We start from the raw sequence: 54,752 nt of genomic DNA, 5'->3' as shown, positions 1-54,752 counted from the left end.
AGCTGGTGATAGGACGGAAAAATTGGTTGCATTCCACAAGTCTTGAAGGAGCACGAACTTCAGGAATCATTCTGAGTGTATATAAAACAGCAGAACTTAACGGATTGAATCCTGTAAAGTATCTAGAATTTCTATTTGATAAGATACCAAATCTTCCCGTACTTTCAGCAGAAACTTTAGATCAACTGTTGCCTTGGAACAAGGATGTACAACAACATTTTTCTCGTAACTAAAAACGCCAAACATTCCCGATTCTATTCTATAGGTCGGGTTATTTGACGTACAGGTACTGTTCTATGGGGCGCTTACTTATGTTCATAATATTTCATGTTCTCATATAAGAAATTGTTGCCTTTGACAGCACCAAAACCTAATCCAGTAGCGACTCTACCTGGTAACTCCATCCCCAAATAACAAGAATGATGTAAAAGATCATCTAATGGTCTAATCAGTTCTACATCTGTATCTAAATATATGCCACCATTATTATAAATAATATCCAATCGAGCGTAATCAGAAACAAAAGCATATTTTTTTGCTTTGTAAGCCTCAGCCATATAATCAATTTTGAATACATCATAATTTTCTTCATTCCACTCAATAATCTCATAATCAGGACAAAACAACTTCCATGATTCTATACATTTTTTTACTTCGTTTGGAAGTGGATTTTTTCCAAACCAGCAATAATGAATCTTCTTAGGTATCATACTTTAAAATTCCTCCTTCTCTAAAAATTATTTGATATCTAAACTATTTACAATACTTTCTAGTTTTTCACAAAACTTTAAATTATTACTATTTACCTTAATTTGTATATCATTTTTAGAATCATTTAATAAATTTAAGAGTTCATTAATCTCTTTAATTACATAAATATCATAGCCCTTTTTTTTAACTGCTTCAGCAAACTCTAATTGATGATCATTTACATGTTCACTAAACTGTTTTTGTCTAGGAACAACTATAGGTTTTTTTCCCTTTTTTAAAACGTTCATAAATGTAGAGGGGCCACCATGAGTGATTACTAAACGAGCTCTATCAATATATTCTTCCATCTGCTCATAAGATAAAAATTGTTGGAAATCACAAGCTTTAGGTATATAGTTGCAAAATCCAGTTTGCATGAAAATTTCTTCTGAAACCAATCTGCTTTCTTTTAATCTATCAATTTCTTTTATTAGACGATCAAATTGCTGTTCATGTGTTCCAACAGTCACAAATATCATTAAAATATACCTCCGAGATTAATTGCTTTTGGATACACTTTTTTCATCTCATCCCACTGCACAATAAATTTATCTGTCACAGGATATACTAATTTTCCAGTCAGGGTTGGCGCATCAATTCTATCAAAAACCTCAATGTAGATAGTTTTTGCTCCCATTAGTTTACCTAAATAGAAAAACGGAACTGCTACAGCCGCACCGGAAGATATGATTAAATCTGGTTTTTCTTTTAATAGTATTTTAATAGCGAGAAAAGAATTACGGATTAAGTTTATTACATTGCGATTTGTGGGATAATAGCATGAAAAAAAACGTTCATTTTTCAACATACTTCTCGAATCCTCTTTATCAAATGTCACCCAAAATCTTTCTTCTTTTTCCCAGAAATTTTTTAATAAATATAGGTGGGTCAGATGTCCCCCACTTGAACCTACTAAACAAATTTTCAATAACTTACACTCCTTAATATGCCCCATTCGGTTTTATAACGATCCAGATTGTCTTGATGATTAGTTTAAAATCATTCAATAAACTTTGATTAGTTATATATTCTAAATCTAAATCAACCATTGCATGAAAACTAACATCATTTCTACCACTAACTTGCCACAAACCTGAACATCCAGGTTTTACATACAAGCGTTGAAGATCATATCTCGTGTACTCAGCTACTTCCCTCTCCAAAGGCGGGCGTGGACCAATTAAACTCATATCTCCTTTTAAAACATTCCATAGCTGTGGTAATTCATCAATGCTTTTGGCACGGATAGCTTTACCTATTTTGGTGACACGGGGATCTTCTTTCATCTTGAACATTGCCCCTTCTATTTCATTTTGATCCAGTAACTCTTCCAATTTTTCTTCAGCATCTAAACACATCGAACGGAATTTATACATTTTGAATGTTTTTCCATTTTTACCAACCCGTGTATGACTAAAAATTATCGGACTTTTTGGTTCTTCTTTTCTTATTCGATAAGCTACATAAATCATCAAAGGAGAAGCTAGAATCAAACCAATAATGCTCCCCACGATATCAATCATTCTTTTAAAAAACAAGTAGACATACCGTTTTTCTACTTTTTCTTTATCCAACCAAACCTGATTTGGATGTACTTCACTAATGCGAGACAATAAATCTTCACTTTCCATACTTTCAGTCCCTTTCACTATTTCACTCTCTCCTCATTTCCATTTTATCTATGAATGAAGAACTAAAATAAACCAAACTTCTTCTTTTTTACCTCTTCATAGACTGGATAACTGATCTCATCCCCGTTGATCAGGTCCTTTGCGACTTGTTTCATCTGTGCTACTTTTTCCTTACCAAAGTCCTTGGCGATTTGCTCATAACATTCTTTTAAGTAAAAGGTGCGTTTAGAGACCCCATGGGCATCAGAGGCAGCCATTTGCACGAGGTTATGTTTGACCATCATTTTGGCTGTTTTCTGGATGTCTTTGCCAAATACACCGACATAACTTGGTGCGGTGAGTTGGGCCAAGCATCCCATATCTAGGAATGGCAGCAAATGATTCGTGTCTTTACGAAAATGCGCGTTGCGTTCTGGATGGACGATCACTGGTGTCTTTCCTAGTTGTAACAACTCAAAAAAGAGCCGTTCTGCATATAACGGCACTTCCAGTGTCGGAAATTCGATTAGAAGATATGTATCATCTAAATCTGTAAATAAAATTTCATCTCGGTGGATGTCTTCAATCAGTGTTCCGGTAATACGTACTTCTTGTCCTTCCAATAACGTCAAAGGTAATTGTCTTTTCTCTAATTCTGCTTGTAACGAAGCGACTAGAGAAATGACTTGGGATTTTTCATTGCTGTATTTTCCATTATTATGATGGGGTGTGCATAAAATATGTGTGATCCCTTGTTGAATCGCTTTTTCAGCCATGGCGATACTGGCATCTAAGTTTTCTGCTCCGTCATCGATTCCTGGCAAGATATGGCAATGTAAATCAATCATTTCTCTTGTCTCCTCTCTTTTTATTTCTTAATTCCCGTAGTAATAGCCAGCATCTTTGCTGTGTTCTGCCCCATTGTATACAACACCAAGGACACGCGCTTGTACCATATCTAGCAATTCTTTTGCTTTAGACAATGATTCTTTACGTGACGTATTTTCACGTACGACCAATAAGGTACCATCCGTTTTTGAAGACATAATCTGTGCATCTGTTACGGCAACGACTGGCGGCATGTCGAAGATCACTACATCAAATAGTTGTCTTGCTTCTGCTAAAATCTGATCCATTCTTGGCGAGCTTAGTAGTTCTGATGGATTTGGTGGTTTAGGTCCACTTGGCAGAATCGACAAATTGTCGACTGGTGTTCGTTGGATCTCATCTGCTACACTTCCTGATGAACTAAGAACAGTACTTAATCCGCTTGCGTTGTTCAACTTGAACGTTTTATAGATGACGGGCTTACGTAAGTCTGCATCGACTAGCAGCACCCGTTGACCAGATTTGGCAAAAACAACGGCAATGTTTGCTGCAGTGGTCGATTTCCCTTCTCCAGGTCCTGATGAAGTCACAACAATCGTTTTGATTTGCTGACCAGCTGCGGAGGCAAACTGGATATTCGTCCGAATCGTACGATATTGTTCAGCGATTGGTGAAGAGGGATTTGTGAGTGTGACCAAACTGACTTCATGAGTTTGGGTTGCTTTTTGTTTCTGTGTTCGTGCCATTTTTCTTTCCTCCTAGACTCTTGAGCGGCTTCTGCGTGATGGCGCTGTTTTATCGTTTATAGCTTTTGGTTGTGTCGGAGCTGGTCCTTTTTTACGGATACCAACATTCAATTCTTTCGCTGACATTTCTGGTACAGTTCCTAAGATTGGGAAGCCTAATGTATCCGTCACATATTTTTCATCTTTTACTGTCCGATCGAGTAATTCAAATAAGAAAGCTAGACCTACGCCTACCATCATTCCTAACACTAAGCCAATCACTAGATTCAATTTATTATTTGGCGAAACAGGTGTCGTATTGGCAACTGCACCTGAGATGATCGAGATTTTATCGACATTCATCACGTCTTTGGCGTTCTCTTGGAATACTTGTGACGTTGTATTAGCAATCTGTTGAGCCGTCACTGCATTCGTGCTTGTTGCTTGGATCGAGAACATTTGTGAATTTTGTGACTGATTAACGGAGATGGCATCTTTGATTTGTCCAGCAGTCATTTTTACATTGTCTTCTGTTTCTAAACGATCTTTGACTTCATTTAATACTAGATCACTGACAATCATATCTTTATACGTATTGATCATTTGTAGGTTCGTATTGACATCATTGACATTTGCAGTGTCTGATTGTGGCAGTGTCACGATCAATTGGGCTTGTGAACTGTATTTTGGTGTTAAGATGAAAAACGTCACGATTCCTGAGATGGCCAAGCCAGCAAACATTGAGATGATGATTGTTGCCAAGTGTTTGCGTAATGTTTCAAAAATTTCTTTCAAGCTGATTGTCTCTTCCATTTTTTCTCCACTTTCCTATTTATTCTCTAGATTCATTTGATCTTTTAATTCTTTTTTCACACGGTCAAGTTCTTGATCGCTGACTTTTTGGTATGAGATATTGTCTTGCATGAAGCCTTCTCCTTGCAGCTGATCTTGCTTGATCGTACCAAATGCATCCCGATAATCTAAAGCAATCTTTTTCATTTCATCAAAGCTCATGTCTGTTTTCATATTCGACTCTAGAGCATTCAAAACAGATTGATAGTTGCTGACACCGTTTAGACTCAATACTTTTTTCGCTACACCTTCTACGATCTTTCTTTGACGTTCTTGTCTGCCGTAGTCACCGTTTGGATCTTCATAACGCATACGAGAATAAGACAATGCCTGATCCCCGTTCAATGTGATTTTACCGATCGTAAAATCATAGCCATCTTGTGAGAAGGTGAGGTCATTATTGACTTCGATACCACCAACTGCATCAACGAGTTCTTTTAGACCTTTCATATTGATTGAAACATAGTGGTCGATTGGGATGTCCACATATTTTTGTACGGTATCCATTGCCATAGCAGCTCCACCGAATGCGTAAGCGTGGTTGATCTTGTCTTTTGTATCATGTCCAACGATGTCGACATACGTATCACGAGGAATGCTGACAATCGTTGTCTGTTTATCTTCAGGACTGACTGTGGCAACCATCATCGTATCTGATCGTCCTTGATCGACCCGTCCTAAATCTCCCGTATCGATCCCCATCAATAGGACAGAGAAGGATTCTTGTTTGTCCAGATCAACTGGTTTTGTTCGTTCTCCTTGGGTTCGTTCCACTGATTCGTAAGTTTTTTCAATAGAATGTGAGAGATCTAGATATAATTTTGCTCCTACTCCTACGATTGCTAATACTAATACGACAAGAATTGCTAAAATAATTAGAAATATCTTTTTCCCTCTTGATTTTCTTCTTCGTTTTGCCATAGTTTCCTCCGTTTGCTAGCTTTGCTTGAATCCTCGCTTTTACTATTAATAGCTCGTATTGCTATAGCCCATTTGCTGAGCGACTGTTTCTGCTTTTGACGCGTATGCGGCTCTTATTTTTTCATTCCGGATCTGTTCGATGAGACTGAGTGCGGTCAAATATTGATCGTAAGTAGCAGTAGCTGTTACTTGACCATCTTTCAGCATCGTATCGAATAGCTGATCTAGTTGCGTGACTTGTGCAATTTGGGTATCAGCGAATCCTAGATATTGCATAACGACTGTTTTCCAAGCACTATCCTTAAAAAAGCTCATATTTTCACGTACATGGGCGACATCTGCACTTGCCAACTTTTCTTTGATGATGACATCATCCACAGCTTGCTGCCAGTTTGATACGTTTTTAGTAAATAATTTATTGACAGCCGTCTGGATCTTCAGTTTTGATTCTGCATCCTCTAACTGTGTTAAGACTGCTTTCTTTTCTTCTTGGATCGCAGCAGCTTCTTTAGGTAATTCTGATTCCTTGATGTCATAATCATCTGCCGAAAGTTTGATAGAAGATAGTTTATGTGACAAATTTGAAACTGTTTCTTCTGTTATTTCAGGATTTAGGAAAATTTTTTCTTTTGTACTGTACAGCTTATCTACTTCTTTTGATAAAGAGGTCACGGTGTCTTTTTGATTGGTGATGGCAGATTCTGCGTAATTGATCCGTTGATGATGTTGCCGCTGATTATTGAAATGGTATCCAAACAAGCAAATCACAATAGCGCCTGTGCCTACCGCCACAGTAGCCAATAACTTGACGAACGGCTTTTCCATAGATTCACTCCTAAATATTGATGATAGATAAATAAAGATGTGATTCATTCACATCAGAATGACCGCTTTTTATTTTAAAAGCATAATTAAACTAATATATTCATAGAAATATTTATAAACAGGTTTTCCCTATATAATCATACCACAAACAGTTTTCTTGACTAGGGAAATTCCTAATTTAAAAGTAAATAAAACAGTAACAAGATTATGATTAATCGTTTTCATTTTTATTTCCTCTCTTTTCATGAGCATTTTGAAAATTTGAACAAAGAATAAAATAACAAAAATTATTAAAATAGAATTAATAACAGCTATTTATATTTATAACAAAAAAACAGAGACACAGCACGTTTCGTGCATGCTCTCTGTTTTTCAAACAAAAGATTATTTTGTGATGATTTGATCCAAACTTGCTAATGACAAAGCCATGGCAGCTATTTGACTAAGTTGTGTTAGTCGGTTCTTACGTACTGCTGGTTCATCAGCCATGACCATCGTTTGATCAAAATAATTTTCGATCAGTGGACGAAGAGCGACAAGCTGGTCGTAGTTTTCGTGGATCGTTTGGTCAGCAAAACTTGCTTTCATTGCTTCTACTGCTTTGTGTAATTCTTTCTCTGCGTCGTTTTCGAACAGCTTAGGGTCTACTTCTGATTGTTTTTCAAGCTGCGCTTTTTTCGCTAAATTCACGACACGTGTCAAAGCTTCCATTGACGGTTTGAAGTCTTCATCTGCAAGATGTTGTTTGAACAGTTGTGCTGCTGCAAATACTTTTGTCAGATCTTTTTGTTCCGCATTCAAAACAGCATCAATGACATCATGACGGATGTTCTTCGTGGTCAATAATTGGCGTAGACGCCCTTTGATAAAGTCGATCACTTGTTGTTGTCCTTCTGATAGACCAATGCCGAAACGATCCGTATCTTTACTGATAACATCACTAATCGTTTCTTGCAGAACAGACAAAGGAAAGGCCCATTTTTTCGACTCGATGATCCGAACGACACCGTATGCTTGGCGACGTAAGGCATACGGATCGTTTGACCCGCTTGGAATCATCCCAACTGCAAAGAAAGAAAAGATGCTATCTAATTTATCTGCAATCGCTAAAACAGAACCTACTGTAGACTGAGGTAGCTCTCCTTCACTGGATATAGGCATGTAATGCTCACGAATCGCTGTCGCTACAGCAGGTTTCTCGCCTTTCAGCAGAGCATATTTTTCGCCCATAATCCCTTGTAGTTCAGGAAATTCCCCTACCATGTTGGTTACTAGATCGAATTTATAGATTTCAGCAGCTCGTTGCAGATCCATCAATTCTTCCTCAGATAGTCCTACTTGTTCGCCAATGATACGGGCAATGACTTGTACCCGTTGCATTTTCTCATAGATACTACCGATTTTTTCATGGAAAGTAACAGTTTTTAGTTTTTCAACGTATTGGTCGATTGAAGCTTTCTTGTCTTCATTATAAAAGAATTCCGCATCTTCTAAACGAGCAGTCAATACTTTTTGATTGCCTCGAACCACATTTTCCAATTTTACCCGATCGCCATTACGAGCAGAAATAAAATGAGGAAGCAGCATACCTTGATCATTCCGTACTTCGAAATAACGTTGATGTTCTTTCATAGAAGTGACTAGTACTTCTTCAGGAACAGAAAGATATTTTTCTTCGAAGTCGCCAGAAAAGACAGTTGGATATTCGACTAAATTGTTGACTTCTTCTAGTAAATCTTCGTCTAAATCAATAACCCAATGATTTTTTTCTGCTAATTCATTGGCTTGTGTAACGATCATTTCTTGTCTTTTTTGCGGAGACGCAATAACGAATTGTTCATTCAATTTTTCTTCATATTCTTTTGCATGCGCAAATGTCACATCTTCGCCTAAGAAACGATGACCTCGAGAGGCTCTGCCTGTTTTGACATCCAAGATTTCGAATGGGATTACTTCGTCATCTAACAATGCCACGATCCAGTGAATAGGGCGGATATATTCAAAATCGTATTCTGCCCAATGCATCGTTACAGGGAAAGTCAGGCTTTTAATGACATCTGCTAAACCTGTCAATACTTCTTTTGATTCCTTACCATGAGTGTATTTCGTTACATAGACATATTCTACACCTTTTAATTCTCTAAAAGTGATAGCATCTGTCGTCAGACCTTGTCCACGGACAAATCCTTCCGCTGCTTTCGTCCAGTTTCCATCTGCGTCCAAAGCAATTTTTTTGGCTGGTCCTTTGACTTCTTCTTCACTGTCCGCTTGTCGTTCTGGAATGTTTGTTACTTTGATTGCTAAACGGCGCGGTGTGGAAAATGTTTCGATCGTATCATAAGTCAATTGGTTTTCATCTAAAAATTTTGCTGTTTTTTCTTCTAATTGTTTCATGCTTGGTGTGACAACATGAGCAGGCATTTCTTCCAGCCCGATTTCAAGTAATAAGTCTTTTGCCATCTTATTCAGCCTCCTTCACGTTTTCTGGATTTGCTGTGTTTTTATTCAACAAAGGGAATCCTAATTTTTCGCGTTCTGCCACAAAGATTTTGGCTACAGCACGAGCCATGTTGCGGATGCGAGAAAGATAACCGGCACGCTCTGTTACGGATACTGCACCGCGGGCGTCTAATAAGTTGAATGTATGGCTACATTTCAAGATATAATCATACGCCGGATGAACAAGATTTTCATCGATACAGCGTTTAGCTTCTTTTTCAAAACGATCAAAGTTGCTTAGTAGCAAGTCTTGGTCGCTTACTTCAAAAGAATATTTAGAATGTTCATATTCTGGTTGTTTGAAGATCTCGCCATATTTCACGCCATCAGCCCATTCTAAATCATAGACACTTTCAACTTCTTGGATATAAGAAGCAAGACGTTCTAATCCATAAGTGATCTCAGAAGTTACTGGTTTACAAGGCAGTCCACCAACTTGTTGGAAGTACGTGAATTGTGTGATTTCCATTCCGTCAAGCCATACTTCCCAACCCACACCGGCACAGCCCATGGATGGGTTCTCCCAGTTGTCTTCAACAAAACGGATGTCGTGTTCTAATGGATCGATTCCTAAAAGGCGCAAGCTTTCTAAATAAAGCTCTTGGATATTCTCAGGTGAAGGTTTCATCACGACTTGGAATTGATGATGCTGATACAAACGGTTTGGGTTTTCGCCATAACGTCCATCAGCTGGTCGGCGAGATGGCTCTACGTAAGCAGCATTCCATGGTTCTGGTCCGATTGCCCGTAAAAAGGTATATGGGCTCATCGTACCTGCTCCTTTTTCTGTGTCATACGCTTGCATCAGCATGCAGCCGTTTGATGACCAAAATTTTTGTAATGTTAAAATCATATCTTGGACGGTCAATTTTTTATTCATCTGTTTTGCCCCTTTCAATTTTAAAGCGTTGCTGTCAAATAAGAATACAGGAAAGAAAACGACAAAAAATCCCTATGTCTGATTACAGACATAGGGACGAATAATTCGCGGTTCCACCCTACTTCCGAATAAAGATTCGGCAGCTTCATTTATCGTACTCGCAAGTGCCTCTTCAAAAATCGTTTGGGTCCGGCTCCCACTCTCCCGAACTCGCTAAACCACGTGTTTTTTACTGATCTTGGTCAATGTACGTATTCATTTTGCAGTTTTCTTGTTTCTATAATAGATCCTCTCAGTGAACGATCTATTTGATCTACGGTTAATAATAGACGGAACTCCCTGTGTTTGTCAAATGGTTTTGATTTTTTGTTGTATGTTTCATTTACTATTCTTCTTTTTTAGGTAGATCTTTTTCAGACATGTCTTTCTCTGGCGTCTTTAATACGTGTGCCCAAGACTTCATTTGATCAATGAACTTTTTGCTTTTCAAATGGATACCGACATATTCATCATACAGCTGGTCGATGAGTTCACGGATTGCTTGTTTGGTTTCTTCTTTCAGATGGATTCCACTGATCTTATCATAAGAAATAGCTGAAAACATCCGAACGAAATAAACAGCTCGAGGATCTGCATGATAACGGTGATCGTCCATCGACCAATGTCTTTCGCATATCACACCACCATATTTGGAAGAATAGTCAAACTTCCCTTTTGTTTCCCCGCATACGACGCAGTGCGTCCAGATCGGCGCGATCCCGAAGCGTTGCAGTATTTGGACTTCAAAAATATTCGTGATGATTTCTGCATCATCTCCTTGGTCCATCCGTTGCAGTGCTTGTTGCGTAAACTGGAACAAATGAGGGTCGTACTGATGATCTTCGATTGCCGCATCTACTAGATTCAATAAATATGTGCCATAGCCGCTCAAAAAGATGTCTTCTTGGATGTGTCGAAACGCGTGGACATCTTTGACACTGCTTAAAAATGACAAACCTTCACTTCGAAAATTCCCGATATAAACTGCTTCAGTAAAAGGGAGCAAAGCCGGAGCTAAGGGCTGATTTTGCCGATGGATCCCTTTGATATAAAACATCATTTTGCCAGAAGATTCCGTAAAGATTTTGACTAATTTATCTTTTTCTTTGTAATTACGGCTAGATAAAATCAAGCCTTTTGATTCTGCAAGCTGGCTCATATTCTCCCTCCTAAAAAATAAATCTGGAAAAGCAGATTCTGCCGATCCAGATCATTTATGTTGCGATCTTCCGCAGCTTTTCTCAACACGCGGATTTTTATCCAGTTTATTTCTATACCTAACTTACAAGAAGCTCAGAATATCAATATTCGTCTTTTCGGTAGCCGAAGTCTTGCAGATAGACTTTTTTGTCTCGCCAGTCTTTTTGAACTTTGACCCAAAGTTCTAGAAAGACTTTGTCTCCTAAAAGATTTTCGATATCTTTTCTCGCTTTCGTTCCTACTTGCTTCAGCATTTTTCCGCCTTTGCCGATAATGATCCCTTTTTGGCTATCTCTTTCGACAATAATCGTAGCCTGGATATGGATTTTATCATTCTCGTTTCGCTTCATCGAATCAACAACGACTGCGACAGAATGAGGCACTTCGTCTCGTGTTAAAAACAAGACTTTCTCACGGATCAATTCAGAAACGATGAAGTATTCAGGATGATCAGTCACTTGATCATCTGGAAAATATTGTGGGCCCTCTGGCATTTCACTGACTAATACATCCATCAAACGTTCGACGTTGTTTCCTTCTGTAGCAGAAATTGGAATCACTTGTGCAAACGGCATCTGCGTTGAATAATCTTCGATGATTCCCAACAACTCGTCTGGATGGATTTTATCGATTTTATTGATAATCAGATAAACAGGAGAATGCACGTTTTTTAGACGTTCAATAATAAAATCGTCTCCCCGACCGCGTTTTTGATCAGCACTAATCATAAATAAGACCGCGTCCACTTCTTTCAACGCACTGTAAGCTGCTTCTACCATAAAATCTCCTAAACGATGCTTTGGTTTATGGATTCCTGGTGTGTCAATAAAAATCAACTGAGCTTCTGGTGTAGTATATACTCCTTGGATTTTATTTCTAGTTGTCTGCGCCTTATCACTCATGATGGCAATTTTTTGACCCACGATTCGATTCAATAATGTGGATTTTCCTACATTCGGGCGGCCGACGATTGCGACAAACCCTGATTTATGTTCTGGCATATACGTTCTCCTTTTTAATTAAACAACAAATGATATATTTTAGGGACAAATAAAATCAACCCAACGATGACGGAAAAACAAGCGGTCACTAAAACTGCTCCAGCTGCCATATCTTTGATTTTTTTCCCAATCGGATGAAAATGAAAATCCGTAAACATGTCCACGACATTTTCAAAAACAGTATTGATGATCTCTACTATCCATACGAGAAAAACAGCTAAAAGCAGCCATAACCATTCTATCCGATCAAGCTGGAAAATCACGCCCATAAACAAAGCGAGGATTCCGAACGCAACATGTTTCCTCATGTTGCGTTCTTCCTCAAAAACGGTTTTGACTCCTTGGACGGCAAATTCCACGGACATCAGGAAATGTTTGTTTTTCTCTACGTTTTTATCTTTTAAGTCCATAGGCATCTAAGATCTCTTTCTGTAAACCAAACATTTCTTTCTCATCCTCTGGTGTCATATGGTCATACCCGTTGATATGCAAGAATCCATGAACCGCTAAAAAGCCAAGTTCCCGATCATACGAATGGCCGTAAGCTTCTGCTTGCTCTGCAGCACGTTCAGTAGAGATCATGATGTCTCCCAGTACACGAGGCAATGGATTCTCTCCATCTTCAAAAATCACTGGGATTTCGTCTTCGCCCTCTTCTTCCAAGGCAAAACTGATGACGTCTGTCGGTGCATCTTTTCCACGGTAATCACGATTGATTACTTGGATCGCTGCATTGTCCATGAAAGTAACAGACATTTCTGTTTCTTCTGGCAACTCTAAATATGATGCTGCAAATTGCAACAAGTCGTCGATTTCTTTTATTTTCTCTTCTGAGACTTGGTTTGTTTCATCCATGAAAGTAATATCCATTATACATCGCTTCTTTCTATTCTTCTTGCTATTCTTCTTTTATCTTCTCAACTTCCGATTTCATTTTAGGATATTTGATCCGAGAATGGAAGGTACTGCTTAAACCGCTGATCAATGATTTTTCTACTTTACGGATTTCTTTTAACGTCAATCCACTGTCGTCCAATTGTCCATCGGAAATACGCTCTTCAATAAGATTATGGACAAAACTTTCGATTTTTTCGCTCGTTGGATGGTCCATTGCCCGTACTGCCGCTTCACAACTGTCAGCTATATTGACGATTCCTGCTTCACGGCTTTGAGGTTTTGGTCCAGGATAACGGAATTGCTCTTCCGTGACTTCCGGGTTGCGTTCCTTTGCCTTAACGTAGAAATAACGCATCAGCGTGGTTCCATGATGCTGTCTGCAAATATCGATCACCATTTGCGGCATATTATAATCTTCCAATATTTTGGCACCATCTGTCACATGTCCAAAGATAATATGTTTACTGTCTTCTGGCAATAAGAAATTGTGCGGATTTTCCGCTCCTGAAGGCAAGTTCTCAACGAAAAAGCTGGCGTGTTTGATCTTGCCGATATCATGATAATAGCAAGCTACTCGAGTTAGTAAAGAACGTCCACCGATTTCTGCTACAGCATTAGCACTTAGATTGGCTACCATCATGCTATGGTGATACGTGCCTGGTGCTTCTTCCAGCAACTGTTTCAATAAAGGATGATTAGGATTGCTGAGTTCATTTAATACGATCACACTATCATCATTGACCATCAATTCAATATAGGGGTGCAGACCTATCGTCAGCAAGAATGAGAACAGTGCACCTGTGAATCCGCAGACTAGCGTTAACCAAGTCGTTGCATCTCCAAAGCTCATTCCTTGGTAGATAATCAAAATGACATCCATCATCACAGGGAAAATAATGACCCACATAGCAGCGGATAACCCTTGTTCTGAGATCCGTTTGCGTCTGACGATCGTTGCCATGAGACCAGAAAATACATAGGACATCAAAATAACTGTCAGAAAGTTCGTGCCAATCGAATCATAAAAAATGAAAAGTGCGGATACTGCTTGGAAAATACCAGCCATGATCCCTGCTCTTCGATTCAAGAAAAAGCTTAAAACAAGTGGAGCAAAAGCCGCGGGGTAAAACAGCGGAATATAAGCAGCTTGTTCTGTTTGGAAGAGTTGGAAAAATTTCATTAGTACTACGCTGACTGACATTGCCGTCACGTAGAAAAGTACGTATTTTGTTCTTTCTCCTGCATTTTGGAATTGAAGTGAATTATAAATCAGTACACCGATTTGAAGCAAAACAGCTAAAACCATGGCAATGAGTGGGAAAATCGAAGTCGTTTGATTCGTCAATCCTAGTAATTCCAATTTTTTCATTGCTGAAGCATCAATTTGATTTCCTTCGCGAACAATGATTTCTCCTTGGAAGATCATCACTGGTTGTACAGCTTCTCGTGCAGATTGTTTTAATTCTTCTGTCTTTTTCTCATTCAATACATCATTGACTACAATTCCTTGATCTACTAAGTAGCGAATCATTTGTTGCTGCTCTGTTGTGACATTCAAATATTGAATCTGATCTTCTGCTTCTTGTTTAAAAGCTTCCAATTCGCTTTCACGAACTTGTTTACTCATCTGTTCGTCAATGAGCTTCAAACTTTCATCCCTAACTGTGTGAATTTCCGTTTCAGTCATTTCAAATATCGTCGAATAAAAATTGTTCGGCAGTTTTTGGTAAAACGCAACGTTTTCTGCATTCACGTTTTCAAAATTTTTCTTCAGTGTAGCAATCCGCTCTTCTGTAGTAGGTTTCGGGATATTTTCATCTTCCTTCGCCTTATCTACCTTGTCATTATAAGATTTGTTGATGGTATCATTCGTCTTATCGATCAATTCGAATAATTGCTTGATCCGATTGTTCTGGTCATCTGCCAGATCTTTTTGATAAGTATATTCTGGAGTCACTGCTTCTGCTGCCAGTTTTCTTCTTTGTTCGGTTTCTTCCGTGTTCTCGATCGTTTTATTCGCACGGATACTCTCTTCTGCTACTTGGCCTTCTCTAAAATCATTGGCCTTTTGTTTGACACTACTAAATGTAACGCCGCAGACAATGATAAAAAACAAGAACAGAAGGAAAGGCAATGCTGCCTTTCCGAGTTTTTCTTGTAGTTTCTGCAGTGTTTTATTCAACATGTGCTTATCCTCCTAAGCAAAGCTTATTCTTGATGAAGATCCGCCTTTTCATAAGCTTTGATGATTTCGGCAACTACAGGGTGCCGAACAACGTCACTTGCTTCAAAATTAACAAAATCGATTTTTTTGATTTGCTTTAGTGTTCGTTCTGCATGAACAAGACCACTTGTCGTCCCTCGAGGCAAGTCTATCTGACTTGTATCCCCATTGACAATCATTTTTGATTGATAACCGAGACGGGTCAAGAACATTTTCATCTGAGCGACTGTCGTGTTTTGTGCTTCGTCCAAGATAACGAATGCATCATCCAATGTCCGCCCCCGCATGTAAGCTAAAGGTGCGATTTCGATCACGCCTCGTTCCATCAATCGGTTCGTATGATCCAATCCAAAAATTTGGTATAAAGCATCATAAACAGGCCGCAGATAAGGATCCACTTTTTCTTTCAGATCCCCGGGTAGAAAGCCTAGGTTTTCCCCTGCCTCCACAGCGGGCCGCGTCAAAATGATTTTTTGCACTTCGCCTTTTTTTAAGGCAGCAATTGCTAATACTACGGCAAGAAACGTTTTCCCTGTTCCGGCTGGCCCTACACCAAATACGATGTCATGTTTGGCTACCGATTCAACGTATTTCTTTTGACCGCTGTTTTTTACCCGTATAGGTTTTCCATTACGGTCTTTGACGATCTCTTCCTCATACATCTCAACAAAATAATCTAATGTACCTTTTTGTCCCATTTTCAATGCCGTCACGACATCTGGTGTACTTACGTGGATTCCTCGTTTGATCAATTCCTGTAATGTCCGAATGACTGAGGCAGCCAAGGAAATCTGGGATTGTTCACCAATGATCTGAATGATTTCTCCACGTGTATGGATGGTTGTTTCCGTTGTTTCCTCGATCAGTTTTATATGCTTGTCGTGTGCACCTAAAAGCATGCTGACATCATCAGCAGCTGTCAATCTAATCTCTAAAGAACTAGACTCTTCCGTCAAAAATAGACATCCCCTTTTTTTCGATTCATTCTTTCCTATTTTACCATACTCAGAAGAAACTATATAGCAAATAAGAAAAGGTTGTAAAAGAGTCGCTTAACCATACGTACCAAGAAACGTTAAAAAATAGCCGTTTCCATTCGCTAAAGGTCTCGTTTTGATAAAAAGAAGCTGAGAATGTAAGTTATATGAAAGTGGAGAACAAAATATTTCGTTTCATTCAACAAGTATTCTCTAGGTATTTTTCCTGTTTCAAAAAAAGAAAACAAAATAGTTAAAATATTCTTGCATTTCAAAAAAAACAGGTGTATTATTACGTCAACAAATGAACATACAGCAAAGCGTCGAGGAAAACAGTAGGCTATTCAACGATTTATTCCCAGTGAGTCATGTAAGTGAGAAATGACAATAAATCGAATAGACGAACATCATTTCCGAGTCAATGTCGAAAACGTAGATCATTGTGGCTGCCTCCATTATCAGGCTAGCGGATAACTTTATCAAAAAGCGTCCGTGAATGAAGAAGCTTTTTTAAGCGAAAAAAGGTGGTACCGTTCTAGAATCTAGAGCCCTTTTCCCAAGTGGAAAAGGGCTTTTTTTTATTTTAAGGTGGTGGTTTTCATGGAATCTGATATTAGTGGCATTACTAATTGCTGCAACGTTTATATCGTCAATCAAAATGATAATTATTGGAGGAAAAATTTATGGAAGAAACAAAAACTTATTCATGGAAACAACTATTGATGGTCAGTTCACTTATCTTCGGGATGTTCTTCGGGTCAGGTAATCTAATCTTTCCTGTCCACTTAGGTCAAATGGCGGGCGCAAACTGGGTCAGTGCTGGCGTAGGATTTGCCATCTCAGGCGCTCTTTTCCCATTACTAGCTATCTTAGCTGTAGTAGTGACAAAAAGTGATGGTCTGTATGACTTAGCTAAACCTGTCGGAAAATGGTATGCTGCCTTGTTCTTAATCCTTGTTCATTTGACGATCGGACCATTTTTCGGTACACCACGGACAGCTGCTACTGCTTTTGAAATGGCTGCTAAACCATTTTTGCCTGAAAAATATAATTCATTAGGTATGTTTTTATTCTCTGCTCTTTTCTTTTTACTTGCTTATTTCCTTACTGTCCATCCAACACGGTTGGTCAAATACGTCGGAAAGTATCTAAACTCCTTGTTTCTTGCATTATTAGCAATCATTTTTGTCGTTTCTTTATTCCATCCAATGGGAAATCTAAATCAATCTGCTGCAGATACTTATCAAACAAACGCTTTAACAAATGGTGTCCTAGAAGGTTATAACACGGTTGATGCAGTAGCTTTGCTTGCCTTAAGTGTCACTTTTGTCCATGCAGTCCGTGACCTTGGTTTCAAAGATAAAAAAGTCACAGAATTAACGGCAAAAGCTGGTAGCCTGAGCGTTGCGCTAGAAGTCATGATCTATTTTGGACTTGTTCTTCTCGGTGCGATGAGTTTGAATAAGATGTCTTTATCAGAAAATGGCGGAACTGCACTTTCTCAGATCACTAATTTTTATTTAGGTAACTTCGGCGCTAGCTTCTTAGGAGTGATGGTCACATTAGGTGTCTTCACTACCGCTATGGGACTCGTTGTTTCTTTTGCGCAAGATTTCCATAAACTGTTCCCTAAAGTCAGTTATATGACATGGCTGCGGTTAACGACTTTCGTCTCTTTTGTCGTTGCAAATGCTGGTTTAGACAATATCATCCAATGGTCTTTACCAGTATTGATGCTTTTGTATCCATTGTCGCTTGCGTTGATCTTGCTTTCCTTAACAGCAAAATTTTTCCAAAAGACACCATTTGTCTATCAAGTAACGATGTTGTTTGCTGCTGTTCCTGCCGTATTGGATATGCTGGCAAATTCGCCTGCTTTAGTGAGTCAACAAAGAGTTGTAGCAAGCATGCTCGAATTTTATCATCATCACGTTCCTTTTGCTGCATTAGGACTTGGCTGGATGGTCCCAACGTTACTTGGTTACGCTGGCAGCCTACTGTTTTATTACGCCTATCGCCTATCAGGGTATAAACAAGAAGCAAATGAACTACCAGAAGAATAACCAAATCAAACACAATTTAACATAAGAAATATTAAACAGGAAAAAACCAGCTAGATGAAAGAATCCTATTCTTTCGTCTAGCTATTTTTTAGATTTCTTTTTTACGCGCACAAAAAAACTGCGGACAATGATTGTCCGCAGTTTAAATGATAAAATTAAGATTGTAATAGTTCTTTCACAATGGCATTTACTTGGTTTCCATCTGCTTTTCCTTTGACTTTAGGCATGATCGCACCCATGACTTTGCCAAATTCTTTCATTGATGAAGCACCAGTTTGTGTGATTGCTTCTTGAACAAGTTGTCGAATTTCTTCGTCGGAAAGTTGTTCCGGCATGTATTTTTCGACTATCACAATTTCACTTTTTACTTTTTCAGCTAAATCGTCACGTCCTGCTTCTTCAAACTCATGCAAAGAATCACGTCGCTGTTTCATTTCGCGAGACAACACCGTTAATTCTTCTTCTTCTGTCAAGTCGTGACCTTCTTTAATCTGCTCGTTTTGTATAGATGACTTGATCATTCGGATGACTTGTAAAGATTCCTTATCTTTCGCTTTCATCGCTGTTTTCATGTCATCGTTTAATCTACTTAGTAGTGACACACTACCAACTCCAATTCATCACAGAACTAGAATTTTTTGCGTTTTCTAGCTGCTTCAGATTTTTTCTTGCGTCTTACACTTGGTTTTTCGTAGAATTCACGTTTACGAGATTCTTGTAAAGTACCCGCTTTTGACACGGAACGTTTGAAGCGACGAAGAGCATCGTCAAGTGATTCGTTTTTGCGAACGACTGTTTTTGACATGTTAATTCCCTCCCTCCGAGCTTAAAAAGTAACCGTAATTGTTATTGAAATATATCTCAAAAAACAAGACTGTCCTGTAAATATTATATCTAATGCTGTTTTGACCGTCAAGGAAATCTTGCTTTTTTTTAAAATTATCAAATGTTATTTTATTTAAATCCTTATTGACAATTTTCACATCTTCCGAAAATCTCGAATCTATGCCCTTCGATCGTACATCCACCGAGCTGTTCTTCGAAATAATTCATTGGACACATATGGATTTCTTTCGTTGTTCCGCACACCGTACAGATAAAGTGATGGTGATGGCCGATTTCCCCTTGACAGCAATGAAAACGAAACTTCATCTCTCCATTTAAATCGGTTTCTTCCAGTAAATCGATTTCTGCAAAATCATGGAGATTTCGATAAATCGTATCGTAACTTACTCCTTTGAATTCCTGATTCATATAGTCAAAAACTTCTTTAGCGGATACGTAGCGATTGCGCTTCACTAAATAAGTTAACAATGCTTCTCTTTTTTTAGTATATTTAAAACCGTTATTTTTCAATGTTTCTAGTGATTGTTCAATCAATGTCTGTTTTTTCATGACTTATTCCTCCAAATCAAAATGATTACGAAGTACACATTCTAGAGTATGGTATAATAAACATAAAAAAAATGCAAGTGAGGTTTTATCCATGTCTTCCGATTCTACAGAAATCGTTACTTTTTTTGTCATCTCTGACTCTGCTGGAGAAACTGCGACAAAATTAGCGCAAGCCACTATGGCCCAATATCCTACCGTTGAGTTCAATTTATTCCGCAGAACATTTGTGACAGATGAGAAAACATTGATGCAGGCACTGCAAGATGCACTAAAAGAAAAAGCCCTTGTCCTGCACACATTGATCAATCAAGAATTGATCGAGATGACGCGTTCTTTTTGTGAAGAACATCAATTATTTAGTTTTGATGTGATGACTCCGCCGATATCAGAAATCGAGCGCTTAACTGGTATCAAGCCCATTCGGCAACCTGGCGCCCTTCATTTATTGAATGAGAACTATTTCAAACGGATCAAAGCAATGGAATTTGCTGTAAAATACGATGACGGGAAAGATCCTCGTGGGTTTCTAGAAGCAGATGTCGTTTTGCTAGGCGTATCCAGAACTTCCAAAACGCCTTTGAGCTTGTTTTTAGCTAACAAAAATTTAAAGGTTGCCAATCTACCTTTGATCCCACAAGCACATATTCCCAAACAGCTTTGGGAGATCGATCCTAAAAAAATCGTGGGACTGACGAATAACCCAGATATTTTAAACAATATCCGTAAAGAACGGATGCGCTCTTACGGATTAAATCCTGATACTGCTTATTCCGATATCGAAAAAATACGAGCTGAACTCGATTTTGCGAATGATCTTTATGAAAAATTGGGCTGCGTAGTAATCAATGTCGCTTCTTTATCTATCGAAGAAACGGCTTCACTTATTTTGAATGCTTTAGACCTAGAAGATCATAGTTATTATGGAACTGAAACCACCGAAGAAACAGACTAACAATTTTTCTTTAAAAAAACTGGACTGTGTCAGCGAGGAAGATTCGTTGACACAGTCCAGTTTGTCTCTATTTGCACCTATCGTTATTGATGTTCCACATGTTTGAGTGTCTGGTTCAAAATATCCAGTACGTGAGAATCATCAAGACTATACAAAATCGCTTTTCCCTCACGATGGGACTTGACGACATGGTTTTCTCTTAATAAACGCAGTTGATGCGATACAGCAGATTGTTCCATTTCTACTGCTTGGGTGATTGCTGTCACATTTTGTTCCCCGTCTTTCAGATACAGCAGAATTTTGAGACGAGTGGGGTCACTCAACATTTTGAATAGTTGGCTGACTTTCTCTACTTTTGTTTTTTGCGTGTCTGGCAATCCATTCACCTCCAACTTGAAAAAAGACTGACTTCTAAAGTTTACCACTTTTTCCATCAGTCTCAAGTTTTTTTATTCTTCTGTCATCTTTTGGATAATCGCTTCATAAGCGGCTACTTTTTCAGCTGCGTCTTCTGAAGAGTTTCCTTTTACACCGATATAAAACTTGATTTTCGGCTCAGTTCCTGAAGGACGGATAGCGATCCAGCCATTTTCTTCCAGCGTATACTTCAATACATCAGATGGCGGTGTCGTTAGTTTTTCTACATTTCCTTCACGGTTTGTTCTCGTCAACTCTTTGAAGTCTTCTGTTTGGATGACTTTTGCTCCGGCAAATTCTGTTGGTGCTTCTTCACGGAATTTTTCCATCAAAGCAGAGATTTTTGCAGAGCCTTCTTGTCCGCTCATTGTCACAGAAATCGTTTTTTCTGCGTAGTAGCCATAGGTTTCAAAAATCGTTTGCAAGCCGTCATACAACGTTTTGCCTTGTTTTTTATAGTAAGCTGCTACTTCTGCTAATAAGAGCAATGCTTGGATCGCGTCTTTGTCGCGAACGAAAGGTTTAACTAAATAACCGTAACTTTCTTCGAATCCGAACATAAAAGTATGGGAATGATCTTCTTCAAATTGTTGAATTTTTTCAGCAATGAATTTGAATCCTGTCAATACATTGAACATGGTAGCCCCATAGTGTTCCGCAATTGCTGTAGGTAATTCGCTAGAAACGATCGATTTCAATACCGCTGCGTTTTCAGGTAAAGTGCCTCGCGATTGGTGTGCTTCCAAAATATATTGAGCAAACAGTGCTCCGATTTGGTTTCCGGTCAAAACTTCATAGGAGCCATTTGGCAAACGAACGGCTGCACCTAAACGGTCTGCATCAGGATCTGTTGCAATCAGCAAATCAGCGCCTTCTTTCTCGCCAAGTCGTATCGCATACTCAAAAGCAGAGTGTTCTTCTGGATTTGGTGATTTGACTGTAGTGAAATCTGGGTCTGCGACAGCTTGTTCTGGAACTAGTACGAATTGTTCGAATCCAGCTTGTTTCAACGCACGTTCGCCCAACATTTTTCCTGTTCCGTGAAGTGGTGTGTACACAAGCTTCAAATCTTTCCCCATTGTTTCCACCAATTCATGATCAATCGTTACTGCTTTGATTTCTTCTAGATAAGCGGCATCCACTTCTTCTCCGATGATCGTGATCAATCCGCTATGTTCAGCTTCGTCGTCAGATAATACTTCAACTTTTAACGGATTGCTGACTTCACGGACATATTTCGTCAATGCATCTGCGTCTGCAGGAGGCATTTGTCCCCCATCTTCTCCGTAGACTTTATATCCGTTGTAAGCTGCTGGATTGTGGGATGCGGTTACCATGATTCCCGCAAACGTCTTCAAATGACGGACTGCAAAAGAAAGCTCTGGTGTTGGACGTAGACTTTCGAATACATAAGATGGGATATTGTGATGAGCTAATGTTTTGGCTGCTTCCATGGCAAATTCTGGTGATTGATGGCGTGAGTCATAAGCGATAGCGACACCTCGGCGTTTTGTTTCTTCACCTTGTGTATCCATGAAACGTGCAAGTCCTTCTGTTGCTTGTCTTACCGTATAGATGTTCATTCGATTGATCCCAGGTCCTAAGATTCCCCGCATGCCTGCAGTACCGAATTCCAACGGTGCATAAAAAGCATCTTCAAGTTTTTCAGGATCTTCACCCAGATCATTTAATTGTTTTTTTAAGTTTTCTTCTAAATTTTCTTCATGTACCCATTGTTCATACACTTGTTCCCAAGACATGAAAATAACACCTCTTTCTGAAATATGGTTCTTAATAAGTATAGCATTCACTTATTAGATATGAAAGTATGAGGACCAAAAAACGCTTAAATCAAGAAAAGATTCTTTTATCAAGCACGGTTACAAGTATTCGCATAAATCGGATTCAGTAGATTTCACGCAAAAAAAAGAGTAAAAGAACAATTGAAACCGTTCTTTCACTCTTTTTAAACTTATGCAGTTGTTTCTTCTAAAGATTCCAAGTATTTATACACTTGTTGTCCAGCGATCCCACCATCACCAACAGCAGTAGTGATTTGTCGCAAATCTTTTTCACGAACATCTCCGATGGCAAAAACGCCTGGTATATTCGTCTTCATTTCGTTGTCTGTTGGAATCCAGCCGGCTTCGTTCGTCAACCCAGCTTCTCTAAATGGTGCAGTTAATGGATCCAATCCAACATAGATGAATACTCCGTCTGCTGCCAAATCAAACTCATTGCCAGTTTTGACATTACGTGCTTTCACACCTGTCACTACCATTTCATTCCCAATGATTTCATCAACGACTGTATCCCACATAAAGGAAATTTTTTCATTCGCAAATGCACGGTCTTGGATGATCTTTTGTGCACGTAATTCATCTCTACGGTGGACGATGACTACTTCAGAAGCAAATTGTGTCAAATAGATGGCTTCTTCTACTGCTGAGTCTCCTCCTCCGATCACTACTAGACGTTTGTTACGGAAAAATGCACCATCACAAACTGCACAGTAAGAAACTCCACGTCCAGCAAATTCTTCCTCGCCAGGTACGCCTAATTTACGGTGGATACAGCCTGTTGCGATAATGACTGTTTTTCCTTCGTAAGTTTTATCTTCACAAATAACTTCTTTGTGGCTGCCGTGATCCTTGATATCTTGCACGATTCCATAAGCATTTTCTGTCCCAAATCTTGAAACACCTTCATACATCTTATAAGCTAGATCAGGACCCATGATTGAATCGAAACCAGGATAGTTTTCGATTTCTGCCGTATTGTTCATTTGGCCGCCAGGAGCGCCTTGTTCGATCATCAATACGGATAAGTTTGAACGTGAAGCATATAAAGCAGCAGTCATCCCAGCAGGCCCTGCGCCAATAACGATTACATCATACATATGTAGATTCTCCTTTACTTAATCAAGTAAGCATACTTTACAGCCAATGCGAAAAAAAGTCTATTGTTCTGCTTGCGTTTCTCGAATAGCTTTATTATACTCGAAAAATCCGCTGAAAAACAATAGACTTTTATAAATCATTGATCAATCGTTCGAAAGATTTTCTCCATTTGAATCAATTACTTTTTTATACCAGTTGAATGATTTCTTCTTCGAACGGGCTAATGTGCCATTTCCTTCGTTGTCACGATCGACATAAATGAATCCGTACCTTTTCTTCATCTCACCTGTACCAGCTGATACTAAATCAATACATCCCCAAGTCGTATAGCCTAATAGATCGACTCCATCTAATTCTACTGCATCTTTCATTGCCTGGATATGTGCTGCCAGATAGTCGATTCGATAATCATCTTCCACATAACCATTCTCATCGGGCGTATCGACTGCACCTAAGCCGTTTTCTACAATAAATAGTGGTTTTTGATAACGATCATAAATATCATTCATCGTTATTCTCAAGCCTAATGGATCAATTTGCCAACCCCATTCACTTGCTTCCAGATATGGATTTTTGACAGAAGCAAAGATATTTCCTGCAGTCTGTTCCAAGAGTTCGTTGTCAGTAGTCGAAACTCGAGAAGAATAATAAGAAAAGGAGATAAAATCAACAGTATGTTCTTTCAGCAATGCGGCATCCCCAGGTTCTATTTTGATCTGAATGCCATTTCGTTCCATTTCTTTCAATGCATAAGCGGGATATTCTCCTCGTGACTGGACATCAATGAAGAAATAATTTTCTCGATCTGACTTTCTAGAAGCCCAAACATCTTCAGGATTGCAAGTGTATGGATAATATGCTCCTGCTGCCAGCATACAGCCTACTTTGTTCTCCGGATCTACTTCATGAGCGATCTTCGTTGCGATGGCACTTGCAACCAACTCATGATGTGCCGCTTGATATTTGATTTGTTCTTCATTTTCTCCTTCTTCAAAATACAGCCCTGCGCCCATGAATGGTGCATGAAGGATCATATTGATCTCATTGAATGTCAACCAATATTTGACAAGTCCTTTATAGCGATTGAAGATGACTCGGCACAGATTTTCATAAAAACCAACGAGTTCTCTAGAACGCCACGCACCATATTCTTTGATCAAATGCATCGGACAATCAAAATGTGTAATCGTCACAAGCGGCTCGATCCCGTACTTTTGACATTCTTTAAAGACATCCTCATAAAATTTCAAACCAGATTCATTTGGCTCATTTTCATCGCCCATTGGAAAAATACGACTCCAAGCAATGGACATCCGATAAGTCTTGAACCCCATTTCTGCAAACAAAGCAATATCTTCCTTATAATGATGATACATATCGATCGCAATTTTTGCTGGATAAAAATGATCTTTATCAAATTCAAACATTTTCTTTTTTCCAGTAATGACAGGAAAACGGTCTTCTCCGATTGGCACAACATCTACGTTCGCTAACCCACGTCCGCCTTCATCATAACCACCCTCGCATTGATTGGCTGCTGTAGCACCGCCCCATAAAAAATCTTTTCTGAATCCCATCATACTTCCTCCATTACATGTGTATTGCTTGACAATTCTCTTGCCAGTTCATCTTGGACTTCGATTCCTTCTGCTTTTAACCGGCTGATTGTTTCCTTGAATTGCGGTAAATACTGCTGATGTGCAATAAACAACTCATCCATGATCCGTTTTGCTGTCTTTCCTGATCGTATAAGCGGATTGATCGTAAACGCTTGTAAAGCTGTTCCATAATCACCAGTCACGGCTGCTTCGATCGTCAGCAATTCCATATTCTTCATTACTTGCAACCAGCCTCTTTCAGCAGCAGGAAGGGAACCAAACGCTACATTTCGTGCGCCTTGTGCGCCAACATAGGCAGTGACTTCTACTACACAATCTGCCGGCAGATCAGGAACAGTTCCATCATTCTTTGTAGACACCACGATCTGTGTTTCTTTATTTCCATAGATCGAAGCAATCGTTTCACAGGCAGCATCTGAATAATAAGCACCACCTCGTTTTTTCAATTGTTCAGGTTTATGATCCAATTCTGGATCTTTGTATAATTCAAACAGCTCTGCTTCTGTTTCTTTCACTTGTTGCGCTCTTGTACCAATCGTTTGATATTCTTCTAAAGCATGTTCCAACATTTCTTCTTCACGGTAGTAATAGCGGTGGTAGCCACAAGGGATCATGTTCATTTGTTTTAATTGTTCTTTGAAAAACGGGATGTCAAAGATATTTTTCGGCAATCCATTGTCTTCATCGTATAAACGATCAATCAAATCTGCTGTGCGGTCATTTCCTTTATTATCTGCTACTTTGTGCCAATGGAAGTGATTTAGACCGGCAAACTTGTAGATCAGCTCTTCTTTTTTCTTGCCAAGCATTGCTGGTTCTGTCATCGTCGCCATTACTGGCACATTGCATAATCCGATCACTTTATCCCATTTGCCATATCTGATAACTGCTTCTGTCACCATCCCGCTTGGGTTCGCGAAATTGATCAGCCAAGCATTTGGACATAAACGCTTCATGTCTTCAACGATTGCCAAAACCACTGGAACGGTACGAAAAGCTTTGAATATCCCGCCAGCACCATTTGTTTCTTGCCCAATCATCCCATAATAACTAGGGATCCGCTCGTCTTTGATTCGTGCATCTAATTGACCGACACGAAACTGAGTCGTAACAAAATCCGCATCTTTCAATGCTTCTTCCCGATCCAAAGTTGCATAGATCTTGACTTCATACGGAGAAGCATCCCACATACGCTGAGACATCTGACTGACGATCTCAAGCTTTTCTTTTCCTTCTTCTACATCTACGAGCCAGATTTCTCGTATCGGTAATTCCTCATATCTTTTGATAAATCCTTCCATCAACTCGGGGGTGTAACTGCTGCCTCCACCAATCGTAGCGATTTTGATTCCTTTTGCCATGTTCTCACTCCTTTGCTTTTTACACTTTTATTATCTTTTTTGTAAACAAAACAAACAATAGAAATTCGTTTCTTTCCAGTAACATTTACAAAAGTTAGTGTTTTCTACTGGATTTTTGTAAATATCTTGTCAAAAAATGACTTTATTAAGCTATATAACATAAATCCGTTTACAAATCATTTTCAAAAAAGTTATAATTTACGTAAAAAAACTAGAAGAAGGTATCTACATGTTATTACGTGAAAAAATCAAAGAAATCTCCTTTTCTCCTTCAGAAAATGAAGTGATTCAGTTTCTCTTAAGCGATTCTCCAGCACTTGGCGAAATGACCATCCAAGAGATTGCTGAGCGATGTTATGTCCACCCGTCCACACTCATCCGTGTAGCAAAAAAAATGGGTTTTGATGGCTGGGTCAGTTTTCGTAATGCTTTTTTAGCTGAAACAGCCTATCTTGAAGGGAATTTTCAAGACGTAGATGCGAATCTTCCTTTTTCCACCACAGACGGTATTATGACGATCGCAAATAAAATGGCTTCTTTAGAACAGATGACGATTCAAGATACACTTTCTCTCATTCATCATGACCAACTGCAAAAAGCCAAACAACTAATGCTTCAAGCAAAAAAAATCGTGATTTTCGCCAGTAACTCGAATACTTTGATTTCTCAAGATTTCATGCTGAAAATGAAGCGCATCAAAATGGATGTCACGATTGTCACCACTTTTGGTGAATCGTTCTATGAAGCGTACAATTGCACGAGTGATATGTGCGGGATTCTGATTTCTTATACGGGTGAAAACAATGTGATCCTTCGTACCGCAGAAATATTGAAACAAAATCATGTTCCAATTTTAGCGTTGACCAGTATCGGTGATTCAACGCTATCCTCAATGAGTACAGCCGCTTTGCGACTTACGACACGCGAACGACTGTATTCAAAAATTGGTAATTTTACGATCAATACATCGATTTGTTATCTTCTAGACGTGTTATATAGTTGTGTTTTTGCAGAAAATTATCAACAGAATTTAGTCCATCTAATTTCTGTAGGACAAAAATTTGATAAACGCCCTATCAGCTCAGCCATCATGAAAGAGCCTTTCAATTTTGAAAATAAAGAAGTGGACTAAAAAGAATAGTTAAGTCTATTCCATTCTTTCACCTAACCGTTCAGGTCAGTGCGGTGATAAGTGCATCGTCTGGCCCGACCGTCTCCCCTTGATTTTCCAAAATATCCAAATAATCCATGTAATTGGTGACGATTACAGATGTTTCTAAACTGTATCCTTCCTTTTCGATTTTCTTTTTGTCGAAGCGGAGCAACAGATCACCTTGTTTCACTCTTTCTCCTTGCTGCACCAAGCTTTCAAAATATTTCCCTTCCAACTGAACAGTATCCAATCCGACATGAATCAGCAATTCCAGACCTGTTTCAGAAACCATTCCGATTGCATGTTTCGTGGGGAACAGGGTCATGACTGTTCCGTCAAAAGGGGCACGTACTTCTCCTTTTTCAGGGTAGATCAAGATTCCTCGACCTAGTGTTCCTTGTGCAAAAGCTGCATCCTTTGCTGCTTTCAGTGGAGCGATTTGTCCTTGTATCGGTGTTTTTACAATTTCTTTACCTGATCTTTTCTGTCTGTCATCTGTTTCACCTGCTTCCTCCTTCCAAAAGAAAAAAGTCAGCGCAAAGGATACCACCATCGCAATGGCGATCCCAATCAATACATTAATCACATCTGTTAAATCACCATCTGGTCTAATATAGTTGGGAATTGTAAAGATGCCTAGTCCACCTTGATTCCAAGAAGTTAAATTCATTAACCCACTATACGCGCCCCCTAACGCACCACCGACACAGGTAAAAATAAATATTTTTTTACGTGGTAATGTAAACCCATAAATAGCTGGCTCTGTAATCCCCACAATACCAGAAACAATGGCTGGTATTGCAATTGCTTTGTCTTTTGGATTTCTAAGCTTAAAGTAGAGTGCGGTAAGTGCTGCAGTTTGTCCAAAAGACACTACTGCAACAGGTGTCATAATATTTTGCCAACCATTCACAGAAAATTGCATCAATCCCATTGGTACGATTGCCCAATGGAGACCAAACATCACCAGAATTTGCCAGAAGAAGCCTACGATTGCTCCATAAATAACTGGCGAAAGTGCTAAAAGTGTTTCAAATCCAGCCATTAAAATATCAGTTGCGAATGTGAATACTGGTCCAACGAGTAAAAAACCTAAAGGCATTGTAATAAGAACGGTGAAGAATGGAACGAAGAAATTCGCGATCATCTCAGGTACTAACTTTTTAATTGGTTTCTGAATTTGGCTAGCTAACAACACAATAAAGATAATGGGAATGACAGAAGAAGCGTAGTTACGCGCAATCCAGGGAATGCCGAATACTGTTTGATAAATAGGTGCTTCAAAAATAGTGCCAGAAAATATGGTCGTTAGTGGTGCTTCTGCTGCACCACTCAAAGCTTCCAGCGACAAGCTAGGATTCATTAATGCTGCGCCAAGCAACATCCCTACGAATTCATTTACTTTAAATTTACGGGCAGCTGTTAAACCGATAATAACAGGCATAAATTGGAATACAGAATCACCGATATTATCAAACATAACAAATGTGCCAGAACCGCGGTCAAACGCGCCTAAGAAGACAAGGAATGCTGTCAGTCCACGAATCATCCCGCCAGCAGCTAAGATAGCAAGGAATGGTTGGAAACAGCCCGATATTCCATCAATAAGCATATCAAACGGTCTCATTTTTTCTGTTGAAACAGCCTCATCAAAAGTAAGGTTTCCTGCTTTTATAACCTCTTCAAACACGACTGGCACATGATTCCCGATGACAACTTGATACTGCCCTCCCGCTCGCATTACCGTTACAATACCGTCCATATTTTTCAAGATCTCATCATTTGCTTTTTCTTCGTTTTTTAATTTGAAACGAAGCCTTGTGATACAATGTGTCAAACCATTGATATTTTCCTTCCCACCGACATTTTCTACGATTTTTCTCGCTAATTCTTGGTATTTTCCCATTTCTATTCCCTCCAATATATTAGTGGAAGGTTTAGCCAACTGAATGTCACTACCCTTATTTCATACGTTCTTGTTAATTTATCCTCCTTTTTTTATTTATTTACAACGATTCTCATGCACTAAACGCGCAGTATGGATCGTTAAATACATTTTTTCGTCCGTGGACATCTGGTAGTTGAACGTCTCGGCTAAAAAGTCTGCTATTTTCTCAACGCAACCAAACGTATCCTTATATTTTTTTTGAATAACCTGAAACAATTCCTCAGAAACTTCTCCCACTTCTGATTTTTCTCCATCTAGGACGCGTGTCAGAAAAAAACGTAAGTGTGTGACGAATCGAAAAAAAATGGACTGAATCTTCATCAAATGTAATCTTATAGTAATAGCGGACGATATTTAGAATATCCTGTATTGTTATAGTAAACAGGTAGGTATTGTTTTGTTGGCTTTGAATGCCTTGTGCATTGACTAAATGCAATGCGATAAATCCGGCTTCATCTTCTGATAACTTGATGTGGTATTTATCCGAGATTTTCTTCACTGTTTTTTTCCCGATGGCATACTCTTTAGGAAATAGTTGTTTGATATCATACAGCAATACATTTGGTACAAATATTCCCATTTTGTGACGTTCGATAGCCGTATACAAATGATCCGTCAATGCAATATACACAGAATCATTCAACTGGACTTGTAGAGCCTCTTTTGTATATTCAATGATTTCACAAGAAATTTCTAAGTACTCAAGAGGAATCGCTTGTGCCAATTCTTGGAACTGTTGTGAAAGCCCGTCATTTGTCAACTGAAATTTTTTGTCGATGCATGAGTCAAAAATCGGGTCACCCACTTTCTTTTTGAATGCCAAACCTTTTCCCATCACGATCATTTCCTGATTTCTTTCATCCCTGGTTATTACGACGTTGTTATTCAGTACTTTCTCAATCAGCATGTTTTGCTCCTTTCCATGATATATAGGGCTGTATTCAAAACAAAAAGAAAAACCCAAAAAGCCGTCCATGGAACCATGGGAGACTCATCAGGTTTAGCTTGCATCAGGCAATCACTATCCAAGTTGTATCGTTTTCTTTATATTATCGAAAGCAAACGCTTTTGTCAACGCTTTCTTAGTGGCTATTAGGCACTTTTGACTAGCTGTCGTCGTCTTTTTTAAATCGGGTGACTACGCCACTAACGCTCACAGATGAAGAATCTGGGAAGCTCTGTTTTATTTTCACTCTAGCGCTTAGGACAAAATGCTACTATGCTACTGTCACAACCTCTTTTTACACACCACTGCTTTGCAGTTTGTACATATCTGCATACAAACCATTTTGCGCTAGAAGTGTTTCATGATTCCCACGCTCTACTATATGACCTTTGTCTAAAACTAAAATCAATTCTGCATCCCGAATCGTGGACAGCCGATGGGCAATCGCAAACGTTGTCCGTCCTTGTCGCATTTTTGCCAATCCTTCTTGGATCAATCCTTCGGTTTCAGTATCGATATTTGCTGTTGCTTCATCCAATACTAGTATTTTAGGATCTGTCACGATTGTTCGCGCAAAAGTGATCAGCTGTCGTTGTCCACTAGAATAGCTGGCACCGTGTTCGATCACTTTTGAGTGATATCCTTTTGGTAATTCATCGATGAACTTGTTTGCTTGAACAAACTCAGCTGCATGGCGAATCTGTTCGTCTGTGATAGCTGGATTCATCATCCGGATATTTCCTGCAATATCTCCATAAAACAAGAAGGCATCTTGCAAGACCAATCCCATTTTCTTACGTAACTCTTCCATTGGATATTCTCGAATGTCATGATCATCAATCAAGATTTGGCCTTCATAAAATTCGTAAAACCGCATCAATACGTTGATGATCGAGCTTTTTCCGCTTCCGGTGTGCCCCACTAATGCAACGGTCTCACCCGGATTAGCGACAAAAGAGATATTGTTCAATACATTGTGCTCTCCATCATAAGAAAAGCTTACATTGCGAAACTCGATCTTACCTGAAGTAATCGCTTGATCTGCTCCAGGATTTTGTTGCGGTGCATATTCTTCTGTATCCATGATTTTCAAAATACGACTACCGGCAACCATCCCATCTGTAAAGGTGCTCAAAAAGTCCATCATTTGAGACATTGGATTAAAAAATCCCTGGACATAGGTCGTAAATGCATAGATCAGTCCAACTTCTACGGGAGAATGCAACGCATCGATCCCAAACAAAGTCAACGCCAACGCAATCGCCAATGCATAGAGAAAATTGATGATCGGACTTAACAGAATCGAATTCGTTTTGATCATCGCATAGCGCGTGTCTAAATACTCGTTGTTCACTTGTTCAAATTCTTTAGCTAAACGAGCTTCTTGGCGAAACTGCTGGATAATACGCATGCCGGAAATCGATTCATTCAATTTCGTGTTCAGCTGACTTAATTTTTCCCGCATATTTCGGTAAATACGAGAACTGAATTTCTGGTAATACCAGATGACGATTCCTAAAATCGGCAAGAACACCAAAGTCCACAAGGCAATTTCTCCATTGATTTGAAACATGGCAACGAAAGAAGAAACGACTGCAAAGATCCCAGTCAATACCATCAAAAAGACATACCAAAATTCAAATAGCGTTTCTGTGTCATTCGTCACTCGAGAAACGGTCGATCCTGCCGGTGTCTGGTCAAAATAACGCATACCTAGTGTATGCAGCTTTTCAAATAATCTTACCCGAACATACTGATAGGTCTTCAATGAAGCCATGGAATACAAATACCATTGGAAAAACCAAATGACACTTTTGACTATGACTCCAAACAAGTACACACCAGCAAAAAACAAAATAACTTGTGTCGTAGCTGACTGTTTAGCCAGATGATCATCCATAAAAGTTTGGATGATCCTTGGCAATAGGACATTGATCACAGACAGGGCAAACGCAAATAAGATAGCAACGATGAACGTTCTTCTAAAAGGTTTGGCGAACTTCATCAGTCGTTTGATGATCTTCTTCTGTTCTTTAAGTGGAATCGATTTTGTCCATTCCGATTGATAATTTTCATCCATCAGGCCTCGCCTCCTTCTATCTTCGCTTCTAATTGCTGTTTTTCCCACATTCGTTCATACCAGCCACCTAATGCAAGCAGCTCGTGGTGGGTTCCTCGTTCAATGATTTTCCCTTGATCGACAACAATGATTTCTTTTGCATGCATCACGCTGCTTAAACGGTGAGCTGCAATGATGGTTGTTTTCTCTTTTCTTATTTCTTTTAAATTATGCAAGATAGCTTCTTCTGTTTTGGCATCTACTGCAGAAAGTGCATCATCTAAGATCAGCAATTCAGGATTTTTGATCAATGCTCGAGCAATCGAAATCCTTTGTTTCTGTCCGCCAGATAAAGAGACTCCACGTTCTCCAACTAAGGTATCATAACCTTTTGGCAATTCCTTGATTTCATTGTTGATAAATGCTAAAGAAGCCGCATGCTCTACTTCTTCTTCTGAAAGTTTTGGATTAGAAAAACGGATATTATCTCGAATGGTCATCGAAAACAGGAAGTGATCCTGAGGCACATAACCGATTGATCCTAATAAAGCATTCAATGAATATTCTTTGATCGAACGTCCGCCAAATTGGATTTTCCCTTGATAATCATCGTATTCACGCATCAGTAATTTGATGATTGTCGTTTTTCCCGCACCAGTTTTCCCAACAATACCTAATGTTTCTCCTTCTTGGATCGCAAATTTGATTTGTTCTAATGCTGGTGATTCTTCTTTCGGATAGTTAAAAGAGGAAATAGCTACATTCAGCTCGCCTTTTGCCGGGGTCTGCACTGCACCCAGTTGTTCCACGATATGCGTCTTTTCATGCAAAAGTTCATTGACGCGATCATAAGAAGCATTTCCTCTTTCCAATACGTTGAACAATCGACCAATCGCAAACATCGGCCAAACAAGCATACCGATATAGCTAATAAATGAGACCATCTGCCCGATCGAGATCGTGCCTTCCAAGACATACTTTCCACCTAAAATAATTGTTGCAACATAAGACAGACCGATAATCAAGGTAATGAATGGATCAAATAAGGAGTCTAAAAAATTGACTCGTTTGTTTTTAATAATTGCATCTTCAATCTTTTCTTCAAAATCCGCGAGATCTTCTTTTTCTTGTCCAAATGTTTTAATGACTTTGATCCCAGTGATACTTTCTTGTGTCTTATCATTGATACTAGAAAAAGCTTCTTGCGAATCACGAAAAGCATCGTGGAGTTTTGACCCCAGCACTCGTGAAGTAACGGCTAGCAAAGGCAGAGGAATCAGCGCAATCAGTGTTAAGCGCCAATCAATAAACAAAATCATCGCAATGATCGTTGTTCCGCCCGTAATCACTGAATCTGCAAAGGTCAAGATTCCAGCTCCTGCTACATTCTGGATTGCATTCAAATCATTCGTTGCATGAGCCATCAAATCTCCAGTCCGATATTTTTGGTAAAAGAGATTGTCCATTTCTGTAAAATGTTTGAATAGCTGCTGCCGAAGTTCTTTCTCCAACCGAGCTGCACTTCCCCAAATATTCGTCCGCCAGATATAACGAAAAAGATATTGTAAGAAAGCTGCAATGATCAATAGTAAGATCCACCAAGAAATGATCTTTATTGATAAATTCTTATCGGCGATCTCATCAATGATGATCCCAATCACTTTTGGAGGAACTAACTGTACCAAGGCCACTGCGAATAGGGAGAAAATCCCAATTAAATAATGTTTCTTTTCCTGACGAAAAAACCAACCTAATTTTCTAAAAATCGACATTTTACTCCTCCTTTGTCTTTATCAAGAGCATAGGATTGTCTGTGCTTGTCTTTTTTGCTGAATAGTCTGAATAGTCTAACAAATTACGAAATAAAAAACGGACTGAAAAAATCAGCCCGCAAAAAGTCTTTGGGTCAGAACCTATTTTTTCCCTTGGTTCTTCATTTGCTGCATCATCTGGCGAATTTTCTTCTCAGATGGTTTTTGCCCCATTGACATCATCATTGATCGCAACATGTCCTCATTAACGGGAGGATTTTTTTCTAAATAGTCTTTCATATATTTACGCGCTAGGAAAAAGCCACCTACTGCGCCGATTAGCAAAGCAATAATAGCAATAAGTACGACAATACCTGTTGATACCATATAAATCTCTCCTTTCTATTTCCGAATTGCTCTCAATGATTTATTTTACTAAAGTTTATTGAAAAAAGAAAGGCGTATTCTTTAGTTTCATGCAAAAAATAGTGGTTTTTTTAGAGAAGAACAAAATTTCTTTCATTAACCAGCAAGACACGCCACGAAAAAAAATTAGGCATACCGAATCTTTTTCTTTAATTTTTTCTTTCTGAGGTGTAGAATGTAATCGTAGATAAATAGGAAAGGTGGTTTTTTCTTGAATAATCAATCCAACAAACAATTTCATAAGCATCGACTTATTGAACATACAAATGGTTTATCTTTAGCTGAAGTAAATGGAACAGTGGATGTACCAAAGGGAAAAAGTTTTTTTAAAACACTTCTTGCTTACTCTGGACCAGGTGCATTAGTAGCAGTTGGTTATATGGATCCAGGTAACTGGTCCACTTCGATCACTGGTGGACAAAATTTCCAATATTTATTGATGTCAGTTATTTTGATGTCTAGTCTAATTGCTATGCTTTTACAGTATATGGCAGCAAAATTAGGAATCGTGACCCAAATGGATTTGGCCCAAGCAATCCGAGCACGGACAAGTAAGACATTGGGTGTCATTTTATGGATCTTGACTGAATTAGCCATTATGGCAACAGACATCGCAGAAGTCATTGGTGCAGCAATCGCCCTCTACTTACTTTTTGATATTCCATTGGTAATTGCCGTATTTATCACTGTGTTAGATGTTTTCGTCCTTTTATTGCTGACAAAAGTCGGGTTTCGTAAAATCGAAGCTTTGGTTGTCTGCTTGATTTTCGTCATTTTATTCGTTTTCGTCTATCAAGTTGGCTTGTCTAACCCTGATTGGCACAGTTTATTTGCTGGCTTTATCCCTAACAGTCATACATTCTCAGACTCACCTGTCATAGGTGGTGAAACTCCGCTGACTGGAGCGTTAGGGATTATTGGTGCAACAGTCATGCCGCATAACTTATATCTTCATTCAGCAGTTTCTCAAACTCGGAAGATTGATCACCAAGACGAAGAAGATGTAGCACAAGCGGTACGCTTTTCTACTTGGGACTCTAATATCCAGTTGTCAATGGCTTTTTTAGTCAATGCACTGCTATTGATCATGGGTGTCGCTGTATTCAAAACCGGTTCTGTCCAAGATCCTTCCTTTTTTGGTCTGTATGAAGCTTTATCTGATCCATCAGCTATGAGCAATGGTATCTTGATTGCTGTAGCAAAATCTGGTATCTTGTCTACTTTATTTGCTGTAGCACTTCTTGCTTCTGGCCAGAACTCTACTATTACTGGTACGTTGACCGGTCAAGTCATCATGGAAGGATTCATCCATATGCGTATCCCGATTTGGCTAAGAAGACTAGTCACACGATTGCTTTCTGTGATTCCTGTATTGATTTGTGTTTTGTTTACAAGTACAAAAGGAACGATCGAAGAACATACCGCTTTGAATAACTTGATGAATGAATCCCAAGTTTTTCTGGCTTTTGCATTGCCATTCTCGATGATTCCTTTACTGATGATGACCAATAGCCAAGCGGAGATGGGGAGCCGATTCAAAAATTCATTTGTTGTAAAACTTCTTGGCTGGTTCTCTGTGATTAGTCTGACTTACTTGAACTTACGAGGATTACCAGGTCAAATCGAAAGTTTCTTCGGCGAGCAAGCCACCTCAGCTCAACTAGCATTGGCTGATCAAATCGCCTATGTAATCATTGTTCTTGTCCTTCTCCTGTTGGCATGGACGATTGGTGATTTATATAAAGGAAACAAAAAATATGAACAGCGTTTGCAAGAAACGATAGAAGAAATCGAATAGAAACTGATTCTTTTACACAAAGGAGGTTGTGACAGAAGTGGGCAGCTTCAAGAAATAAGAAGGAATTTAAGAAAATTGCTTTTCAAATTTTTGTGAAATTTCGGCTTATTTCCGAAGAAGTTACTTCTGGAACACCGTGTATCAGAGGTTGTGAAAAAGCTGCCCTGCATCAAGTAATAAGAACAGCCAAACAAAAATAGTTCCTCATATTTTACGTTTGGTTGAGCTTATTACCGCAGATGCAAGCTTTTGAACACCGTTTATTCGGAAAAAGGAACTGCGACAAGACTTTTGTCACAGTTCCCTTTTTATTTGGAAGATAAAGCTTTTTTCAGATTCAATTTACTAAAAACTAGCATGCTTGTTACTGCGATGAATTGCGTTAATGGCACGCCTGCGCCAGTGTAGACACTTAAAAAATAATCCTTTTTTTCTGGCGCATAAGAACAAAACCACGAGACACCGAAAAGAAAAACCAATTGTGTCAGTATTAATCCGATGACTACAATCAAAGAGGAACTATAATAGGCACGATCAGCTTTTGCAAATACGGTTCCTAGTATCATAAGTAATATCCCTGCTATTGAAGCAATCAGCACGGGAATGGCCAGAACTTGGTAAATTTTTATCATGACATTCGCGACTTTTGCTGTTTTTGTCAACTGGAAATCAGGTGTTCTCGGATCACTGCTATCGATCCAATTATCCATTAGTGGAAGATTCAATAGTTCTTGTGCCTGTTCGACTTGTTCTTGCGTCCCGAAACTATAATTCCCCCCTTGATGGAAATCTTTGTATCGCCATGCATAGGCATATCCTGATTTCAGAAAAGCAAATACGATTGGCAGATCATTCATCGTCTTTCCATCCCCTGATCCCATCAGATAAAATTCTTTTTTCTTTTTGATAGTTCCCTTTTGATAGGCTTCTTCTAATTCTTGATTGACTTTTTTCCAAAAATCATTGGTTTCTTTTGCATTGTTTTGGTAATAACCAGATTCGCTTACCACATCTCGCAATGCCCAAAAAATGATATCTCCTGGTAATTCTTTTACTTTTCCGCCTTGGGTCCACGCATGAGTCGTATACAATTCGTCAATACGAGTAGAAACAGTATGAAATGTAGGAGATGCGTCTAAAGCTTTATTTAATGCAGCATGCGAGACCCATATCTCACTGTTTTCTTTATTTAAGTTTGTTTCGTCATCTATTCGGATCAGTTGTTTCATCAAACGTCCAAATTCGCCACTCGAACGGTCATTGATGGCGGCAATACCATATGTTGTCTCGTTTTTATATTCGATCCACTGATAGACGATGGAGAAACCGACTAGAGGGAGTAAAAACAATGAAAGTTTCAGCCATTCTTGTTTCGAAAGGAGAAATGGTCGTTCTTTTAACTTCTTTGCTTCTTTGAAAGAAAAGTCTTGTCCTAGCAAGATCTGAACGAAACTGATGCCTAACGCGACTACAGTAAAAGGAAGAAGCCAGATGGAATCTTCGCGAATGAACCAAAAGAAAGGAAAAGAAACAGCTAGCCCTAAAAACCACGGCAGCAATTTTTTGCTGGAATTATATTTGCGGTAATAAATAGCTAGTAAACAAGCGATAATGATCTCAACAGTCGGGATCACGAGAGCATTACGATATGTTCGAGTGGAATATTCATGTGTAAAACTAATCGGAGAAAACAAAAAATAAAAATAGATACTTAAAAGAAGATACTTGTTCTTCACGATTGGTTTAAACGCTAGTGCAACCAATATACTGGCAAGAATACTGAACATGCCGAATAAAACTGCATAAGAAAGATGCAGTTTATGTGCAAGTACTAAAAACAAGCTGTAGGAGATCCCTTTTGAAAGTGTCGTAGTCGTGTACTCCCCTAGCCATTTACCATCCAAAATATTTTGAGCATAGTGAATCAGCAGCTGATCATCATAGGTCGCCGACATATCTGTTCCATAGATTGCTTTACTATATAAATACAACCGAATAATTGTAAATAATACGGCTATGCCAAGAATAAAGTATGTATGTTTCTTTTTTAGTTGGTCGATCAAGGGGTTTAAAATGTTCAGCATCTTTTCGTCCTTTCAATCACGTTTTGCTACTTGTTTGTGACACTTTTCGTTTTTTACTTTTCTATCAGTATACCCTGTTTGTCTGAATTTAAAAAGAGGGGGCGAAAGGAGCATGTCGAAAACGAATGCAAAAAGCACTCCTTTGTTTCTTAAACAAAAAAGGACAAGGCAGACTGCCCAATCCTTTTTTGTTGCTGTCAGATAGAAAACTTAAAGTGTGACTTCTTCTGCTAATAACTCAGGGAACACTTCGGGATCGAATGCTTGCGCTTTGAACATGGAAATTTCTTTTCCATATGGTGCGTAAGCTTTCTTTTTATCTTTACCGACATATGGGGTTTCTAATATTTTCGAAATGTTGTCAAACATTGGATCATGGACGATTTTGTTCAATGTGTCAAATCCAATTGTTCCAAAACCGATATTGGCATGCCGATCTTTATGAGAACCTTGTGGATTTTTAGAATCATTGATATGCAGTACTTTAAGCCGATCTAATCCGATGACCTTATCAAACTCTTCCATTACACCTGAAAAATCTTCTTTTATATTATATCCGGCATCATTCGTATGACATGTATCAAAAGTAACGGATAATTTTTCATTCAATTTTACTCCATCGATGATTTGCGCTAATTCCTCAAATGTTCGACCGATTTCCGTACCTTTCCCTGCCATCGTCTCCAAAGCGATCTGTGCCGTCTGTTCTTTTGTCAAAACTTCATTCAACCCCTCAATAATTCTAGCAATCCCAGCTTCTGCCCCTGCTCCTACATGAGCGCCTGGGTGAAGGGTGATTTGAGTAGCACCTAAAGCTTCCGCACGGACAATCTCTTCTCTCAGAAATTGTACAGCAAATGGAAACATTTCTGGTTTGATCGTATTTCCCAAATTAATGATATAAGGCGCATGAACGACGATATTTGTTAGTCCGTTTTCTGCCATAAATGCTTTTCCGGCATCAATATTCATCTCTTCGATAGCTTTTCTTCTAGTATTTTGAGGAGCGCCTGTATAGATCATAAAGGTCGAAGATCCGTAACTGGCTGCTTCTTCTGCCGCGCCTAACAGCATTTTCTTTCCGCTCATGCTGACGTGTGAGCCTAATAACATGGATGGATTCCTCCTTGAAAGGCAATTGTTTCGAACAATTCCTATATATTGATAAGATGATGTACAAAGAAAATAGTTTGTTTTTCTTTGCCCTGTTCTCCATAGTAACTGAAACTTTCCCTAAAGAAAAGCTTAAGAACTCTTTCATAAAAAAGATCATTTCCTCACGTTTTATCTCATTCGAAAAAGAAATTCCTGTCAAAAACAGCCTTGTCTGTTTTTTTGTCCTATTATTTGCTATAATTAGCGAAATAAAACCATTAGTTGAGGTGACCCTTTTGCCACGCAAAAATACTCGAAAAAAACAGAATAGAAGAAAAAAAGAAAAATGGTTTGTTCCTAAGATTATTTTTAGAGTGTTTCAATCATTGACTGTTTTTATTACTGTTCTTCTTTTGTTGTTCGCAGCTCTAGGTATCGGAATAGGTGCTGGCTACTTTGCCTATCTTGTCGAAGACACACAATTGCCGACTAAAAAAGAACTGCAGACAGAACTAGGAAACATTACGGAAACGTCAAAGATTGTTTATGCAGATAATACAGAGATATCAAAAATCCAGACAGATCTGATGCGGACGACTATTTCATCTGATAAGATTTCGCCTTTATTGAAAACCGCGATTATCAGTACAGAAGATGAATACTTCGATAAACACCAAGGTTATGTCCCTAAAGCTGTTTTACGAGCACTAGTTTCAGAAGCGACTGGCATCGGCTCGTCTGGAGGATCCACTTTGACACAGCAATTAGTCAAACAACAGATCCTAACCGATGAAACAACATTCAAACGTAAAGCAAACGAGATCGTTCTTTCTGCACAAGTAGAAAAACACTTTTCAAAAGATGAGATCATTGCTACGTATTTGAATGTCTCACCATTTGGTCGGAATAATAAGGGGCAAAATATTGCTGGAGTCCAGGAAGCTGCTAGAGGAATCTTTGGTGTAGATGCAAAGGATGTGACTCTGCCGCAAGCTGCTTATATCGCTGGTTTGCCTCAAAGCCCTATCACGTATAGTCCATACACGAATACAGGCGCGCTAAAAGAAGATCTTTCTGCCGGTCTTGCCAGAAAAGATTTTGTTTTATTCAGTATGTACCGTGAAGGACAAATTACGAAAGAACAATACGAAGAAGCGAAAGCCTATGATCTTACAAAAGACTTTCTCCCACAACAAATCGCGGAACAGACTGACAGAGAATTCTTGTATTATACCGTGATGAACGAAGCAACAAGGATTATTGCACAACAATTGGCAGAAAAAGATAATGCTGATATGTCAGATTCATCGGTCAGTGAAGCTTATTATCAAAAAGCACAGCAAACGATCCAAAACAAAGGATATACGATCCATTCGACGATCGATAAAGATATCTATGCTGCATTGCAAACCGGCGTAGAAAATTATGGCTACATGTTAGATGATGGTGCTGGTAGCCAAGTGGAGACTGGAAATGTATTGATGGATAACAGAACCGGACGTATCTATGGCTTCGTGGGTGGTCGGAATTACAGCCAGAATCAAAATAACCACGCCTTTGATACAGAACGTCAAGCTGGTTCATCCATCAAACCGGTTCTTGTTTACGGTCCTGCAATCGATATGGGACTTGTCGGATCAGAATCCCGTGTATCAGATTATGCAACGACTTGGCAAGAAGGAAAAAATGCTGGTGAGAAAATCGTCAATGCGACCAATGAAGGGTCGAACACCTTCCAAACCGTCCGTGAGTCACTGGAATGGTCCAACAATATCCCAGCTTATCACTTATATCAAGATGTGTTGAATTCCGGTGGATCGAAACAATACGCTTACGAGCACTACTTGGCGAAGATGAACTACCCAGCAAATGATAATTGGGGCGTTGAATCGGCTCCTTTAGGGACAGTAGATGTAACGACGCTTCAACAGACAAATGGATTCCAGGCCTTAGCAAATGGTGGAGTCTACGAAGAAGGCTATATCATTGATTCCATCACAGATAATGCAGGTAATGTGATTTATAAACATGAAAGTAATTCTGTCCGTATTTATTCCGAAGCAACGGCATCGATCATGAATGACATGATGCGTAGTGTGATCAATGAAAAAATCACTACACCATTCAAAGATGTCATCTCAAGCTTAAACGGAAATCTAGGAAATGCAGATTGGGTCGGAAAAACTGGTTCTACCAATGAATACCGAGATTCATGGCTGATCGTCTCAACTCCATCTATCACTATCAGTAGTTGGGCAGGACACGATGACAATACTGGAATGGACAGCCAAGCAAGAATACGTTCGGCTAATTATCTTGCCAATCTAATCAATCAAGCTTACCAAGCAAACCCTGAGATTTTCGGCACTGATGAGAAATTTGACTTATCATCCGATGTGATGAAGAAAAAAGTATCTGGGTTCACAGGACAAACAGCTGGAAAAGTTACTGTCAATAAAAAATCCATCCAAACGCCAGGAAAAACAGTGGAGTCACTTTGGGCAAAAAATGGTCCGAAGAAAAGCGCCTTTAAATTCGGCGTTGGCGGTACTGATGAAAACTATACAGATTACTGGAACACCGCTTCAGCTTATGCTAGAGCGAATCCAGAGACCAAAGAATCAGACGATAAAGATGATTGATCTAATAGATTAATCAGAATTAAAGGGAGCTGCGACAAAAATCTTGTCACAGCTCCCTTTTTCCGAATAAATGGTGTTCAAAAGCTTACATCTACGATATTAAGACAAATTTATGTAAAAATGTGAAAAACCATTTTCACAAAATTTTTCTATATAACTTTACTAACGAAACTGTTTTAATTTCTTTTCTTGTCTTTGGAATAATTCGGTTAGTTTTTCTGCAAATTGCCCTTTTACTGATTCTTTCAAGTGTACATGTCGGTTAGAAAATTCTTGAGCAGCTTCTTCTGCAGTCATTTGGTGGTTTTGATCTGTCAATCGTTTTTCTGCCCAAATTTGCTGAGATATCCCCATACCAACTGAACGTACATTTGATCGATGTAGATTTTTCTCTAATTCTTTTAGTAATTGCATTAAAAATTCATTCATAAGATGATTTCTCCATAGTTATTTGTCTGATTTTTTGACGATAGGAACGTTCTAGTTCATCTTGCTGCTGATAGAGTTTTCGTCGTTCTACTTGTAGGGCTTGTTGATAATGCTCCTGATAATTCGAATAACTTCGTCTTGCTTGAAACAGAGGCTCATTATCTAAAGCTAAGTTCTTTAATACATGATACAGTCGCTGCTCCTCTTGCTCCATCAATCGTAATCCTTGATTCTTAAAGTGGATCAATTCATCTTCTTGAGCTTCTAATTGTCTTCGTTCACTTCGATAATCTCTTTCCAATTCTTCTAGTTTCATCTACTTCTCCTTTAATTGAATTGCTGTGCTAATTCTCGATCTCGTGCCACGATTTCATTGATTTTGTCTTGGATCTCCTTCGCCAATGTATCAAAGGCCTCCCCCATACGTCTTGCCTTATTGATTCGTAGCAGATAGACTTCTTTCGCAGAATCGACTAAGTTCTCTTTTGTGGCGCCCACACTAGCTAATGCTTCTATGATTTCCTGTTCAGTCAACGAAGGGGCGACAACACGTGCTTGCCGCAAGCCTTCTTGCCATTTTTTCTCTAGCTCAAAAATTCCTCTTTGATTGATGCGGATAACTTCTTCCATAGCGCTTTTCATTTTTGCCGATAACTTTTCCACCACTAACCTAGCTTGTGTGTCATCTAAGTAAATTTGTTCATTAACTGTCAGCCGGCCGCCACTTAATCGTAGTTTTTTACGTATGTTGTTCAGTTCTTGCAACTGATAGGAAAACAACTGGGTCGCTTGGTTTTCTTTCTGTTGTTTTCGAGCTTTAACATTGTTTTCATTTTCAGGAATAATCAGCTTTCCATTTTCATCAAACTTCCAAGAGGTTAAACTGTGGGAAGCAAGCAGATTCAAGAATGCTGTTTCCATACTGATCCGAACTTCAGCACCTGTGCCATTACCACCAAAATTACCGATAAAATCGGCGTGATTTCGGTAATTGGTGAGCATACCGGGATTTTCTTCCACCCATTTTTTTGCTTCTGGTGATAAGAGATCATACGGGTCCGGCCCGTTGAAGCCGACATTTTTCCATTGTTTCTCTGCTGCTACATATAATGCTAAGAATCCACCTAATGAATGGCCGGTAGTAGAAATAGCAGCTTCTCCATATTCCTTTTTTACTTCATTAGCAAATGCAATCGCTGAATTGATTTGCCCCGCTGTTTTCAATCCACTAACGGATAAAATCTTGTTTGTTGTTGCTTTTTCAGAAAAACTTGCTCCTGGTCTATTCCCATAGAGATTCATAATACTTCTTGCATCCGTTTCCAAATCTTTCCAATCGCTTAAGTTCGTTCCTGCAAAAGCAATCACTACTTGAGAAATATCCACTTTACCGTTCTTGATTGGCGCTACAGCCATCGCCTGCATGCCGTCGAAGGAGTTTTTGATTTTTAGGATTTGGAACTTTGTATTGCCGATTTTTTTTATTCCCCCTTCCTTATAAGTTTTGCTGTATTGTGGATGTTTAGGATCTATCCAATAAACATGTTCACTTATATATCTATACTCTTCGTCTTTTACTGTCACACTTCCTCCGCCTCTCCATTAGAATAAATAACTCTTATTTTAGGAGTAGTAACCCCTTCGTTTTGTATTTCTTCATTTTCTACGCCATAACTGCTAATTTCATTCATTTGTTTTGAAAAAAAATAATCAAAATAAACAGATTTCCCTTCATTATTTGTCATTGTCACAAGTGCCCCATAACTTCCGGTGACAGGGTTTTTTTTAAATTCTTCTACCTTCACTTCCTTGATATCCGCAAAGGTATTTTTCAGAACTTTGACGGATTGTTTTTCTACTGCGAGTAAATCTTTCTGTCTTTGCACTTCTCTTTTGTCCATATAGACTTTCCCTCCGATTCCTAATATGACGATTAACAAAATGGCTAAGCTGAATTTTCTTATTTTCCGGGGCAAGAACGTGCCTCCTTTCTTTTTATGTAAGTATTGATACCTTTATTATTTAAGTACGCGAAAATTGGCAAGAATTTTTTTATTTTTGAAATTTTTCTCCAATTTGCTATGGACGATTGGCGCTACAACCATCGCCTGCATGCCGTCCAATGAGTCTTTGATTTGTAGGATTTTAAATTCAACACCCGCAAAATCCCACTCACTATTAATTTTTAAATCAGGCTCATATTTTGAATGTTTAGGATCTAGCCAATAAACCTTGTCACTTAACTCCCGATAGAATTCTTCAGTTATAGTCAAACTAGTTCCTCCTCTTTATTTGTATAAGTAACTTTTACTTTTTCTTTAGTGATTCCCTTTTTTTGTATATTTCTATTTTCTATACTATAACTCCCGATTTTGTTTTGCTCTTTCCAAAACGTATACGAGAAAGATACTGTTTCGTTATTAATAGTTATTAGCGTTATATGCATTCCGTAAGAACCAGTTTTTTCATTTTTTCCTGCTTCGTTAATCTTCACTTCCTTGATATCCGCAAAGGTATTTTTCAGAACTTTGACGGACTGTTTTTCTACTGCGAGTAAATCTTTCTGTTTTTGCACTTCTCTTTTGTCCATATAGATTTTCCCTCCGATTCCTAATATGACGATTAACAAAATGGCTAAGCTGAATTTTCTTATTTTCCGGGGCAAGAACGTGCCTCCTTTCTTTTTATGTACGGTATTGATACCTTCATTATTTAAGTACGCGAAAGTTTGCAGGAATTTTTTTATTTTTGAAATTTTTCTCCAATTTGCTATGGACGATTGGCGCTACAGCCATCGCCTGCATGCCGTCGAAGGAGTTTTTGATTTTTAGGATTTGGAATTTTGTTTCTCCAAAGTTTTTAATGGCGCCTTCTTTGTAACTTTTACTATATTGAGGATGTTTTGGATCTAGCCAATATACTTTATTACTTATTCCTTTATACTGCTTATCAGTAATTGTCATACTTTTTCCTCACTTCCATCTGTATAGATAACTATAATCTCATCAACCGTAATCCCTTCTTTTTGTACTTCTTCATTTTCAACACCATAGCCATCTATCTCATTGCTTTCTTTTGTAAAGCTATAATCAAAATAAACGACTTTTCCTTCTGTATTGGTCATCGTTATCAATGCTTCATAGATTCCTGTCATGTCGTTTTTCTCAAATTGTTCGATTTTCACTTCCTTGATATCCGCAAAGGTATTTTTCAGAACTTTGACGGACTGTTTTTCTACTGCGAGTAAATCTTTCTGTCTTTGCACTTCTCTTTTGTCCATATAGACTTTCCCTCCGATCCCTAATATGACGATTAATAAAATGGCTAAGCTGAGTTTTCTTATTTTCCGAGACAAGAACGTGCCTCCTTTCTTTTTATGTAAGTATTGATACCTTTATTATTTAAATACGCGAAAGTTTGCAGGAATTTTTTTATTTTTGAAATTTTTCTCCAATTTGCTATGGACGATTGGCGCCGCAGCCATCGCCTGCATGCCGTCGAAGGAGTTTTTGATTTTTAGGATTTTATACATAGTGCCGTTAATTTTAAAACTTAAATTTTCTTGCATTTCAGGTACATAGTCTCTATGTTTAGGATCTAGCCAGTAAACAGCATCACTTAATTCACTATATTGTTTGTCAGTAATCATTAAATACTTTCCTCATTTCCATTAGAGTAAGTTACTTTAACTTTATTGAGCGTATTTCCTTCTTTTTGCTTTTTTTCATCAACTATTCCGTAACTTCCTATCTCATTTCTTTCTTTCCAAAAACTATAAGAAAAATAAATCGATTGATCTTGTTTATTAGTCATTAGAATAACTATCCGGTATGAACCCGTCATTTCATTTCGAGCAGATTTTTCAATCTTCACTTCCTTGATATCCGCAAAAGTATTTTTCAGAACTTTGACGGATTGTTTTTCTACTGCGAGTAAATCTTTCTGTCTTTGCACTTCTCTTTTGTCCATATAGACTTTCCCTCCGACCCCTAATATGATGATGAATAAAATGGCTAAGCTGAGTTTTCTTATTTTCCGGGGCAAGAACGTGCCTCCTTTCTTTTTATGTACGGTATTGATACCTTCATTATTTAAGTACGCGAAAGTTTGCAGGAATTTTTTTATTTTTGAAATTTTTCTCCAATTTGCTATGGACGATTGGCGCTACAACCATCGCCTGCATGCCGTCCAATGAGTCTTTGATTTGTAAGATTTGAAATTCCATACCAGCAAATTCTTTAACAGAGTTCTTTTTGTATCCCTCATTGTAGCGGGGATATTTGGGATCTAGCCAATAAACCTTCTCACTAATATCATTGTAATGCTTATCGTTTATTGTCATACTAACTCCTCCTGTCCGTTAGAAAAAATTACTTTTACTCTTTTTATAGTGACTCCTGTCTTTTGTACCGCTCTGTTCTCAATGCCAAAACCACCAAGTTCATTTCTCTCCTTCCAAAAACTATAATCAAAATAAACAGATTTCCCTTCATTATTTGTCATTGTCACAAGTGCACCATAACTTCCGGTAACAGGGTTTTTTTTAAATTCTTCTACCTTCACTTCCTTGATATCCGCAAAGGTATTTTTCAGAACTTTGACGGACTGTTTTTCTACTGCGAGTAAATCTTGCTGTTTTTGCGCTTCTCTTTTGTCCATGTAAAATTTTCCTCCGATTCCTATAGTAAGAATGGTCAAAATGATGACTATGGTCTTTCGTCTTTTCTTAGGCAAATAGAAGTCTCCTTTCGGGTTATGTATGATGGATTGTTTCTCCTTTAAGATAAGTACGCAATCGAGCCTGGATTTTTTTGGATTTTTTAGAGTTACTTTTCTACTTTCTTTTTTATCACGTTTTCATTTTAAAGTAATTTTGATAGTAGTGAACAAAATGTAGCATCTACGCACAGATTGTGTCGTATACGATGGACGTAAGGTTTGTTTCCGCCATTCTCTCTTTTTTTTAAAGTCACAAAAAAAGGGGTTATGACAAAATTTTGTCATAACCCCTTTTCTCGTATAAAGGTTGTTCCAGAAGTTGACCACTTTGGGAACAACCTTTAAATGATTGATCTTTTATTATTTAGTTGATCCTTTTTCTTCGATTCCATAAGGCAAGATAATCGTTTTTTCTTCGACTTCTTCTTTATTCATCATTTTCGTCAATAGGCGCATGGATACCGCTCCTAAATCGTATAATGGTTGTGTGATACTTGTCAAACGAGGACGAGCTACTTCTGTCAGTAAAGAATTGTTGCTTGTGATGATTTCGAATTCTTCTGGTACTTTTACGCCACGGTCTAATAAACCATCCAAGATACCAATGGCTAATTCATCGTCTGAAACATAGACAGCTGTTGCACCGCTATTATGGATCCGGTCAACTAGAGACAGACCATCTTTAAAGTTGTATTGTGCCTCAAAGATTAATCCTTCGCTATATGGTAGATTGTTTTCGCTTAATGCTTCTTTATAGCCTTTCAAACGGTTTTGGCCATTGATAGGATCAATCAGCGCACCGCTGACAAAAGCGATTTTTTTATTGCCGCTTTTTGCTAATTTATTTACTGCATCTTTTGTTGCTGATACATAATCAATGTTTACGCTACCTACTTGTTCATCTGGATCAATGGAACCAGCTAGTACAACAGGCGTTTTTGAACGTGAAAATTCTCCACGGATTTCGTCTGTGATATGGTGACCCATAAAGATCACGCCGTCCACTTGCTTAGCCAATAAATTATTCAATACATTGACTTCTTTTTGATCGTTGCCATCTGAGTTTGCTAAGATGATATTGTATTTGTACATCGTTGCCACATCGTCGATACCACGTGCTAAAGAGGCAAAGAACATATTGCTGACATCAGGAATGATTACCCCAACTGTTGTTGTTTTCTTACTTGCCAAGCCACGTGCGACTGCATTTGGACGATAATCCAAGCGATCGATAACTTCCAAGACTTTTTTTCTTGTTGCTGGTTTGACGTTTGGATTGCCATTTACGACACGTGAAACAGTAGCCATCGAAACATTTGCCTCTCTCGCTACATCATAGATAGTGATTGTTTGCTTTTCCATTTGTGTTCTCCTATTCATATTTTATATGTTTTCTGAAAATACGTCTTACATTTCTAAAATAGGATATCAAATAATCTCAACAATTGCAACCGTTTTATCTCTGTTTTCATGAAAATTTTTACTTTTTTCAGTTTTAAGAACGTTGGTCTTTTAATCAATCAGTGGTACAATTATTGAATACAAAATTAATTTAGAAAGTAGGTTGCTAAATGAATAACGTAAAAATCAATGAACTACGTCAATGGATGGCACAACACCAAGTAGAATTGGCTTATATCAGCGACCCTGGCCACATCGCTTACTTTTCCGGATATGAAAGTGATCCTCACGAGCGTGTACTAGCTCTTTTTATCCCTCTGGAACAAGATCCTTTCCTTTTCACTCCTGCTCTGGAAGTTGAAGATGCTCAAAACAGCAGCTGGACGTACGATGTACGTGGCTACTTAGACAGCGAAAATCCTTGGGAGATCATCGGAAAAGAGCTTCGCGCACGCTATGGGCAACCTGGTAATGTAGGTATTGAAAAGAATGCTCTGACTGTCGATCGCTTCGATGCTATCTCTGATATCTTGACAGGTACAGATTCTTACACCGATCTAACTTCTATTATCCAGCGTCTGCAACTGATCAAAACGGTAGAAGAAAAAGACAAACTGATCGAAGCTGGTAAATGGGCCGATGTTGCCTTTGAAATTGGCTTCAAAACAGTAAAAGAAGGCGTAACTGAACAAGCAATTATCGCAGAAATCGAATACCAATTAAAAAAACAAGGTGTTTCACAAATGTCTTTCGACACATTAGTCCTTGCAGGAGCAAATGCTGCAAGCCCTCATGGTACACCAGGAAGCACGAAGGTTTCACCAAATGAACTAGTGTTATTCGATCTTGGCGTTATTTGGAATGGCTATTGCAGTGATGCTACTCGTACAGTTGCTTATCAAAAACCAACTGAATTCCAAGAAAAAATCTATAACATCACTCTTGAAGCACAGCTTGCCGCACAAGAGGCAGTTCGCCCAGGTGTGACAGCAGGTGAACTTGATCAAATCGCACGAAACGTGATCAACAGCTATGGCTACGGCGAATATTTCAATCACCGTTTAGGTCACGGAATCGGAACAACCGTCCACGAATTCCCTTCTCTTGTAGAAGGAAACGACTTAGTGATTGAAGAAGGGATGTGCTTCTCTCTTGAACCAGGAATCTATATTCCTGAAAAAGTAGGGGTACGTATCGAAGATTGTGTGTATGTGACAAGTGATGGTTGTGTGCCATTCACGACTACACCAAAAGAATTACTTGTTTTAGAGTAATGAAAATAAAAAAGGTGAGAGCTGGTCCGCTCTCACCTTTTTTATTCTAGAAATGAGTAATCTTAGTGATTGGTAGTCGAATCTGTCATTGTATCTTTCATTTCTTTTTTAGCTTCTTTTGCATCTTCTTTTGCCATTTTCAACATTTCTTTTGTGTCATCTGCAACTGGTTTTGCTTCTGACATTCCTTCATTGACCGTCTCTCCTGCTTTATCTGCAGCATCTTTTACATCGATCATGATATCTTCTGAAGTATCTTTAGCAATACTACCTAATTCGTCTGCTGGCTTTTTCAGATCTTCTGCTGTTTTTTTGAAACGATTAGATAAATCAGCTGATTGTTCTTTGAGGTTTAACAAGATATCATCTGATTCACTTCCTGCTTCCTCTGCTGATTCACTTACCTTCTGCTTAACATTGCCTGCTAGATCCCCTGCTTGTTGAGAAAGATCTTGCGCTTTTTCTTTTGCAATACCTGTTAACTCAGATGATTTTTCTTTTGCCATATCTGTGTAATCTGAAGCCATGTCCATCAAATCATCTGCTTGAGCAGCCAATTCATCCCGAAGTTCTTTACCAGATTTGGGTGCTAACAATAATGCGGCGATTGCTGCGGCTGTACCTCCAACTACTGCACCTAATAAAAATCCACCTTTTTTAGCCATTCTTATTTTCCTCCTGTCGTTTCAGTATGTTTTTTGTTTTTAAAAAATTTCATCGCTGTTCCACCGACTTTTCCGGCAACAGTCGCTTTAGCTGTCGTTTTTCCGATTCCGCCGACTTTCGTCACGATGTTTTTACTAGAATGATTAAGTTCCGATACACTTTCACTTAAATCAGCAACTGCTGTGAACAATGGATCGATCGTTGCGACTTTTCCATTGATATCCAAGAGCAGCTCATTACTTTTGACTAGCAAGCCTTCTACTTGTCTAGATAAAAGATCTACGTCTTGTGTGACGATCTCAATTGTCGTATTTGCTTCTGCGACAGTCTGGTCTACTTTTTCTAAAGTTTTGGAAACTTGCAACAATACGCGAACGATGAAAACGACAAGTATCGCAAAGGCGATTGCTGCGATCAATCCTGCAATTTCTCCTCCTGACATGATCAAACTCCCTTCTTGTCTCTCTTTTCTATAAGGATAGCATTTTCGTGTTTTTTAAACAAATAAAAACGAGCTTCAACTACTTTTTATTCAATTAGCAGCTGAAGCTCGTTAGAAAAAAAGATTATTTTTTCTTTTCTTCTTTGATTTCTGTTATTCCTTTTGGATTATGATTGATCTTGCTTCCTTCTGCTTCTAATGTTTTACCTAAAGACATGATGTATTCACGCAAAGGTGCCCCTACTTCTGGATGTGTCAGACCATATTCAATACTTGTTTTCATAAAACCAAATTTGTCACCAACGTCATAACGTTTACCTGTGAATTTACGGGCAAATACGCGTTGTGTTTTATTCAACGTATCGATTGCGTCAGTTAGTTGGATCTCATTTCCAGCACCTGGTTGTTGTTCTGATAATACATCAAAGATTTCTGGAGTCAATAAGTAACGCCCAATAATAGCTAAATCACTTGGTGCTTTGCTTGGATCTGGTTTTTCAACAAAGTTTTTGACATTGTATAACCCATCTTCCAGTACTTCCCCTGGGTTGATGATTCCGTATTTTGAAGTTTCATCGTGAGGAACTTGCATAACGGCAATCGTAGAAGCGTGTGTACGCTCATAGTCATCGATCAATTGCTGTGTCAATGGTACTTCGTCTTCCATGATATCATCGCCTAGCATAACGACAAACGGTTCATTTCCAATAAAGGCTCTTGCTTGAAGAACGGCGTGTCCTAACCCCTTTGGATGAGATTGACGGATGAAATGCAAATTGACATCTGTCGTTTCTTCTACTAATTTCAATAATTCGGTTTTTCCTTTTTCACTTAGGTTTGTTTCTAATTCGATATTTGAATCAAAGTGATCTTCGATTGGTCGTTTAGCTTTTCCTGTAACGATCAAGATGTCTTCGATTCCTGATTTCAACGCTTCTTCAACGATGAATTGGATCGTTGGTTTGTCCACGATTGGCAACATTTCCTTTGCCATCGCCTTTGTTGCTGGTAAAAATCTTGTTCCTAATCCTGCTGCTGGAATAACTGCTTTTTTTACTTTCATATACATTCGCTCCTTCAAAAAATTGTTAATGAGAATTCATTTTCTTTTTTCCCATCACGTAACATGATTTCTTTTGCGGCTGTTTTGATTTCTTTTTGTTCATACAGCACTTCATAGATTGTTTGAGTGATGGGCATTTCGATTTCCATCATTTGGGCTAGTTCCATCGCTGCTTGAGTAGTATTCACACCTTCAACAACCATTCCCATATTGGCTAGCACCTCTTCTAGAGGCTGACCTTGTCCTAACAAGTTGCCTGCGCGCCAGTTTCTGGAATGAACACTTGTGCAAGTAACGACTAGATCACCTACTCCGCTTAAGCCAATAAAGGTCAGTGGGTTGGCACCCATTGCTACACCTAAACGGCTGATCTCAGCTAATCCGCGCGTCATGATTGCCGCTTTTGCATTATCGCCAAACCCTAAGCCGTGAATAGCACCAGCTCCAATGGCAATAATATTTTTCAAAGCTGCTCCCATCTCTACACCAATCACATCAGGGTTGGTATAGATTCGAAAATAATGGTTCATGAACAGCTCTTGTACATATTTTGCTGCTTTTACATCTGTGCTTGCCGCTGTGATCGTCGTAATGTCATGCTTTGCTACTTCTTCCGCATGGCTTGGCCCAGAAAGAACAGCAACAGCTTTTCTTTTTTCTGTCGGGATTTCCTCTAACAAGATTTCAGAGATTCTTTTATGCGTTCCCTGTTCTAATCCCTTACTTGCGTGGATGATCACTGGCTTCGTATTCAATTTGGCAACTAGTTCTTTTGCAACAGAACGTATCGCTTTCGTTGGGATAACGAATAGTACCGCATCTGCATCTTTTACTGCATCTTCCATATCGGTGAATGCTCGGATGGAATCGGGTAGATGATGATCTGGTAAATAACGTTGATTGGTGTGTTGGGTGTTGATTTCTTCTACTTGTGAAGCACGATGTCCCCAAATCCGAACGTCATGTCCGTTTTCAGCGAGGACTTGTGCTAAAGCAGTCCCCCAAGAGCCTGGTCCTAAAACCGCTACTCTATAATTCATTTTACCACTCCTGAAATTTTTTTCATTTTTAACGCTCTAAAAATCAAATAATTTGTTGATTTTTTCCTAATGAGCGGTCATAATCCGGTAAATTTCCTTTTTTTCTACGCCAAATAAACAGAATCAATGTGCCGACAAATAAAACAGCAGACAATAATTGAGAAATGCGGATCACACCTAAAAAGTAAAGGCTGTCTGTGCGTAACCCTTCGATAAAGAAACGTCCGAAACTATACCACATTAGATAACATAAAAGGACTTCTCCTTTTTTCAAAAGATGTGGTTTCTTCCGCAAAACCAAAAGCAGAATAAATCCAATCAAACTCCAAAGTGATTCATAAAGAAAGGTTGGTTGTCGATAGATTCCTTCGATATACATGTTATCAATGATGAATTGCGGTAAATGCAGACTTTCTAAGAAACTTCGTGTCGTGTCTGGACCATACGCTTCGTGGTTCATGAAATTTCCCCATCGTCCGATTGCCTGCGCCAATAATACGCTTGGTGCAGCGATATCTAAAAAGGTCCACAAAGAAATAAAATGATATTTGGTAAAAAAGTACAGTGTGATTGCACCTGCAATCAATCCCCCGTAAATCGCTAATCCTCCTGAACGGATATTGAATATCTGGATTGGATCAGCTATATATTGGGGAAGATCGAATAAAACATAATACAAGCGGGCACCAATAATGGAAATCGGCAATCCCCACAACATAAAATCTGTCACGTCATCTGCTTTTAATCCTACCCGAACAGCTTCTCTGCTGCTGAGCCACATGGCAATAATGATTCCTGATACGATAATCAATGCATACCAGTAGATAGGAATTCCTACAAGCTCAAAAGCAACTCGATTGATTTGTGCTAACATATTGTCA

At 38.7% G+C, this 54,752-nt stretch carries 55 protein-coding genes and 2 pseudogenes; 7 read left to right on the top strand and 50 right to left on the bottom strand.

Annotation, left to right across the window (positions count from 1 at the left end):
* A partial coding sequence (locus OZZ83_RS11510) for a transposase domain-containing protein (RefSeq protein WP_325066064.1) occupies positions 1-233 on the top strand: 233 nt, incomplete at its 5' end.
* A gap of 81 nt (positions 234-314) precedes the next feature.
* Here the strand turns inward: OZZ83_RS11510 and OZZ83_RS11505 are convergent.
* From OZZ83_RS11505 to OZZ83_RS11425, 17 genes and pseudogenes are all read right to left on the bottom strand, one after another.
* A pseudogene (locus OZZ83_RS11505) lies at positions 315-710 on the bottom strand (glycosyltransferase family 32 protein); the annotation flags it as partial.
* Between the two features lie 27 nt (positions 711-737).
* The gene (gene pssE, locus OZZ83_RS11500) at positions 738-1,229 is read right to left on the bottom strand and encodes a PssE/Cps14G family polysaccharide biosynthesis glycosyltransferase (RefSeq protein ID WP_278023341.1); all 492 of its coding nucleotides are present in this window, start codon (positions 1,227-1,229) and stop codon (positions 738-740) included.
* Positions 1,229-1,678: a PssD/Cps14F family polysaccharide biosynthesis glycosyltransferase gene (gene pssD, locus OZZ83_RS11495; protein WP_278023342.1), complete on the bottom strand. Its 450-nt coding sequence runs from the start codon at positions 1,676-1,678 to the stop codon at positions 1,229-1,231. Before pssD ends, pssE begins: the two co-directional genes overlap by 1 nt.
* 13 nt (positions 1,679-1,691) lie before the next feature.
* Positions 1,692-2,381 carry a sugar transferase gene (locus tag OZZ83_RS11490; RefSeq protein ID WP_123837932.1) on the bottom strand — a complete coding sequence of 230 codons (690 nt, stop codon included), beginning with the start codon at positions 2,379-2,381 and terminating at the stop codon, positions 1,692-1,694.
* 62 nt (positions 2,382-2,443) lie between these two features.
* Positions 2,444-3,208, bottom strand: a complete 765-nt coding sequence (locus OZZ83_RS11485) for a tyrosine-protein phosphatase (RefSeq protein WP_278023343.1) — start codon at positions 3,206-3,208, stop codon at positions 2,444-2,446.
* 27 nt (positions 3,209-3,235) lie between these two features.
* Positions 3,236-3,934 (bottom strand): CpsD/CapB family tyrosine-protein kinase, encoded by a 699-nt coding sequence (locus tag OZZ83_RS11480; RefSeq protein WP_278023344.1) that lies wholly within the window; start codon positions 3,932-3,934, stop codon positions 3,236-3,238.
* Positions 3,935-3,946: 12 nt separating this feature from the next.
* A complete protein-coding gene (locus OZZ83_RS11475; protein WP_278023345.1) occupies positions 3,947-4,726 on the bottom strand; it encodes a YveK family protein in 780 nt (259 codons plus the stop codon).
* Between the two features lie 15 nt (positions 4,727-4,741).
* Positions 4,742-5,686, bottom strand: coding sequence for an LCP family glycopolymer transferase (locus OZZ83_RS11470; protein ID WP_002308652.1), 945 nt, complete (start codon positions 5,684-5,686; stop codon positions 4,742-4,744).
* 45 nt (positions 5,687-5,731) lie between these two features.
* A complete protein-coding gene (locus OZZ83_RS11465; protein ID WP_002377416.1) occupies positions 5,732-6,511 on the bottom strand; it encodes a hypothetical protein in 780 nt (259 codons plus the stop codon).
* 384 nt (positions 6,512-6,895) lie between these two features.
* Positions 6,896-8,971 (bottom strand): glycine--tRNA ligase subunit beta, encoded by a 2,076-nt coding sequence (gene glyS, locus OZZ83_RS11460; protein WP_002316406.1) that lies wholly within the window; start codon positions 8,969-8,971, stop codon positions 6,896-6,898.
* Between the two features lies 1 nt (position 8,972).
* Positions 8,973-9,890, bottom strand: a complete 918-nt coding sequence (glyQ, locus tag OZZ83_RS11455) for a glycine--tRNA ligase subunit alpha (protein ID WP_002336543.1) — start codon at positions 9,888-9,890, stop codon at positions 8,973-8,975.
* 385 nt (positions 9,891-10,275) lie between these two features.
* Complete coding sequence (gene recO / locus OZZ83_RS11450) at positions 10,276-11,088, bottom strand: DNA repair protein RecO (RefSeq protein ID WP_002314698.1); 813 nt, start codon at positions 11,086-11,088, stop codon at positions 10,276-10,278.
* 142 nt (positions 11,089-11,230) lie between these two features.
* Positions 11,231-12,130, bottom strand: a complete 900-nt coding sequence (gene era, locus OZZ83_RS11445) for a GTPase Era (RefSeq protein ID WP_002288753.1) — start codon at positions 12,128-12,130, stop codon at positions 11,231-11,233.
* A gap of 14 nt (positions 12,131-12,144) precedes the next feature.
* Positions 12,145-12,540, bottom strand: coding sequence for a diacylglycerol kinase family protein (locus tag OZZ83_RS11440; protein ID WP_025479401.1), 396 nt, complete (start codon positions 12,538-12,540; stop codon positions 12,145-12,147).
* The gene (gene ybeY, locus OZZ83_RS11435) at positions 12,524-13,000 is read right to left on the bottom strand and encodes an rRNA maturation RNase YbeY (protein WP_002294935.1); all 477 of its coding nucleotides are present in this window, start codon (positions 12,998-13,000) and stop codon (positions 12,524-12,526) included. The genes OZZ83_RS11440 and ybeY overlap by 17 nt, the downstream gene beginning before the upstream one ends.
* Before the next feature lie 28 nt (positions 13,001-13,028).
* The gene (locus OZZ83_RS11430; protein ID WP_128721605.1) at positions 13,029-15,212 is read right to left on the bottom strand and encodes an HD family phosphohydrolase; all 2,184 of its coding nucleotides are present in this window, start codon (positions 15,210-15,212) and stop codon (positions 13,029-13,031) included.
* Between the two features lie 23 nt (positions 15,213-15,235).
* On the bottom strand, positions 15,236-16,207 hold the full coding sequence (locus tag OZZ83_RS11425) for a PhoH family protein (RefSeq protein WP_002291698.1): 972 nt from the start codon (positions 16,205-16,207) through the stop codon (positions 15,236-15,238).
* A gap of 704 nt (positions 16,208-16,911) precedes the next feature.
* Here OZZ83_RS11425 and brnQ point away from each other — a divergent pair.
* Positions 16,912-18,291, top strand: a complete 1,380-nt coding sequence (brnQ, locus tag OZZ83_RS11420) for a branched-chain amino acid transport system II carrier protein (RefSeq protein WP_002291696.1) — start codon at positions 16,912-16,914, stop codon at positions 18,289-18,291.
* Positions 18,292-18,446: 155 nt separating this feature from the next.
* Here brnQ and OZZ83_RS11415 read toward each other — a convergent pair whose 3' ends face one another.
* From OZZ83_RS11415 to OZZ83_RS11405, 3 genes are all read right to left on the bottom strand, one after another.
* A complete protein-coding gene (locus OZZ83_RS11415) occupies positions 18,447-18,893 on the bottom strand; it encodes a GatB/YqeY domain-containing protein (RefSeq protein WP_002291695.1) in 447 nt (148 codons plus the stop codon).
* 26 nt (positions 18,894-18,919) lie between these two features.
* The gene (gene rpsU, locus OZZ83_RS11410; RefSeq protein ID WP_002287321.1) at positions 18,920-19,096 is read right to left on the bottom strand and encodes a 30S ribosomal protein S21; all 177 of its coding nucleotides are present in this window, start codon (positions 19,094-19,096) and stop codon (positions 18,920-18,922) included.
* Between the two features lie 161 nt (positions 19,097-19,257).
* Entirely contained in the window at positions 19,258-19,686 is a 429-nt protein-coding gene (locus OZZ83_RS11405) for a Fur family transcriptional regulator (protein ID WP_002287322.1), read from the bottom strand.
* A 91-nt stretch (positions 19,687-19,777) separates the two neighbouring features.
* On the opposite strand from OZZ83_RS11405, the gene OZZ83_RS11400 reads away from it, so the two are divergent.
* Complete coding sequence (locus tag OZZ83_RS11400; protein WP_002294941.1) at positions 19,778-20,638, top strand: pyruvate, water dikinase regulatory protein; 861 nt, start codon at positions 19,778-19,780, stop codon at positions 20,636-20,638.
* A gap of 83 nt (positions 20,639-20,721) precedes the next feature.
* On the opposite strand, the gene OZZ83_RS11395 is transcribed toward OZZ83_RS11400, so the two are convergent.
* The 5 genes from OZZ83_RS11395 to OZZ83_RS11375 form a co-directional block, all read right to left on the bottom strand.
* On the bottom strand, positions 20,722-21,072 hold the full coding sequence (locus tag OZZ83_RS11395) for an ArsR/SmtB family transcription factor (RefSeq protein ID WP_002316410.1): 351 nt from the start codon (positions 21,070-21,072) through the stop codon (positions 20,722-20,724).
* A gap of 15 nt (positions 21,073-21,087) precedes the next feature.
* Entirely contained in the window at positions 21,088-22,815 is a 1,728-nt protein-coding gene (locus OZZ83_RS11390; RefSeq protein WP_104841514.1) for a phospho-sugar mutase, read from the bottom strand.
* A 212-nt stretch (positions 22,816-23,027) separates the two neighbouring features.
* Positions 23,028-23,954 (bottom strand): thioredoxin-disulfide reductase, encoded by a 927-nt coding sequence (trxB, locus tag OZZ83_RS11385; RefSeq protein ID WP_104841515.1) that lies wholly within the window; start codon positions 23,952-23,954, stop codon positions 23,028-23,030.
* Between the two features lie 144 nt (positions 23,955-24,098).
* Complete coding sequence (locus OZZ83_RS11380; RefSeq protein WP_002325052.1) at positions 24,099-25,532, bottom strand: 6-phospho-beta-glucosidase; 1,434 nt, start codon at positions 25,530-25,532, stop codon at positions 24,099-24,101.
* The gene (locus OZZ83_RS11375) at positions 25,532-26,935 is read right to left on the bottom strand and encodes a 6-phospho-beta-glucosidase (protein WP_278023346.1); all 1,404 of its coding nucleotides are present in this window, start codon (positions 26,933-26,935) and stop codon (positions 25,532-25,534) included. The genes OZZ83_RS11380 and OZZ83_RS11375 overlap by 1 nt, the downstream gene beginning before the upstream one ends.
* Before the next feature lie 229 nt (positions 26,936-27,164).
* Here OZZ83_RS11375 and OZZ83_RS11370 point away from each other — a divergent pair, with 229 nt between their 5' ends.
* The gene (locus OZZ83_RS11370; protein ID WP_002294948.1) at positions 27,165-28,067 is read left to right on the top strand and encodes a MurR/RpiR family transcriptional regulator; all 903 of its coding nucleotides are present in this window, start codon (positions 27,165-27,167) and stop codon (positions 28,065-28,067) included.
* 40 nt (positions 28,068-28,107) lie between these two features.
* On the opposite strand, the gene OZZ83_RS11365 is transcribed toward OZZ83_RS11370, so the two are convergent.
* From OZZ83_RS11365 to OZZ83_RS11345, 5 genes and pseudogenes are all read right to left on the bottom strand, one after another.
* Entirely contained in the window at positions 28,108-29,994 is a 1,887-nt protein-coding gene (locus OZZ83_RS11365) for a beta-glucoside-specific PTS transporter subunit IIABC (RefSeq protein ID WP_278023347.1), read from the bottom strand.
* A 96-nt stretch (positions 29,995-30,090) separates the two neighbouring features.
* Positions 30,091-30,943: pseudogene (licT, locus tag OZZ83_RS11360) on the bottom strand (BglG family transcription antiterminator LicT).
* 334 nt (positions 30,944-31,277) lie between these two features.
* On the bottom strand, positions 31,278-33,062 hold the full coding sequence (locus tag OZZ83_RS11355) for an ABC transporter ATP-binding protein (protein WP_278023348.1): 1,785 nt from the start codon (positions 33,060-33,062) through the stop codon (positions 31,278-31,280).
* Complete coding sequence (locus OZZ83_RS11350; RefSeq protein WP_002325057.1) at positions 33,062-34,813, bottom strand: ABC transporter ATP-binding protein; 1,752 nt, start codon at positions 34,811-34,813, stop codon at positions 33,062-33,064. Before OZZ83_RS11350 ends, OZZ83_RS11355 begins: the two co-directional genes overlap by 1 nt.
* 141 nt (positions 34,814-34,954) lie before the next feature.
* A complete protein-coding gene (locus OZZ83_RS11345; RefSeq protein WP_002291670.1) occupies positions 34,955-35,179 on the bottom strand; it encodes a YneF family protein in 225 nt (74 codons plus the stop codon).
* A 250-nt stretch (positions 35,180-35,429) separates the two neighbouring features.
* Between OZZ83_RS11345 and OZZ83_RS11340 the strand changes: the two genes are divergently transcribed.
* Complete coding sequence (locus OZZ83_RS11340) at positions 35,430-37,016, top strand: Nramp family divalent metal transporter (protein ID WP_002320293.1); 1,587 nt, start codon at positions 35,430-35,432, stop codon at positions 37,014-37,016.
* Positions 37,017-37,324: 308 nt separating this feature from the next.
* Here OZZ83_RS11340 and OZZ83_RS11335 read toward each other — a convergent pair whose 3' ends face one another.
* Both OZZ83_RS11335 and OZZ83_RS11330 read right to left on the bottom strand, forming a co-directional pair.
* Positions 37,325-39,100 (bottom strand): hypothetical protein, encoded by a 1,776-nt coding sequence (locus tag OZZ83_RS11335; RefSeq protein WP_010727060.1) that lies wholly within the window; start codon positions 39,098-39,100, stop codon positions 37,325-37,327.
* A 210-nt stretch (positions 39,101-39,310) separates the two neighbouring features.
* Positions 39,311-40,213 (bottom strand): deoxyribonuclease IV, encoded by a 903-nt coding sequence (locus tag OZZ83_RS11330; protein WP_002308625.1) that lies wholly within the window; start codon positions 40,211-40,213, stop codon positions 39,311-39,313.
* 278 nt (positions 40,214-40,491) lie between these two features.
* Between OZZ83_RS11330 and OZZ83_RS11325 the strand changes: the two genes are divergently transcribed.
* Positions 40,492-42,837, top strand: a complete 2,346-nt coding sequence (locus tag OZZ83_RS11325; protein ID WP_002345254.1) for a transglycosylase domain-containing protein — start codon at positions 40,492-40,494, stop codon at positions 42,835-42,837.
* A 162-nt stretch (positions 42,838-42,999) separates the two neighbouring features.
* On the opposite strand, the gene OZZ83_RS11320 is transcribed toward OZZ83_RS11325, so the two are convergent.
* From OZZ83_RS11320 to ccpA, 13 genes are all read right to left on the bottom strand, one after another.
* On the bottom strand, positions 43,000-43,266 hold the full coding sequence (locus OZZ83_RS11320) for a hypothetical protein (protein ID WP_002305583.1): 267 nt from the start codon (positions 43,264-43,266) through the stop codon (positions 43,000-43,002).
* On the bottom strand, positions 43,259-43,582 hold the full coding sequence (locus OZZ83_RS11315) for a hypothetical protein (protein WP_278023349.1): 324 nt from the start codon (positions 43,580-43,582) through the stop codon (positions 43,259-43,261). The genes OZZ83_RS11320 and OZZ83_RS11315 overlap by 8 nt, the downstream gene beginning before the upstream one ends.
* 11 nt (positions 43,583-43,593) lie before the next feature.
* Positions 43,594-44,850 (bottom strand): lipase, encoded by a 1,257-nt coding sequence (locus OZZ83_RS11310; protein WP_278023350.1) that lies wholly within the window; start codon positions 44,848-44,850, stop codon positions 43,594-43,596.
* Entirely contained in the window at positions 44,847-45,242 is a 396-nt protein-coding gene (locus OZZ83_RS11305) for a hypothetical protein (protein WP_278023351.1), read from the bottom strand. Before OZZ83_RS11305 ends, OZZ83_RS11310 begins: the two co-directional genes overlap by 4 nt.
* 42 nt (positions 45,243-45,284) lie before the next feature.
* Positions 45,285-45,539 (bottom strand): hypothetical protein, encoded by a 255-nt coding sequence (locus OZZ83_RS11300; protein ID WP_278023352.1) that lies wholly within the window; start codon positions 45,537-45,539, stop codon positions 45,285-45,287.
* Positions 45,536-45,931, bottom strand: a complete 396-nt coding sequence (locus OZZ83_RS11295) for a hypothetical protein (RefSeq protein WP_278023353.1) — start codon at positions 45,929-45,931, stop codon at positions 45,536-45,538. Before OZZ83_RS11295 ends, OZZ83_RS11300 begins: the two co-directional genes overlap by 4 nt.
* Before the next feature lie 43 nt (positions 45,932-45,974).
* Positions 45,975-46,229: a hypothetical protein gene (locus tag OZZ83_RS11290; RefSeq protein WP_070704305.1), complete on the bottom strand. Its 255-nt coding sequence runs from the start codon at positions 46,227-46,229 to the stop codon at positions 45,975-45,977.
* Entirely contained in the window at positions 46,226-46,621 is a 396-nt protein-coding gene (locus tag OZZ83_RS11285) for a hypothetical protein (RefSeq protein ID WP_278023354.1), read from the bottom strand. Before OZZ83_RS11285 ends, OZZ83_RS11290 begins: the two co-directional genes overlap by 4 nt.
* Before the next feature lie 42 nt (positions 46,622-46,663).
* Positions 46,664-46,915 carry a hypothetical protein gene (locus OZZ83_RS11280; RefSeq protein ID WP_086307078.1) on the bottom strand — a complete coding sequence of 84 codons (252 nt, stop codon included), beginning with the start codon at positions 46,913-46,915 and terminating at the stop codon, positions 46,664-46,666.
* A complete protein-coding gene (locus OZZ83_RS11275; RefSeq protein WP_278023355.1) occupies positions 46,915-47,310 on the bottom strand; it encodes a hypothetical protein in 396 nt (131 codons plus the stop codon). Before OZZ83_RS11275 ends, OZZ83_RS11280 begins: the two co-directional genes overlap by 1 nt.
* 43 nt (positions 47,311-47,353) lie before the next feature.
* Positions 47,354-47,608, bottom strand: a complete 255-nt coding sequence (locus OZZ83_RS11270) for a hypothetical protein (protein WP_010727056.1) — start codon at positions 47,606-47,608, stop codon at positions 47,354-47,356.
* On the bottom strand, positions 47,605-48,000 hold the full coding sequence (locus OZZ83_RS11265; RefSeq protein WP_025481034.1) for a hypothetical protein: 396 nt from the start codon (positions 47,998-48,000) through the stop codon (positions 47,605-47,607). The genes OZZ83_RS11270 and OZZ83_RS11265 overlap by 4 nt, the downstream gene beginning before the upstream one ends.
* A 345-nt stretch (positions 48,001-48,345) precedes the next feature.
* On the bottom strand, positions 48,346-49,347 hold the full coding sequence (ccpA, locus tag OZZ83_RS11260) for a catabolite control protein A (RefSeq protein WP_002291653.1): 1,002 nt from the start codon (positions 49,345-49,347) through the stop codon (positions 48,346-48,348).
* A 209-nt stretch (positions 49,348-49,556) separates the two neighbouring features.
* Here ccpA and OZZ83_RS11255 point away from each other — a divergent pair, with 209 nt between their 5' ends.
* Positions 49,557-50,660, top strand: a complete 1,104-nt coding sequence (locus OZZ83_RS11255) for an aminopeptidase P family protein (protein WP_010727054.1) — start codon at positions 49,557-49,559, stop codon at positions 50,658-50,660.
* Positions 50,661-50,722: 62 nt separating this feature from the next.
* On the opposite strand, the gene OZZ83_RS11250 is transcribed toward OZZ83_RS11255, so the two are convergent.
* The 5 genes from OZZ83_RS11250 to lgt form a co-directional block, all read right to left on the bottom strand.
* On the bottom strand, positions 50,723-51,325 hold the full coding sequence (locus OZZ83_RS11250) for a YtxH domain-containing protein (RefSeq protein ID WP_002308610.1): 603 nt from the start codon (positions 51,323-51,325) through the stop codon (positions 50,723-50,725).
* A 2-nt stretch (positions 51,326-51,327) separates the two neighbouring features.
* The gene (locus tag OZZ83_RS11245) at positions 51,328-51,768 is read right to left on the bottom strand and encodes a DUF948 domain-containing protein (protein WP_002308608.1); all 441 of its coding nucleotides are present in this window, start codon (positions 51,766-51,768) and stop codon (positions 51,328-51,330) included.
* 124 nt (positions 51,769-51,892) lie between these two features.
* On the bottom strand, positions 51,893-52,831 hold the full coding sequence (galU, locus tag OZZ83_RS11240) for a UTP--glucose-1-phosphate uridylyltransferase GalU (RefSeq protein WP_002308607.1): 939 nt from the start codon (positions 52,829-52,831) through the stop codon (positions 51,893-51,895).
* Positions 52,832-52,845: 14 nt separating this feature from the next.
* Positions 52,846-53,871, bottom strand: coding sequence for an NAD(P)H-dependent glycerol-3-phosphate dehydrogenase (locus OZZ83_RS11235; protein WP_002308606.1), 1,026 nt, complete (start codon positions 53,869-53,871; stop codon positions 52,846-52,848).
* Between the two features lie 43 nt (positions 53,872-53,914).
* Entirely contained in the window at positions 53,915-54,745 is an 831-nt protein-coding gene (gene lgt, locus OZZ83_RS11230) for a prolipoprotein diacylglyceryl transferase (RefSeq protein ID WP_002308605.1), read from the bottom strand.
* Positions 54,746-54,752 lie beyond the last annotated feature (7 nt).

The organism is Enterococcus sp. E5-162 (assembly GCF_035725965.1).
Lineage (GTDB): Bacteria > Bacillota > Bacilli > Lactobacillales > Enterococcaceae > Enterococcus_B > Enterococcus_B lactis.
This window is presented reverse-complemented; position numbering and strand designations above follow the sequence as displayed.

What these genes read in the sequence shown, in the direction of transcription:
- OZZ83_RS11370 (WP_002294948.1), top strand. Translation starts at nt 27,165, where the DNA reads ATGTTATTACGTGAAAAAATCAAAGAAATCTCCTTTTCTCCTTCAGAA.
- OZZ83_RS11405 (WP_002287322.1), bottom strand. Translation starts at nt 19,686, where the DNA reads ATGAAAAAACAGACATTGATTGAACAATCACTAGAAACATTGAAAAAT.
- OZZ83_RS11335 (WP_010727060.1), bottom strand. Translation starts at nt 39,100, where the DNA reads ATGCTGAACATTTTAAACCCCTTGATCGACCAACTAAAAAAGAAACAT.
- era (WP_002288753.1), bottom strand. Translation starts at nt 12,130, where the DNA reads ATGCCAGAACATAAATCAGGGTTTGTCGCAATCGTCGGCCGCCCGAAT.
- OZZ83_RS11290 (WP_070704305.1), bottom strand. Translation starts at nt 46,229, where the DNA reads ATGACAATTACTGATAAGCAGTATAAAGGAATAAGTAATAAAGTATAT.
- trxB (WP_104841515.1), bottom strand. Translation starts at nt 23,954, where the DNA reads ATGTATGATGTAATCGTTATTGGCGCAGGGCCTGCTGGGATGACTGCT.
- galU (WP_002308607.1), bottom strand. Translation starts at nt 52,831, where the DNA reads ATGAAAGTAAAAAAAGCAGTTATTCCAGCAGCAGGATTAGGAACAAGA.
- OZZ83_RS11465 (WP_002377416.1), bottom strand. Translation starts at nt 6,511, where the DNA reads ATGGAAAAGCCGTTCGTCAAGTTATTGGCTACTGTGGCGGTAGGCACA.
- lgt (WP_002308605.1), bottom strand. Translation starts at nt 54,745, where the DNA reads ATGTTAGCACAAATCAATCGAGTTGCTTTTGAGCTTGTAGGAATTCCT.
- recO (WP_002314698.1), bottom strand. Translation starts at nt 11,088, where the DNA reads ATGAGCCAGCTTGCAGAATCAAAAGGCTTGATTTTATCTAGCCGTAAT.
- OZZ83_RS11475 (WP_278023345.1), bottom strand. Translation starts at nt 4,726, where the DNA reads ATGGAAGAGACAATCAGCTTGAAAGAAATTTTTGAAACATTACGCAAA.
- glyS (WP_002316406.1), bottom strand. Translation starts at nt 8,971, where the DNA reads ATGGCAAAAGACTTATTACTTGAAATCGGGCTGGAAGAAATGCCTGCT.
- OZZ83_RS11375 (WP_278023346.1), bottom strand. Translation starts at nt 26,935, where the DNA reads ATGGCAAAAGGAATCAAAATCGCTACGATTGGTGGAGGCAGCAGTTAC.
- glyQ (WP_002336543.1), bottom strand. Translation starts at nt 9,890, where the DNA reads ATGAATAAAAAATTGACCGTCCAAGATATGATTTTAACATTACAAAAA.
- OZZ83_RS11235 (WP_002308606.1), bottom strand. Translation starts at nt 53,871, where the DNA reads ATGAATTATAGAGTAGCGGTTTTAGGACCAGGCTCTTGGGGGACTGCT.
- OZZ83_RS11480 (WP_278023344.1), bottom strand. Translation starts at nt 3,934, where the DNA reads ATGGCACGAACACAGAAACAAAAAGCAACCCAAACTCATGAAGTCAGT.
- OZZ83_RS11490 (WP_123837932.1), bottom strand. Translation starts at nt 2,381, where the DNA reads ATGGAAAGTGAAGATTTATTGTCTCGCATTAGTGAAGTACATCCAAAT.
- OZZ83_RS11470 (WP_002308652.1), bottom strand. Translation starts at nt 5,686, where the DNA reads ATGGCAAAACGAAGAAGAAAATCAAGAGGGAAAAAGATATTTCTAATT.
- OZZ83_RS11270 (WP_010727056.1), bottom strand. Translation starts at nt 47,608, where the DNA reads ATGACAATAAACGATAAGCATTACAATGATATTAGTGAGAAGGTTTAT.
- OZZ83_RS11245 (WP_002308608.1), bottom strand. Translation starts at nt 51,768, where the DNA reads ATGTCAGGAGGAGAAATTGCAGGATTGATCGCAGCAATCGCCTTTGCG.
- ybeY (WP_002294935.1), bottom strand. Translation starts at nt 13,000, where the DNA reads ATGGATATTACTTTCATGGATGAAACAAACCAAGTCTCAGAAGAGAAA.
- OZZ83_RS11355 (WP_278023348.1), bottom strand. Translation starts at nt 33,062, where the DNA reads ATGGATGAAAATTATCAATCGGAATGGACAAAATCGATTCCACTTAAA.
- OZZ83_RS11395 (WP_002316410.1), bottom strand. Translation starts at nt 21,072, where the DNA reads ATGGAAAAAGTGGTAAACTTTAGAAGTCAGTCTTTTTTCAAGTTGGAG.
- OZZ83_RS11320 (WP_002305583.1), bottom strand. Translation starts at nt 43,266, where the DNA reads ATGAATGAATTTTTAATGCAATTACTAAAAGAATTAGAGAAAAATCTA.
- brnQ (WP_002291696.1), top strand. Translation starts at nt 16,912, where the DNA reads ATGGAAGAAACAAAAACTTATTCATGGAAACAACTATTGATGGTCAGT.
- OZZ83_RS11255 (WP_010727054.1), top strand. Translation starts at nt 49,557, where the DNA reads ATGAATAACGTAAAAATCAATGAACTACGTCAATGGATGGCACAACAC.
- OZZ83_RS11365 (WP_278023347.1), bottom strand. Translation starts at nt 29,994, where the DNA reads ATGGGAAAATACCAAGAATTAGCGAGAAAAATCGTAGAAAATGTCGGT.
- OZZ83_RS11250 (WP_002308610.1), bottom strand. Translation starts at nt 51,325, where the DNA reads ATGGCTAAAAAAGGTGGATTTTTATTAGGTGCAGTAGTTGGAGGTACA.
- OZZ83_RS11280 (WP_086307078.1), bottom strand. Translation starts at nt 46,915, where the DNA reads ATGATTACTGACAAACAATATAGTGAATTAAGTGATGCTGTTTACTGG.
- ccpA (WP_002291653.1), bottom strand. Translation starts at nt 49,347, where the DNA reads ATGGAAAAGCAAACAATCACTATCTATGATGTAGCGAGAGAGGCAAAT.
- OZZ83_RS11485 (WP_278023343.1), bottom strand. Translation starts at nt 3,208, where the DNA reads ATGATTGATTTACATTGCCATATCTTGCCAGGAATCGATGACGGAGCA.
- OZZ83_RS11350 (WP_002325057.1), bottom strand. Translation starts at nt 34,813, where the DNA reads ATGTCGATTTTTAGAAAATTAGGTTGGTTTTTTCGTCAGGAAAAGAAA.
- OZZ83_RS11345 (WP_002291670.1), bottom strand. Translation starts at nt 35,179, where the DNA reads ATGGTATCAACAGGTATTGTCGTACTTATTGCTATTATTGCTTTGCTA.
- OZZ83_RS11400 (WP_002294941.1), top strand. Translation starts at nt 19,778, where the DNA reads ATGTCTTCCGATTCTACAGAAATCGTTACTTTTTTTGTCATCTCTGAC.
- OZZ83_RS11390 (WP_104841514.1), bottom strand. Translation starts at nt 22,815, where the DNA reads ATGTCTTGGGAACAAGTGTATGAACAATGGGTACATGAAGAAAATTTA.
- OZZ83_RS11430 (WP_128721605.1), bottom strand. Translation starts at nt 15,212, where the DNA reads ATGTTGAATAAAACACTGCAGAAACTACAAGAAAAACTCGGAAAGGCA.
- pssE (WP_278023341.1), bottom strand. Translation starts at nt 1,229, where the DNA reads ATGATATTTGTGACTGTTGGAACACATGAACAGCAATTTGATCGTCTA.
- OZZ83_RS11315 (WP_278023349.1), bottom strand. Translation starts at nt 43,582, where the DNA reads ATGAAACTAGAAGAATTGGAAAGAGATTATCGAAGTGAACGAAGACAA.
- OZZ83_RS11380 (WP_002325052.1), bottom strand. Translation starts at nt 25,532, where the DNA reads ATGGGATTCAGAAAAGATTTTTTATGGGGCGGTGCTACAGCAGCCAAT.
- rpsU (WP_002287321.1), bottom strand. Translation starts at nt 19,096, where the DNA reads ATGTCAAAAACAGTCGTTCGCAAAAACGAATCACTTGACGATGCTCTT.
- OZZ83_RS11330 (WP_002308625.1), bottom strand. Translation starts at nt 40,213, where the DNA reads ATGTTATTAGGCTCACACGTCAGCATGAGCGGAAAGAAAATGCTGTTA.
- OZZ83_RS11440 (WP_025479401.1), bottom strand. Translation starts at nt 12,540, where the DNA reads ATGGACTTAAAAGATAAAAACGTAGAGAAAAACAAACATTTCCTGATG.